53 protein-coding genes and 1 tRNA gene (2 of these 54 cut by a window edge) are annotated in these 56,214 nt (G+C 68.3%); 37 read left to right on the top strand and 17 right to left on the bottom strand.

The window, feature by feature from the left end; genetic code table 11:
• On the bottom strand, positions 1–1,001 hold the start of the coding sequence (rne, locus tag M0G41_RS14860; RefSeq protein ID WP_248210646.1) for a ribonuclease E. It extends 2,209 nt beyond the left edge of the window; the window shows 1,001 of its 3,210 coding nt (coding positions 1–1,001); the start codon lies at positions 999–1,001; its stop codon lies beyond the left edge, outside the window.
• 388 nt (positions 1,002–1,389) lie between these two features.
• Here rne and M0G41_RS14855 point away from each other — a divergent pair, with 388 nt between their 5' ends.
• Entirely contained in the window at positions 1,390–2,340 is a 951-nt protein-coding gene (locus M0G41_RS14855) for an RluA family pseudouridine synthase (RefSeq protein WP_248210644.1), read from the top strand.
• A gap of 8 nt (positions 2,341–2,348) precedes the next feature.
• On the opposite strand, the gene M0G41_RS14850 is transcribed toward M0G41_RS14855, so the two are convergent.
• Complete coding sequence (locus tag M0G41_RS14850; RefSeq protein WP_248210643.1) at positions 2,349–2,702, bottom strand: 4a-hydroxytetrahydrobiopterin dehydratase; 354 nt, start codon at positions 2,700–2,702, stop codon at positions 2,349–2,351.
• Between the two features lie 130 nt (positions 2,703–2,832).
• Here M0G41_RS14850 and M0G41_RS14845 point away from each other — a divergent pair, with 130 nt between their 5' ends.
• Together M0G41_RS14845 and M0G41_RS14840 are read left to right on the top strand one after the other, a co-directional pair.
• Positions 2,833–3,423: a NifU family protein gene (locus M0G41_RS14845; protein WP_248210642.1), complete on the top strand. Its 591-nt coding sequence runs from the start codon at positions 2,833–2,835 to the stop codon at positions 3,421–3,423.
• Positions 3,420–4,100 (top strand): hypothetical protein, encoded by a 681-nt coding sequence (locus tag M0G41_RS14840; protein WP_248210640.1) that lies wholly within the window; start codon positions 3,420–3,422, stop codon positions 4,098–4,100. The genes M0G41_RS14845 and M0G41_RS14840 overlap by 4 nt, the downstream gene beginning before the upstream one ends.
• Positions 4,101–4,515: 415 nt before the next feature.
• Here the strand turns inward: M0G41_RS14840 and M0G41_RS14835 are convergent, their stop codons facing one another.
• Complete coding sequence (locus tag M0G41_RS14835) at positions 4,516–4,848, bottom strand: c-type cytochrome (protein ID WP_248210639.1); 333 nt, start codon at positions 4,846–4,848, stop codon at positions 4,516–4,518.
• A gap of 14 nt (positions 4,849–4,862) precedes the next feature.
• Positions 4,863–5,195 (bottom strand): c-type cytochrome, encoded by a 333-nt coding sequence (locus M0G41_RS14830; RefSeq protein WP_248210638.1) that lies wholly within the window; start codon positions 5,193–5,195, stop codon positions 4,863–4,865.
• 288 nt (positions 5,196–5,483) lie between these two features.
• Here M0G41_RS14830 and M0G41_RS14825 point away from each other — a divergent pair, with 288 nt between their 5' ends.
• Genes M0G41_RS14825 through M0G41_RS14815 form a run of 3 tightly spaced genes read left to right on the top strand, consistent with a single transcriptional unit; the run spans position 5,484 to position 13,184 of the window.
• Complete coding sequence (locus M0G41_RS14825; RefSeq protein WP_248210637.1) at positions 5,484–6,668, top strand: efflux RND transporter periplasmic adaptor subunit; 1,185 nt, start codon at positions 5,484–5,486, stop codon at positions 6,666–6,668.
• On the top strand, positions 6,665–10,057 hold the full coding sequence (locus M0G41_RS14820; protein ID WP_248210636.1) for an efflux RND transporter permease subunit: 3,393 nt from the start codon (positions 6,665–6,667) through the stop codon (positions 10,055–10,057). The genes M0G41_RS14825 and M0G41_RS14820 overlap by 4 nt, the downstream gene beginning before the upstream one ends.
• Position 10,058: 1 nt before the next feature.
• Positions 10,059–13,184 carry an efflux RND transporter permease subunit gene (locus tag M0G41_RS14815; RefSeq protein WP_248210634.1) on the top strand — a complete coding sequence of 1,042 codons (3,126 nt, stop codon included), beginning with the start codon at positions 10,059–10,061 and terminating at the stop codon, positions 13,182–13,184.
• A 270-nt stretch (positions 13,185–13,454) separates the two neighbouring features.
• Here M0G41_RS14815 and minE read toward each other — a convergent pair whose 3' ends face one another.
• From minE to M0G41_RS14795, 4 genes are read right to left on the bottom strand one after another with little or no spacing between them, the layout of a single operon-like run.
• The gene (gene minE / locus M0G41_RS14810) at positions 13,455–13,709 is read right to left on the bottom strand and encodes a cell division topological specificity factor MinE (protein ID WP_248210632.1); all 255 of its coding nucleotides are present in this window, start codon (positions 13,707–13,709) and stop codon (positions 13,455–13,457) included.
• A 2-nt stretch (positions 13,710–13,711) separates the two neighbouring features.
• Positions 13,712–14,521: a septum site-determining protein MinD gene (minD, locus tag M0G41_RS14805; protein ID WP_248210630.1), complete on the bottom strand. Its 810-nt coding sequence runs from the start codon at positions 14,519–14,521 to the stop codon at positions 13,712–13,714.
• Positions 14,522–14,560: 39 nt separating this feature from the next.
• Positions 14,561–15,325, bottom strand: coding sequence for a septum site-determining protein MinC (gene minC, locus M0G41_RS14800; RefSeq protein WP_248210629.1), 765 nt, complete (start codon positions 15,323–15,325; stop codon positions 14,561–14,563).
• Between the two features lie 5 nt (positions 15,326–15,330).
• Positions 15,331–15,933 (bottom strand): GNAT family N-acetyltransferase, encoded by a 603-nt coding sequence (locus M0G41_RS14795; protein ID WP_248210628.1) that lies wholly within the window; start codon positions 15,931–15,933, stop codon positions 15,331–15,333.
• Between the two features lie 150 nt (positions 15,934–16,083).
• Between M0G41_RS14795 and M0G41_RS14790 the strand changes: the two genes are divergently transcribed.
• From M0G41_RS14790 to galU, 17 genes are all read left to right on the top strand, one after another.
• Positions 16,084–17,250: a sensor histidine kinase gene (locus M0G41_RS14790; RefSeq protein ID WP_248210627.1), complete on the top strand. Its 1,167-nt coding sequence runs from the start codon at positions 16,084–16,086 to the stop codon at positions 17,248–17,250.
• Positions 17,251–17,262: 12 nt separating this feature from the next.
• Positions 17,263–17,904, top strand: a complete 642-nt coding sequence (locus M0G41_RS14785) for a response regulator (RefSeq protein WP_248210701.1) — start codon at positions 17,263–17,265, stop codon at positions 17,902–17,904.
• A 190-nt stretch (positions 17,905–18,094) separates the two neighbouring features.
• Positions 18,095–19,258, top strand: a complete 1,164-nt coding sequence (locus M0G41_RS14780; protein ID WP_248210626.1) for an SRPBCC family protein — start codon at positions 18,095–18,097, stop codon at positions 19,256–19,258.
• Between the two features lie 192 nt (positions 19,259–19,450).
• Positions 19,451–20,395 (top strand): ABC transporter ATP-binding protein, encoded by a 945-nt coding sequence (locus M0G41_RS14775; RefSeq protein ID WP_248210625.1) that lies wholly within the window; start codon positions 19,451–19,453, stop codon positions 20,393–20,395.
• The gene (locus tag M0G41_RS14770; RefSeq protein WP_248210624.1) at positions 20,392–21,126 is read left to right on the top strand and encodes an ABC transporter permease subunit; all 735 of its coding nucleotides are present in this window, start codon (positions 20,392–20,394) and stop codon (positions 21,124–21,126) included. The genes M0G41_RS14775 and M0G41_RS14770 overlap by 4 nt, the downstream gene beginning before the upstream one ends.
• A gap of 19 nt (positions 21,127–21,145) precedes the next feature.
• The gene (locus M0G41_RS14765) at positions 21,146–23,008 is read left to right on the top strand and encodes a GldG family protein (protein ID WP_248210622.1); all 1,863 of its coding nucleotides are present in this window, start codon (positions 21,146–21,148) and stop codon (positions 23,006–23,008) included.
• Positions 23,005–24,195, top strand: coding sequence for a DUF4340 domain-containing protein (locus M0G41_RS14760; protein ID WP_248210621.1), 1,191 nt, complete (start codon positions 23,005–23,007; stop codon positions 24,193–24,195). The genes M0G41_RS14765 and M0G41_RS14760 overlap by 4 nt, the downstream gene beginning before the upstream one ends.
• A gap of 3 nt (positions 24,196–24,198) precedes the next feature.
• Positions 24,199–24,591, top strand: coding sequence for a DUF423 domain-containing protein (locus tag M0G41_RS14755; RefSeq protein ID WP_248210619.1), 393 nt, complete (start codon positions 24,199–24,201; stop codon positions 24,589–24,591).
• A gap of 562 nt (positions 24,592–25,153) precedes the next feature.
• Complete coding sequence (locus M0G41_RS14750) at positions 25,154–26,446, top strand: cyclic di-GMP phosphodiesterase (protein WP_248210617.1); 1,293 nt, start codon at positions 25,154–25,156, stop codon at positions 26,444–26,446.
• Positions 26,447–26,472: 26 nt separating this feature from the next.
• A complete protein-coding gene (gene cmk, locus M0G41_RS14745) occupies positions 26,473–27,171 on the top strand; it encodes a (d)CMP kinase (protein WP_248210616.1) in 699 nt (232 codons plus the stop codon).
• 159 nt (positions 27,172–27,330) lie between these two features.
• Positions 27,331–29,004 (top strand): 30S ribosomal protein S1, encoded by a 1,674-nt coding sequence (gene rpsA / locus M0G41_RS14740; RefSeq protein WP_248210615.1) that lies wholly within the window; start codon positions 27,331–27,333, stop codon positions 29,002–29,004.
• 172 nt (positions 29,005–29,176) lie between these two features.
• Complete coding sequence (locus M0G41_RS14735; protein WP_248210614.1) at positions 29,177–29,464, top strand: integration host factor subunit beta; 288 nt, start codon at positions 29,177–29,179, stop codon at positions 29,462–29,464.
• 13 nt (positions 29,465–29,477) lie between these two features.
• Positions 29,478–29,762 carry a LapA family protein gene (locus M0G41_RS14730; RefSeq protein WP_248210613.1) on the top strand — a complete coding sequence of 95 codons (285 nt, stop codon included), beginning with the start codon at positions 29,478–29,480 and terminating at the stop codon, positions 29,760–29,762.
• Positions 29,759–30,931 carry a lipopolysaccharide assembly protein LapB gene (lapB, locus tag M0G41_RS14725; RefSeq protein ID WP_248210612.1) on the top strand — a complete coding sequence of 391 codons (1,173 nt, stop codon included), beginning with the start codon at positions 29,759–29,761 and terminating at the stop codon, positions 30,929–30,931. Before M0G41_RS14730 ends, lapB begins: the two co-directional genes overlap by 4 nt.
• Before the next feature lie 3 nt (positions 30,932–30,934).
• On the top strand, positions 30,935–31,915 hold the full coding sequence (locus M0G41_RS14720; protein WP_248210610.1) for an MraY family glycosyltransferase: 981 nt from the start codon (positions 30,935–30,937) through the stop codon (positions 31,913–31,915).
• A complete protein-coding gene (locus M0G41_RS14715; protein ID WP_343226495.1) occupies positions 31,912–33,777 on the top strand; it encodes a polysaccharide biosynthesis protein in 1,866 nt (621 codons plus the stop codon). The genes M0G41_RS14720 and M0G41_RS14715 overlap by 4 nt, the downstream gene beginning before the upstream one ends.
• 38 nt (positions 33,778–33,815) lie before the next feature.
• Positions 33,816–34,697, top strand: coding sequence for a UTP--glucose-1-phosphate uridylyltransferase GalU (gene galU, locus M0G41_RS14710; protein WP_248210609.1), 882 nt, complete (start codon positions 33,816–33,818; stop codon positions 34,695–34,697).
• Between the two features lie 390 nt (positions 34,698–35,087).
• Here galU and M0G41_RS14705 read toward each other — a convergent pair whose 3' ends face one another.
• Positions 35,088–35,954, bottom strand: coding sequence for a class I SAM-dependent methyltransferase (locus M0G41_RS14705; protein WP_248210607.1), 867 nt, complete (start codon positions 35,952–35,954; stop codon positions 35,088–35,090).
• Between the two features lie 48 nt (positions 35,955–36,002).
• Positions 36,003–37,310, bottom strand: coding sequence for an NAD(P)/FAD-dependent oxidoreductase (locus M0G41_RS14700; protein WP_248210605.1), 1,308 nt, complete (start codon positions 37,308–37,310; stop codon positions 36,003–36,005).
• Between the two features lie 151 nt (positions 37,311–37,461).
• Between M0G41_RS14700 and M0G41_RS14695 the strand changes: the two genes are divergently transcribed.
• From M0G41_RS14695 to M0G41_RS14675, 5 genes are all read left to right on the top strand, one after another.
• Positions 37,462–37,845 (top strand): GntR family transcriptional regulator, encoded by a 384-nt coding sequence (locus M0G41_RS14695; RefSeq protein ID WP_248210603.1) that lies wholly within the window; start codon positions 37,462–37,464, stop codon positions 37,843–37,845.
• 1 nt (position 37,846) lies between these two features.
• Positions 37,847–38,725, top strand: coding sequence for an ABC transporter ATP-binding protein (locus tag M0G41_RS14690; protein WP_248210602.1), 879 nt, complete (start codon positions 37,847–37,849; stop codon positions 38,723–38,725).
• Positions 38,722–40,110, top strand: coding sequence for a hypothetical protein (locus M0G41_RS14685; protein ID WP_248210601.1), 1,389 nt, complete (start codon positions 38,722–38,724; stop codon positions 40,108–40,110). The genes M0G41_RS14690 and M0G41_RS14685 overlap by 4 nt, the downstream gene beginning before the upstream one ends.
• On the top strand, positions 40,107–40,244 hold the full coding sequence (locus M0G41_RS14680; protein ID WP_248210600.1) for a hypothetical protein: 138 nt from the start codon (positions 40,107–40,109) through the stop codon (positions 40,242–40,244). The genes M0G41_RS14685 and M0G41_RS14680 overlap by 4 nt, the downstream gene beginning before the upstream one ends.
• A gap of 145 nt (positions 40,245–40,389) precedes the next feature.
• Positions 40,390–40,647, top strand: a complete 258-nt coding sequence (locus tag M0G41_RS14675; RefSeq protein ID WP_248210599.1) for a hypothetical protein — start codon at positions 40,390–40,392, stop codon at positions 40,645–40,647.
• A gap of 380 nt (positions 40,648–41,027) precedes the next feature.
• Here M0G41_RS14675 and M0G41_RS18865 read toward each other — a convergent pair whose 3' ends face one another.
• Both M0G41_RS18865 and M0G41_RS14665 read right to left on the bottom strand, forming a co-directional pair.
• The gene (locus tag M0G41_RS18865) at positions 41,028–42,599 is read right to left on the bottom strand and encodes a choice-of-anchor Q domain-containing protein (protein ID WP_248210598.1); all 1,572 of its coding nucleotides are present in this window, start codon (positions 42,597–42,599) and stop codon (positions 41,028–41,030) included.
• A 97-nt stretch (positions 42,600–42,696) separates the two neighbouring features.
• Positions 42,697–43,422, bottom strand: coding sequence for a DUF3667 domain-containing protein (locus M0G41_RS14665; RefSeq protein ID WP_248210597.1), 726 nt, complete (start codon positions 43,420–43,422; stop codon positions 42,697–42,699).
• Between the two features lie 108 nt (positions 43,423–43,530).
• Here M0G41_RS14665 and M0G41_RS14660 point away from each other — a divergent pair, with 108 nt between their 5' ends.
• Together M0G41_RS14660 and M0G41_RS14655 are read left to right on the top strand one after the other, a co-directional pair.
• Positions 43,531–43,998, top strand: coding sequence for a YciI family protein (locus tag M0G41_RS14660; RefSeq protein ID WP_248210595.1), 468 nt, complete (start codon positions 43,531–43,533; stop codon positions 43,996–43,998).
• A gap of 7 nt (positions 43,999–44,005) precedes the next feature.
• Positions 44,006–44,551 carry a YaeQ family protein gene (locus M0G41_RS14655; protein ID WP_248210594.1) on the top strand — a complete coding sequence of 182 codons (546 nt, stop codon included), beginning with the start codon at positions 44,006–44,008 and terminating at the stop codon, positions 44,549–44,551.
• Between the two features lie 121 nt (positions 44,552–44,672).
• Here the strand turns inward: M0G41_RS14655 and M0G41_RS14650 are convergent, their stop codons facing one another.
• Complete coding sequence (locus M0G41_RS14650) at positions 44,673–46,700, bottom strand: glycoside hydrolase family 97 protein (protein WP_248210593.1); 2,028 nt, start codon at positions 46,698–46,700, stop codon at positions 44,673–44,675.
• Positions 46,701–46,873: 173 nt separating this feature from the next.
• Between M0G41_RS14650 and serS the strand changes: the two genes are divergently transcribed.
• Both serS and M0G41_RS14640 read left to right on the top strand, forming a co-directional pair.
• Entirely contained in the window at positions 46,874–48,154 is a 1,281-nt protein-coding gene (gene serS / locus M0G41_RS14645) for a serine--tRNA ligase (protein ID WP_248210592.1), read from the top strand.
• Between the two features lie 352 nt (positions 48,155–48,506).
• Positions 48,507–49,451 (top strand): LysR family transcriptional regulator, encoded by a 945-nt coding sequence (locus M0G41_RS14640; RefSeq protein WP_343226494.1) that lies wholly within the window; start codon positions 48,507–48,509, stop codon positions 49,449–49,451.
• Here the strand turns inward: M0G41_RS14640 and M0G41_RS14635 are convergent.
• Positions 49,427–50,611: a M12 family metallo-peptidase gene (locus M0G41_RS14635; RefSeq protein WP_248210591.1), complete on the bottom strand. Its 1,185-nt coding sequence runs from the start codon at positions 50,609–50,611 to the stop codon at positions 49,427–49,429. The two genes, M0G41_RS14640 and M0G41_RS14635, sit on opposite strands and share 25 nt — an antisense overlap.
• Positions 50,612–50,716: 105 nt before the next feature.
• On the opposite strand from M0G41_RS14635, the gene M0G41_RS14630 reads away from it, so the two are divergent.
• The 3 genes from M0G41_RS14630 to M0G41_RS14620 all read left to right on the top strand — a co-directional run bounded on the left by M0G41_RS14630 (position 50,717) and on the right by M0G41_RS14620 (position 52,260).
• Positions 50,717–50,806, top strand: a tRNA-Ser gene (locus tag M0G41_RS14630).
• A 758-nt stretch (positions 50,807–51,564) separates the two neighbouring features.
• Positions 51,565–51,819, top strand: a complete 255-nt coding sequence (locus M0G41_RS14625; protein ID WP_248210589.1) for a hypothetical protein — start codon at positions 51,565–51,567, stop codon at positions 51,817–51,819.
• Between the two features lie 171 nt (positions 51,820–51,990).
• Positions 51,991–52,260 carry a hypothetical protein gene (locus tag M0G41_RS14620; protein ID WP_248210587.1) on the top strand — a complete coding sequence of 90 codons (270 nt, stop codon included), beginning with the start codon at positions 51,991–51,993 and terminating at the stop codon, positions 52,258–52,260.
• Between the two features lie 8 nt (positions 52,261–52,268).
• On the opposite strand, the gene M0G41_RS14615 is transcribed toward M0G41_RS14620, so the two are convergent.
• Both M0G41_RS14615 and M0G41_RS14610 read right to left on the bottom strand, forming a co-directional pair.
• Positions 52,269–53,096, bottom strand: coding sequence for a hypothetical protein (locus tag M0G41_RS14615; protein WP_248210586.1), 828 nt, complete (start codon positions 53,094–53,096; stop codon positions 52,269–52,271).
• A gap of 105 nt (positions 53,097–53,201) precedes the next feature.
• The gene (locus M0G41_RS14610; RefSeq protein WP_248210585.1) at positions 53,202–54,899 is read right to left on the bottom strand and encodes a sensor domain-containing diguanylate cyclase; all 1,698 of its coding nucleotides are present in this window, start codon (positions 54,897–54,899) and stop codon (positions 53,202–53,204) included.
• 81 nt (positions 54,900–54,980) lie between these two features.
• On the opposite strand from M0G41_RS14610, the gene M0G41_RS14605 reads away from it, so the two are divergent.
• Positions 54,981–55,703 carry a DUF8198 family protein gene (locus M0G41_RS14605; RefSeq protein WP_248210584.1) on the top strand — a complete coding sequence of 241 codons (723 nt, stop codon included), beginning with the start codon at positions 54,981–54,983 and terminating at the stop codon, positions 55,701–55,703.
• 110 nt (positions 55,704–55,813) lie between these two features.
• On the opposite strand, the gene M0G41_RS14600 is transcribed toward M0G41_RS14605, so the two are convergent.
• Complete coding sequence (locus tag M0G41_RS14600; RefSeq protein WP_248210583.1) at positions 55,814–56,089, bottom strand: polyhydroxyalkanoic acid system family protein; 276 nt, start codon at positions 56,087–56,089, stop codon at positions 55,814–55,816.
• A 118-nt stretch (positions 56,090–56,207) separates the two neighbouring features.
• Between M0G41_RS14600 and M0G41_RS14595 the strand changes: the two genes are divergently transcribed.
• On the top strand, positions 56,208–56,214 hold the start of the coding sequence (locus tag M0G41_RS14595) for an FHA domain-containing protein (protein WP_248210582.1). The gene runs 860 nt beyond the window's last position; only the first 7 of its 867 coding nucleotides appear in the window; the start codon lies at positions 56,208–56,210; the stop codon falls past the right edge of the window.

Raw genomic sequence — 56,214 nt, 5'->3', positions numbered from 1 at the left:
AGGCGCAGCTGGCGAGCCACTTCATCGGCCGCCTCGAGGTTGGTGTTGAGCGCGGTCTCCTCGATGTCGCCGCCCTTGGTGGCGCGCGCCGAGTTGACGTCGATGGCGGTCAGCGCCTCGGTCTGGTCGACGACGATCGAACCGCCGGAAGGCAGGCGCACCGAACGCTCGTAGGCGTTCTCGATCTGGGTCTCGATCTGGAAGCGCGAGAACAGCGGCGTGGTGTCGGTGTACAGCTTCAGCTTGCGCTGGTTGTGCGGCATGACCTGCTCGACGAACTCGCGGGCGTCCTGGAAGACGCCCTCGTGGTCGATCAGGATCTCGCCGACGTCGGCGCGCAGGTAGTCGCGCAGGGCGCGGATGATCAGCCGCGACTCCTGATAGATCAGGAACGGCGCCGGCTTGGTCAGCGCGGCCTCGGCGATCGACTTCCAGACCAGCAGCAGGTAGTCGAGATCCCACTGCAGTTCGTCCGCCTCGCGGCCCATGCCGGCGGTGCGGATGATCACCCCCATGTCTTCGGGGATGCTGAGCTGGTCCATCGCCTCCTTCAGCGCGGCGCGGTCGTCGCCTTCGATCCGCCGCGAGACGCCTCCGGCGCGCGGCGAGTTCGGCATCAGTACCAGGTAGCGGCCGGCCAGCGAGATGAAGGTGGTCAGCGCCGCACCCTTGTTGCCGCGCTCTTCCTTGTCGACCTGGACGACGACCTCCTGGCCCTCGCGCAGCAGCTCCTTGAGGCCGGCCTTGTTGGCATCGACGCCCTGGGCGAAGTAGTCGCGGGAGATTTCCTTCAGCGGCAGGAAGCCGTGGCGTTCTCCGCCGTACTCGACGAACGCGGCCTCCAGCGAGGGCTCGAGCCGGGTGATGCGGCCCTTGTAGATGTTGCCCTTCTTCTGTTCCTTCGACGGCTGTTCGATGTCGATGTCATACAGCGTCTGGCCATCGACGATGGCCACCCGCAGCTCTTCCTGCTGGGTGGCGTTGATCAGCATCCTCTTCATTGTCTTGTCATTCCTCACGCGCTCGACCGCGAGGAACGCCGGGTTTCCGCGCCCTGAGGGCGGGCGGCCGGCGCTAAGCGCCCGACCACCGCTGCGAATTCTCCAGCGCTACGACACCACGGCGTTCTGCCGCGGGAGCGCTTGTTAAGTCAAACCGGGTGGCGCTGTTGCACCGCACCGGCCTCCATGCCGGAACACCCCGAATCGGGCTTCCGTGCGATCACATCCGATTGCCTGCCAAGCACTGCCTTCTGCCAGCGCTTACCATCTGCGTTTCGACGGCGCCGGCGAAACCTCGGCGGCAATCTGCGCTGTTGGCTCCAAGTATTTGAGCAAACAGCAGAATCCTGACGTAGTTTCGCGGCGCGAGTGTAGCAAGCGAGGGCTCATGGCAGCAAACGGAAAGGCCGGTGGTGGCGTGCGCCGGGTGCTGGTGGCGGAAGACAGGTCGGGGCAGCGCCTCGACAACTTCCTGCTCGGCCAGCTCAAGGGTGCACCCAGGTCCTTGATTTATCGGATATGCCGGACTGGCGAGGTGCGTATCAACGGCAAGCGGGCCAAGCCCGACAGCCGGATCTCAGGAGGTGATGAGATCCGCATTCCGCCTGTGCGTCTCAGCGAAGAAGGAGACAAGCCGGCGCCTTCGGGGGCCGCCATGCAGCGGCTGGAGCGGGCGGTTGTCTTCGAGGACCGCTGGCTGCTGGCCCTCGACAAGCCCTCCGGGGTGGCCAGCCACGGCGGAAGCGGGATCAGCCACGGCGCCATCGAGATGATGCGCGCGGCTCGGCCCGGCGAGACGCTGGAGCTGGTCCACCGGCTCGACCGCGACACCAGCGGCGTGCTGATCATCGCCAAGAAGCGCTCCGCGCTGTCCGAGCTGCAGGCACTGATGCGCGAAGGCGGGATGGACAAGCGCTATCTCGCCCTGCTGGTCGGCAACCTGCGAAAGCCCAAGGTCAGCGTCGATGCGCCGCTGCAGAAGTCGATCCTGCAGGGCGGCGAGCGCATGGTCCGGGTGGATGCCGCCGGCAAGGACTCGCTCAGCCATTTCAAGGTGATCGACCGGCCCGGTGGGCACAGCTATGTCGAGGTCAAGATCGACACCGGCCGCACCCACCAGATCCGCGTGCACGCCCAGCATCTCGGCCACCCGGTGGCCGGCGACGAGAAGTACGGTGATGCCGAAGCCAATCGTGGGCTGAAGGCGGCCGGCCTGCGCCGGCTGTTCCTGCATGCGGCCTCGCTGCAGTTCCAGCTGGAGACCAGCGGCGAGCGCTATGTGCTCAACGCGCCGCTGCCGGCGGAGCTGAAGTCGGTGCTGGACCGTCTGGCCGGCTGAGACCGGTGTCAGGCGCCGTGGCGGTCAGCGTATAGGGCGCTGGCCTTGGCCGCGCAGATCAGGTCGTTGCGGGTCACCCCGCCGCAGTCGTGGGTCGAGAACTCGACCACGCAGCGGTTGTAGTGCACGCCGAGGTCGGGATGGTGGTCCTCACGGTGGGCGATGTAGGCCAGCGCGTTGACGAAGGCCAGCGTGCGGTAGTAGTCATCGAAGGCGAACTCGCGGCGGATGCGCTCGCCCGAGTCGTCGAGCGACCAGCCGGGCAGGGCGGCGAGGGCGGATTTCAGGTCGGCGTCGGACAGTCGATGTTCGCTGCCCTTGAGCGGCGTGCAGTGGCTGGAGGCGAGGCCATCCCAGGACATGTCGGCTTCCTTGTTCAGCGCGGATTGCGAGTATAACAACGAGCTTCTAACGCGCCCTGCGTACACTGCGCGCGCCTCCTACGCGCCGCGCCATGCGGTGCACCCTGACCCGAGCCGACGATTCCGACGAATGATCCAGATCTCCACCGCCGCCCAGGACTACTTCCGCCGACTGATCGAGCAGCAGGACGGCGCCTTCGTCGGCATCCGCCTGTCCGCGCTGCGCGCCGGCACGCCCAGTGCCGATGCCCGCCTCGAGTTCTGCGAGCAGGGCGATCTGGACGGCGACGAGTGGGCTGTCGACTGCGAGGGCTTCACCCTGTATGTCGAGGCCGCCAGCGTCCCGTTCTTCGACGGCGCCGAGATCGATTTCAGCAAGGGGCTGGGTGGCGGCCAGGTCAGCATCAAGGCGCCGCGGATCAAGGGCGGCCTGGCGGCGGGCGAGGGCAGCGTGGCGGCCCGCGTGCAGCAGGTGCTGGATGCCGAGATCAATCCGCAGCTGGCCTCGCATGGCGGGAGAGTAAGCGTCGAGGAGGTGACCGCCGAGAACGCCGTCGTTCTGCGCTTTGGCGGCGGCTGCCACGGCTGCGGCATGGTCGACGTGACCCTGCGACAGGGCGTCGAGGTCACGCTGCGCGAGCGCGTGCCGGAGATCACCGCGGTGATCGACGCCACCGACCACAGCAGCGGCGACAACCCGTATTTCCAACGCCAGGCGTGATCGACCCGGCTGCGGCCCTGGCGGTCGAGGCACGCGCCCCGCGCGCCGATCGCGACCGCGCCGTCTCCGCCATCCGGTTTGCCGGCGCCGCGCTGGCGGTCGGGCTGCACGCGATGCTGATCTGGGGCTGGATCCAGGTATCGCGTTGGCAGCCGGAGACGCCGCCGCGGACGATCGAGGTGATCTTTCTCACCGACAGTGCGGCTCCTGATCAGGCCGTTCCACCGATGCCGGTGCCGCCGGCGCGGCCGATCCGCAAGGTGGCCTCGCCGCGCCCCGATCCGTCCTCGACTTCGCGCCTCCAGGCCGTTGAGGTGGCGCGCGATGCTCCGGCGCGCCCGGAGGAAGCGCCTTCGCTGCGCCTGTTCCGCCCCGACGGTGGTCTGGTGCTGCCCGAGAGCCGGACCGAAGTGCCCGCCTTCGATGATCGCGCGCGGATCACCTTCGATCGGCGCGTGGCCCTGCCGGGCTCGACCGATGCGGCCTATGCCGAGGTCGTGGCACTGCGCCTGCGCCGCGCCTTTACGCCCGAGGACGTGGTGCTGGCGGTACTGCGATTCCTCGGAGGCGGCGCCCAGCCCGACGACTGCCGCAAGATCGAGGCGCGCCTGGTCGCGAGTGATCCGGATGTGTCGCGCGAGATCGACATGAACAAGTTCAGCCGGTTCTGCAAGTAGGCTCGAAGGTCGACGGCGGTCCGGATCGGGCGCGAAGAAGACATTCATAGGGTGCGGCTGGCCGCACCGGGCATACCGTCCGAACGCCCGTATCGGTGCGCCAAGGCACACCCTATGGGGCTTTGCCGACGCCCAACGAGGCCCGACCGTGGGAGCGCCCAAGGGCGCTCCCACAATTTGACTGCGGCAAGGTCTGCTTTGCGGCGCAAACCGGACCTGGCAATGCCGTTGCGTGTAGGAGCCAGCTTGCTGGCGATCGTCCCATCCGGGGCGCCTATCGCCAGCAAGCTGGCTCCTACGTTCGGGGTTTGCCGTACGTCTGCTTTGCGCCCCAACCGCCCCTCAATCACGACAGGACCGCAACGAAAAAGGCCCCGTCTCCGGGGCCTTGAACGTTTCTACGCCGCGGCGCGGATTACTTGGTGTGGCTGAGATCGCGCAGCGGGCCGCTCTGGGCGGCATAGAAGGCGGACAGGTCGCGGATGTCCTCGTCGCTGAGGGTTCCGGCGAAGCCCGCCATGATGGCGTTGGGGCGAGCGCCCGAGCGGTAATCCTTGAGCGCCTTCTCGAGATAGTCGGCGTACTGGCCGGCAAGGCGGGGGTACTGGCCGTCGCCCATGCCATTGCCGTCGACGCCGTGACAGGCCTGGCAGGTCTGCGACTTGGCCTTGCCCGCTTCGACGTCGCCCTTGGCGGCGACGGTCATGGGCAGGGCGGCGAGCGCGATGAGGAGTGCAGTGCGGATCATGTCTGGGCGCGTCCTTACTGGTCGTTGTGGCCGGCGGTGGACAGGTAGCGGGCAATGTCCGCGATGTCCTCGGCGCTGAAGCTCTCGGCCTGCGCCTGCATGGTGGGATGCTTGCGCTCGCCGTTCTTGTAGGCGGTCAGGGCGATCACCAGGTACTCGTAGTTCTGGCCACCGATCTTCGGCACGTGATAGTGCGGATAGACGTTCTTGTAGCCCTCGATGCCATGGCAGCCGGTGCAGGTGTAGACCTTGAGGCGGCCTTTCTCCACGTCCCCTTCCTGGGCCAGGGCGGGCAGGGTGGCGAAGAGTGCTGCCGTGCAGGCAGCCAGACGGAGGATCAGCTTCATTCGCGGGTCCGGATCGTTATTCGGGGCAAGCGGAAAGTATAGCGGCGCAAGCAAGCAGCCCGCCATACGCAGCTGTCTTCACGGACGTTCGCGCCACGTTGCACCAGCCCAATGCAAACTGAACGACGGGCGTGGAATCCCGTCACCTCGTCGGCTGCATGCGGCTCACGTGACTACCTGCACACGCTGCCATTCCCTTGACGGCGCACACTTTGCCACGCTGCTTGACTACTTCGGTGTAGTAGATAACTATAACACCGGCACTCCCTTTGGCCGCCTGGAACCGCCATGACCTCGCCCGACCGCTCCGCCCCGTTCTCGTTTCGCCGCACCCTGGGCTTTTCCGCCCTGGCCATTGCCCTGACGCTGGCGCTGTCGGCCTGTGGCGGCGGCAAGCCCGACGCCGACGCGCAGGCAAAGCAGGCGGACGACGTCGAGCAGAAGACCGACAAGGACGGCAAGCTGGTCAAGGAAGCGCAGCCGATTCCGGTCGAGGTCGTGCCGGTCTCGCGCCGCGATATCGAGGCCAGCTATGCCGGCACCGCGGCGCTGGAGGCACCGGAAGAGGCGCAGGTGGTCGCCAAGACCTCGGGCGTCCTGCTCCAGCTGCTGACCGAGGAAGGGCAGCAGGTGAAGGCCGGCGAGGTGCTGGCGCGCATCGATCCCGACCGTGCGCGGCTCGAGGTCGCTCGGGCCGAGGCCACCCTGCGCAAGCTGGAAGCCGAGTTCGCCCGCTCCAAGGAGCTGTTCGAGCGCAAGCTGGTGGCCGCCGACGCCCATGAGCGCCTGCGCTTCGACGTCGAGACCCAGCGTGCCGCCTGGAACCTGGCCAAGCTGGAGCTCAGCTACACGAACGTGGTCGCGCCGATCAGCGGCGTGGTGGCGCAGCGCATGGTCAAGGCCGGCAACCTGATCCAGCTGAACCAGGCGATGTTCCGGATCGTCAACATCGATGAGCTGGAGGCGGTCCTCAACGTGCCCGAGCGCGAACTCGGCAAGCTTCAGACGGGTCTGGCCGTCAGCCTGTCGGTGGACGCCCTGCCGGGCCGCAGGTTCAAGGGTGTGATCGACCGTATCAGCCCGGTGATCGATGCCGCGACCGGCACCTTCCGCGCCACCGCCCGCTTCGAGGCGGACGACGGCAAGCTGATGCCGGGCATGTTCGGCCGCATCCAGGTCATCTACGACCGCCGCGCCGAGACCCTGTCCGTGCCGCGCGTCGCGCTGATCGAGGAGAATGCCGATCCGGCAGTCTTCGTGGTCAACGAAGACAAGGTCGTGCGCACACCGGTGACCCTGGGCTACATCAACGGCGAGTTCGCCGAGGTGCTGGCCGGCCTTGAGGAGGGTGACCAGGTGGTGACCGCGGGCAAGGTCGCCGTACGGGATGGCTCCAAGGTGCAGATCATCGTGCCGTCATCCGCCCTGGCGCGCGCCAGCACCGAATCCATCGCCGGAAATGGTCGTCAATGAGCATTGTCGAGCTGTCCACGCGGCGGCGGGTCACCGTCGCCATGGCGATGTTCACCCTGGTGCTGTTCGGGCTCATCGCGCTCTCCGACCTCAAGGTCAACCTGCTGCCTGACCTGAGCTATCCCACGCTCACCGTGCGCACCGAGTACGTCGGTGCGGCCCCGGCAGAAATCGAAACCCTGGTTACCGAGCCGATCGAGGAAGCGGTCGGCGTGGTCCGTGGCCTGCGCAAGCTGCGCTCGGTCTCGCGTACCGGACAGAGTGACGTGGTGCTCGAGTTCGCCTGGGGTTCGGATATGGACAAGGCCAGCCTCGAGGTGCGCGACAAGCTCGAGGTGCTGCGCCTGCCGCTGGAGGTGAAGGCGCCGGTCCTGCTGCGCTTTGATCCCAGCACCGAGCCGGTGATGCGGATGATCCTGGCCTCCACGGCCGAGACCGGTCCCGAGCAGGTCGGCGAGCTGATGCGCCTGCGTCGCTACGCCGACGAGGAGCTGAAGAAGCGCCTCGAGCCGGTCGAGGGCGTGGCCGCAGTGAAGATTTCCGGTGGCCTCGAGGACGAGGTGCAGGTGCTGATCGACGACCAGCGCCTGGCCCAGCTGCGGCTCTCGGTCAACAACGTGATCGAGCGCCTGCGCCAGGAGAACGTCAATATCTCCGGCGGCCGCATCGAGGAAGGCTCGCAACGCTACCTGGTGCGCACGGTCAACCAGTTCTCCGGGCTCGAGCAGATGCGCGAGCTGCTGGTCGCCAATGTCGATGGCGTGCCGATCAAGCTGCGTGACGTGGCCACGGTCAGCCAGGGCTACAAGGAACGCGAGGCCATCATCCGCATCGACGGCAAGGAAGCCGTGGAGATCGCCCTGTACAAGGAAGGCGATGCCAACACCGTGGCAGTGGCCGAGGGCATCCAGCAGGCCATCGACCGCCTCAAGCGGTTCCTGCCGGCGAGCTCCGACCTGCGCGTGGTCGAGAACCAGGCCACCTTTATCCGCGCCGCCCTCGACGAGGTGAAGTTCGAGGCGGTGGTCGGCGGCATGCTGGCCATCCTGATCATCTTCCTGTTCCTGCGCGACGGCTGGAGCACCTTTGTCATCGGCCTGTCGTTGCCGGTTTCGATCATTGCCACCTTCTTCTTCATGGGCCAGCTGGGCCTGAGCCTCAACGTCATGTCGCTCGCCGGGCTGGCGTTGGCTACGGGCATGGTGGTCGATGACTCCATCGTCGTCCTTGAAAGCATTGCCAAGGCCCGCGAGCGTGGGCTCGGCATCATCGAGTCGACCATCACCGGCGCCCGCGAGGTCAGCATGGCGGTGGTCGCCAGCACCCTGACCACGGTGGCGGTGTTCTTCCCGCTGGTCTTCGTCGAGGGCGTCGCCGGACAGCTGTTCAAGGACCAGGCGCTGACCGTCTCGATCGCGCTGATCATCTCGCTGGTCGTCGCGCTGACCCTGATCCCGATGCTCAGCTCGCTCAAGGCGCGCTCGCCGCTGGCCTTCGCCGACGCCGATGCCGCGCCCGAGCAGCCGGCCTGGCGGCGCGCGTGGCGGTTCACCCTGGACTGGCTGCGCTGGCCGCTGCAGGGCTCGGGCAGCAAGGCGCGTCGAAACACCCTGTTCGGCGTCACCCTGCTGCCGCGCCTCGCCCTGCTGCCTCTGCTGCTGGCCGTGGTCCTGCTCTGCCTGCTGGGGCCGCTGCTGGCGCTGATCATCGGCTTCGTGCTCGGCCGGCTGGGCGGCGCCGTGCTGCGCGGCATCGGCTGGGTCCTGTCCAAGGTCGGCGGCGTGATGCTGCGTGGCTACGACGCCGCGGCAGCGCGCTACCAGCAGCTGCTGCCGACCGCGCTGGAGCGTCCGGCCCTGGTGCTGGGTGTCGCGGCGCTGGCCTTCTTCGCCTCGCTCTGGCTGGTCCGCGGCCTGGGCACCGACCTGATCCCGCAGTTCGCCCAGGACCGCTTCGAGATGACCGCCAAGCTGGCCCCGGGCACCCAGCTGCGCGACACCGACCTGCTGGTGCGCGCGGTGCAGGCCGCGCACAAGGATGATCCGGACATCCAGCAGCTGTATGGCGTGTCCGGCAGCGGCACGCGGCTGGACGCCAACCCGACCGAGTCCGGCGAGAACATCGCCAAGCTGACCGTGGTGCTGGGCGCCGGCTACAGCCGCGAGACCGAGGCCGAAGTGACCCAGCGCATGCGCGAGACGATGAGCGGGTTCGCGGGGGTCGATGTGAAGTTCGGACGCCCCGAGTTGTTCAGCTTCTCCACCCCGCTGGAGATCGAGCTGCGCAGCAACGACCTGCCGACGCTGGAGCGCGCCGGCCGGCAGCTGGCCGCCATGCTCGACAAGGAGCCCGAGTTCGTCGACGTGAAGTCCACCGTGGAACAGGGCTTCCCCGAGATCCAGATCCGCTTCGACCAGGAGCGCGCCGCTGCGCTCGGCCTGACCACCCGGCAGATCGCCGACCAGGTCGTTCGCAAGGTGCGCGGCGAAGTCGCCACCCGCTACAGCTTCCGCGAGCGCAAGATCGACGTGCTGGTCCGCGCCCAGGAAGAGGATCGCGCCTCGGTGGCTGACATCCGCCGTCTGATCGTCAATCCCGAGAGCGAGCGTCCGCTGACCCTCGAATCGGTGGCCGACGTGGTGGAGACCATCGGCCCCAGCGAGATCCATCGTGCCGACCAGGTGCGTGTGGCCATCGTCCGCGCCAATCTCGCCGGCATCGACCTCGGCACCGCTGTGCAGCGGGTCAACCAACTGGTGGAGGAGAACCCGCTGGGCGCCGATGTCCGCCTGCACATCGGCGGGCAGGGCGAGGAGCTGGAAGCCTCGATCGACTCGCTGCTGTTCGCGCTGGGCCTGGCGATCTTCCTGGTCTACCTGGTGATGGCCTCGCAGTTCGAGTCGCTGCTGCATCCCTTCGTGATCATGTTCACCATCCCGCTGGCCATGGTCGGCGCTGCGCTCGCGCTGTGGCTGTCCAACTCGCCGGTGTCGGTGGTGGTGTTCATCGGCCTGATCCTGCTGGTCGGCATCGTGGTCAAGAATGCCATCGTGCTGATCGACAAGATCAACCAGCTGCGCATGGAGGGTGTGGCCAAGCGCGAGGCGATCATGCAGGGCGCGGAGTCACGCCTGCGGCCGATCATCATGACCACGATGACCACCCTGATAGCCTTCACGCCGCTGGCTTTCTTCGGCGGCGAGGGCGCCGAGGTGAAGTCGCCGATGGCGATCACCGTGATCGGCGGCCTGACGGTGTCCACTCTGCTCACCCTGATTGTCATTCCGGTGGTCTACGACCTGCTCGACCGCACCCCGGATGAGGTCTACGTTGAGCGTGGCGATCGCCAGCGGCGTGCGCTGGCGCCCGGTGAAGCGGTGGAGGCCTGACATGACCCTTGCGGAACTGAGCCTCAAGCGGCCGGTATCGGCCGTGATGTTCTACGTCTCGATGGTGCTGGTCGGCATCCTGGCCACCCAGCGGCTGCCGCTCGAGCAGTTCCCCGAGGTCAATGTCCCCTTCATCTTCGTCGATCTGCCCTACCCGGGCTCGACGCCACAGGAGGTCGAGCGGACCATCACCCGGCCGGTCGAGGAGGCGCTCTCGACCCTGCCGGGCATCGGGATGATGAATTCGAACAGCCGGGCCGATGGCGCCGGCGTGTTCGTCATGTTCGATGACTGGCTGCGCGACATCGACCTCACCGCCAGCGAGGCGCGGGAGAAGATCGACGCCGTGCGCGACGAGCTGCCGGACGACCTGCAGCGCTACTTCGTCGGCAATTTCTCGCCTGCCGACCAGCCCCTGCTGCGCGTGCGCTTCGCCGGCGACCGCGACATGACCGGCGAATACACCCTGATCCGCAACGGCATGGCGCGGCGCATCGAGCGCATCCCGGGCGTTGCCCGGGTCGACATCAGCGGTGCGCCGCCGCCCGAGGTCGAGGTCGCGGTGATTCCCTCGCGCCTCGGCGCCCACGGCGTAGCGCTCAACGAGCTGGCCGCGCGCCTGCAGGCGGTGAACTTCTCGGTCTCGGCCGGCGAGATCGACGATGGCGTGCGCCGACTGCGCGTGCAGCCGATCGGCGAGCTGCGTGACCTCGATGAGCTGCGCGAGCTGGTGATCAACGAGCGCGGCCTGAAGCTCAAGGACATCGCCACCGTCCGCCTCAAGCAGCAGGAAACCGACTTCGGCCGGCGCCTTGACGGCAAGGCTGCCGTCGGCCTCGACATCTTCCGCGAGCGCAGCGCGAACCTGGTCGATACCTCCGCCCTGGTGCTGGCCGAGGTCGACCGGATCGCCGCGACCTCCGACTTCCAGGGCATCCAGGTCAAGGTCATCAGCGACCAGGCCGAGAGCGTGACCAGTTCGATCGACGAACTGGTCAAGGCCGGTCTGATCGGCGCGCTGCTGTCGATGTTCGTGCTGTTCGCCTTCCTCCGCCACTGGCCGTCGACCCTGATGGTCACGCTGTCGATCCCGCTGTGCATCATCATGACGCTTGGCGCGATGTACTTCGGCAGCTTCACCCTCAACGTGCTGACCATGATGGGCCTGCTGCTCGGCATCGGCATGCTGGTCGACAACTCGGTGGTGGTGGTCGAGAGCATCTACCAGTACCGCGAGAAGTACCCGGACGACCCCATGCGCTGCGCCATCGAGGGTACGCGGAGCGTGCAGCTGGCGATCAGCGCCGGCACCCTGACCAGCATCATCGTCTTCGCACCGAACCTGTTCGGCGAGCGCAACTTCGTCAGCATCTACCTCGGACAGGTGGCGATGACCATCACCATCGCCCTGCTGGCCTCGTGGATCGTCGCGGTCAGCCTGATCCCGATGCTCTCCGCGCGGATCCGCACGCCGGCAAACCTCGCCGACGAGGCCGGCTATATCCGCCGCGTGTCGCGTCGCTACGCGGGGGCGCTGCGCTGGACGCTCAAGCACCGCGCCCTGTCCCTGCTGGCGATCTTCGCCATCGTCGCGGTCAGCATGCTGCCGATGCAGAAGACCAAGGTCGACATGTTCCAGGATTCGGTCAGCCGCGAGCTGGAGTTCTACTTCCAGTGGAAGGGCGCCTACAGCCTCGAGACCGTGTCCGAGGAGGTGCTGCGCGTCGAGGAGTTCCTCGATGCCAATCGCGAGCGCTTCCAGATCACCCAGATCTATTCCTGGTTCTCCGAGCGGGGCTGGGCCGGCATCCGCGTGACCATGGTCGAGCCCAACCCGAGCGTGTTCGACTACCTGATGCTGCGCAACCACGAGGCCGACCTGATGAGCCCCGAGCAGCTGCAGGAGATCCTCCGCGAGGAGCTGCCGAAGTCCGCCCGGGCCGAGATCGGCTTCGGCAACGACGACGGAGGCGGCGGGGGTGAGCAGGACGGCATCCGCTTCAACATCAGCGGCGATTCCAGCGAGGTGCTGGAGGAGATCGCGACCTCGCTGATCCCCGTGCTGAGCGCGATTCCCGAGCTGCGCGACGTTCGCGTGGACACCGGTGACGCCAACTCGGAGATCCGCATCGAGGTGGATCGCGAGCGTGCCCTGGCCTACGGCTTTTCCGCGGAGGAAGTGGCCCGCTACGTGGGCATCGCCCTGCGCGGGTCGCCGCTGCGTGAGTTCCGCGAGGGCGAGGCCGAGGTGCCGGTGTGGATCCGCTTCGCAGGCTCCGAGCGCTTCAGCGTCGACGATCTGTCATCCCTGATGCTGCGCCGCGGCGATGGTACCGAGGTGCCCCTGCTGTCCCTGGTCCGCGTCGAGGTGCAGAAGGCGGCCAACCAGATCACCCGACGCGACCGGCAGATCTCGCTGACCATCCAGGCCAACCTCGCGCCCGAGAAGACCACCGAAGAGGCCCGTGGCGCGCTGGAGAAGGTGATGAAGGAAATCACCCTGCCGGATGGCTACCGCAGCAGCCTGGGCGGCAGCTTCGAGCGCAACAACAAGGCGGCCGAGCAGATGATGTTCAACACGCTCATCGCCCTGGCCCTGGTCTACATCGTGATGGCGGCGCTGTTCGAGTCCCTGCTGATGCCGGCGGCGATCATCACCAGCGTGTTCTTCTCGGCGCTGGGCGTGTTCTGGCTGTTCGCGCTGACGGGTACCACCTTCACCATCATGGCCTCGATCGGCATCCTGGTGCTGATGGGCGTGGTGGTGAACAACGGCATCGTCATGTTCGAGCACATCAATGCGCTGCGTCGCCAGGGTCATTCGCGCACGGATGCCCTGGTGGAAGGCTCGCGCGAGCGCTTCCGGCCGATCCTGATGACCATGGGCACCACCATCCTCGGCATGTTGCCTCTGTGCGTGGGCGGCGCGCAGATCGGCGGCGACGGCCCGGCCTACTACCCGATGGCTCGGGCCATCGTCGGCGGGCTGATCTTCTCGACCATCGTCAGCCTGCTGTTCCTGCCGTCCATCTATGCCCTGTTCGACGATATCCGCATGGGCACCGGCCGCCTGGTGGCGCGCGCGGCACGCGGCCGGCGTGCGGCCGCGGCCGCAGCGGAGGGCTAGCCCACCCTCGCGCGGGAAGCACCCGCAGTCGACAAAGAGATAAACGGGCGCGAAGCAGACCTTCCGCAAAACCCGAATGTAGGAGCCAGCTTGCTGGCGATAGGCGCCCCGGACGGAACGATCGCCAGCAAGCTGGCTCCTACGTGCAGCGGCATTGCCAGGTCCAGTTTGCGCCCGCTGTCGGCATCGACGCCGAGGCGCCCGGGTTGGCAGACACGCCCCGTCCGGCCAGCCCATCCCTATGGGAACCGGGCAGCGGGCGAGGGCGCGTCAGCCCTCGCGTTCGGGCAGCGAGACCGAGATGTCGAGCACGTCGTGCTCGCCGTCCTTGACCAGGTCGACCTTGACCGCGTCGGCGTCGACGTGGACGTACTTCTTGATCAGGGCCAGCAGCTCACGCTGCAGCTCGGGCAGGTAGTCCGGACCGCCGCGGGTGCTGCGCTCCTGCGCGACGATGATGCGCAGGCGCTCCTTGGCGATGGATGCGGTGTTCTTCTTGACGCGCAGGAAGTCGAACAGGGCCATGCTCAACCTCCGAACAGCTTGGAAAACAGGCCCTTCTTCTCGACCTGCGTGAAGCGCATCGGCCGGTCCTCGCCAAGCAGGCGGGCGACCGCATCCTCGTAGGCCTGACCGGCCAGGGACTCGCTGTCGAGCACCACGGGCTCGCCCTTGTTCGAGGCGTTGAGCACGTCCGTGGATTCCGGGATCACGCCGATGCTCTTCAGGCCGAGCACTTCCTCGACGTCTGCGATCGACAGCATCTCGCCGGCCTCGACGCGCTTCGGGCTGTAGCGGGTCAGCAGCAGGTACTCGGAAACGCGCTTGCCCTGTTCGGCATGGCGGGTCTTCGAGGAGAGCAGGCCGAGGATGCGGTCGGAGTCGCGCACCGAGGAGACCTCGGGATTGACCACCACCACCGCCTTGTCGGCGAAGTACATGGCCAGGAACGCGCCCTTCTCGATGCCGGCGGGCGAGTCGCAGAGGATGATGTCGAAACCGTCCTCATCGAGCTCCTTGAGCACCTTCTCCACGCCTTCCTTGGTCAGCGCATCCTTGTCGCGGGTCTGCGAGGCGGCCAGGATGAACAGGTTGTCGAGGCGCTTGTCCTTGATCAGGGCCTGCTTGAGCGAGGCCTCGCCCTGGATGACGTTGACGAAGTCGTAGACCACCCGGCGTTCGCAGCCCATGATCAGATCGAGATTGCGCAGCCCGACGTCGAAGTCGATGACCGCCACCTTGCGGCCGCGCTTGGCCAGGCCGCAGGCGATCGACGCGCTGGTGGTGGTCTTGCCGACGCCGCCCTTTCCGGAGGTGACAACGATGATTTCAGCCAAGGAACGCTACTCCGAGGTGGTGTAAGGAATCGGGCCGGATCAGGGCATCTCGGCCACGTGCAGTTTGCCGTTCTCCAGCCAGACCTGGGCCGGGCGGCCACGAACGCCCTCCGGAAGGTCCTCCAGCACCTTGTACTGGCCGGCGATGGCCACGAGCTCGGCATGGAACTCGCGGCAGAAGATGCGTGCGCCCTCGTCGCCCTGGGCACCGGCCAGGGCGCGCCCGCGCAGCGCACCATACACGTGAATCGAGCCGTCGGCGATGACCTCGGCCCCGGCGCTGACCCCGGCGCAGACGGTCAGGTCGCGGCCCTGGGCATAGTGCTGCTGGCCCGAGCGCAGCGGGTGGACGAGCATTGCGGCGGCCGAAGCCTTGGCCGGGGCCGGCTGGGCAGGGGCGGCCGGGGCCGCCGGCTGCGCCGGCTCGGGCTGGGCTGCCGAGGCGGGCGCTGCTTCCCGGGACTCGTACTGGGCGCGGAACTTCGCCAGCAAGGGCAGGCCCAGCTCGATCGAGAGCTTCTCGGTGTCGGTGGTGCCAAAGCCCAGTGCCACCGGATGCACGCCTGCGTCGCGCAGGCCGTCGAGCAGTTCACGCATCTCGCCGGCCGAGGGGCATCGGCTGAGCGATCCGATGTCGACCACCACGGCCGCGCGCTGGAACAGCTTGGGCGCGCGCTCGACCCGTTCGCGCATCTCGGCGACCAGGGCAGGGACGTTCCATTCGCGCACGCGCAGGTTGGCGATGCCCACCTGGCCGATCTTCAGCTCACCGGCCTGTTCGAGGCCGGGACGTTCGGACGGCATGCCGGTCAGGTGCCGGTGGCGCGCTGCGCGGCGCGGCTCGGGAGGCTGCGGTCGCGCAGCCAGGGCTCGTCGGGCAGGCCGTTCCGTTCGAGATAGGTCTGCTTGACGAAGGGGTAGCTGCACAGCGTCTTGGCGAGCATCGACACCCGGCGATCCACGCCCGGCATCACGTGCTGGCCGACCTCATGGAAGCCATAGGTGCCGTGGAAAAGTACGGCGACATCGTTGCGCGGCTCGAGAAAGACCTCGCAGGTCAGCTGCGGGACGCGGACTTCGGCAAAGCTGTTGACGTCGGCGTAGAAGGCGCGCCCGACGCCGACGCCGCGCCGCGGGCTGGCGATCACGATGCGGTCGATGTAAAGGAATTCGGGGTAGCGCTCGCGGAACCACAGGAAGTTCGAGCTGTCGTAGTCGGCACTGGCGTCCAGAGCGATCAGGAAACCTGTCAGCAGGCCGTCAACCTCGGCGACACGAAAGTAGGCAGCACTGCGGTAGAAGTGCCGCACGCCGGCCGCATCCAGCGGCAAGATGTTGATTCCCGCGGCATTGTTCAGCGCGAGAACCGAGTCGAGCTCGTGCTCGGCGACATCGCGGATGGTGATCGGCATTCCCTGTCTCCGTATTCCTGCAACCCACGGACCCTCCCGAGGTCACCGCCGATTATCGCATGAAGCGCGCGCCCGGCCAGCGCAGCGCCGGGGTGACTTCGAGCACGGGGGAGGAGGCCTGCGCGCCGCTACACTGGACGGATGCCACCCTTGCGCATTGCCCCCGCGACCCTGCTCAGCCTTGCCGGCGTATTCACCTGGCTGTGCGTGGGCGTGCCGATGATCTGGGAGTCCGAGCTGTTCGGCGAGGCCAGCGGGCTGACCTCGGACCGGCAACTCGGCTGGCGCATCAGCTACGTGCTGTTCGGCGCGGCGTTCGTTTACCTTTCCAGCCGGCTTGGACGCCGGCAGAGCCGGCCGGCGGACGTGCTGGCGCTGGCTGTGCTGACCTGCAGCGCACTGGGCGTCAGCCATTTCAGCGACAGCGGGCTCGGCGGCATCCTGCTGATGGTGGTCTCGGGTGTGCTGCCCTGGGTGCTGTCGGTCCGCCTGGGCGTTGCCTGGATGACCCTGCAGCACGCGGCGCTGGCCCCGGTGTTCGCCCTCAGCCATGCGTTCCCGCTGACCGGCGCCGTGTTCCAGGCCCTGCTCTACGTCGGCTTCTCCAGCTTCGTCTTCGTCACCAGCCTGGTGGCCAGGCAGCAGGCCCAGGCGCGGGACGAGCAGCGACGCTTGAACTCCGAACTTCGCGCCACCCGGGCCCTGCTGGCGGAGAGTTCGCGACTCAACGAGCGCATGCGGATCTCGCGGGAGTTGCACGATCTGCTCGGCCACCACCTGACGGCGCTCAGCCTCAACCTCGAGGTCGCCAGCCACGTCACCACCGGCAAGCCGCAGGAACACGTGCGCCAGGCGCAGTCCCTGGCCAAGCTGCTGCTCACCGACGTCCGCGAGGCGGTGAGCCAGCTCCGCGAGGACGATGCGATCAACCTGCGCGAGGCGCTGGATTCGCTGGTCGAGGGAGTACCCGCCCTGCGCATCGATTTCGATGCCCCGGATAGCCTGGCAGTCTCGGATCCGGCCAAGGCGCAGGTCATCCTGCGCTGCGCGCAGGAGATCATCACCAACACGGTGCGCCACGCCGACGCCACCCGGCTCGAGCTGTCGGTGCAGCCGGAGGAGCGCGGCGTGCGTATACGATCAAGGGACAACGGCCACGGTTGCGATGCGCTGGTCGCGGGCAACGGATTGCGCGGCATGCGCGAGCGGTTGGAACATTATGGTGGCCGGTTGGAAGTCGACACCGCGCCTGGCCGCGGTTTTGCGGTGGACGCCTGGCTGCCGCTGGGACGTCTGGACACGTCTGGGAGAGCCTGAGTGAGCGAGAACTTGATCAAGGTGGTGCTGGTCGATGACCAGACGCTGGTCCGGCAGGGCATCCGCTCGCTGCTGGAGCTGTCGGAGAACATCCGCGTCGTGGCCGAGGCCTCCGACGGTCGCCAGGCGGTGGACATGATCCCTAGGATCAACCCGGACGTGGTCCTGATGGACATGCGCATGCCGGTGATGTCCGGACTCGAGGCTCTGCAGCACATGGCCGGAGAGGGCACCCTGCGCCCGACCATCATCCTGACCACCTTCGACGACGACCAGCTGGTGCTGGCCGGCCTCAAGGCCGGTGCCCGCGGTTACCTGCTCAAGGACGTCTCGCTCGACCAGCTGGTCGATGCCATCCAGACCGTGGCCGCCGGCGGATCGCTGGTGCAGCCGGCGGTGACCCAGCGTCTGCTCTCCGGCCTTGAGGCGATGCACAACGACTTCACCAGCCTGGACCGACCCGACCCGCTGACCGAACGCGAGACCGAGATCCTGCGGCTGATGGCCGGCGGCTACAGCAACAAGGAGATCGCCAACTCGCTGGGGGTGGCCGAGGGCACGGTGAAGAACCACGTCTCCAACATTCTTTCCAAGCTTGGCGTGCGCGACCGCACCCGCGCCGTGCTCAAGGCCTTCGAGCTCAAGCTGGTCTGAGCGCCGGTGCACGCCGGGCCGAGCCCTCGGGCGGGCCGGCGGTGGTGGGGTGTGCTGTCGCCCGGACGCTTCCCTGCTAGCATACCGGCTCCCCGGTTTCGGGTCGGCCCGCTGTGCGCCGTCCCGGGCCAGGCCGGAAGCCGCCCGTTGCCGAAGGCTGCGAGGCCGTCATCGCCCCTGGAGCTCCTGAATGTATCGTCTGCTCGAATTGCTGATTTCCGTCCTGCTCGTCGTCGCCCTGTTCGTAACGGTGGGCCTCTTCCTGCCCGGCGATCGGGTGTTCCAGCACTCCATCGAGACCAACTATCCGCCGCGGATGGTCTATGACCTGATGAACGGGTTCAAACGGTTTCCGGAGTGGTACCCCCTGCGCGCCAAGGATCCGAGCATCCAGTTCTCGGTCTCTGGCGAGGAGCGCGGCGTCGGCGCCAAGCTGTACTACACCTCGGAGAACGAGAAGGTCGGCAGCGGCTCCTTCGAGATCGTCGACAACCTGGATCCCGAGCGCATCGAGTACAAGATCCAGTCTCCGGCCATGGGCGAGAACAAGCGCGCCGTCGTCGAGATTGAAAGCCAGGGCAAGACCACGTTGATTACCTGGACCTACACCGTCGACTACGGCTGGGATCTGCTCGGACGCTATGCGGGTCTCTACGTGAACCGCACGGTGGGCGACGACGTCAAGCTGGCCCTGGGCCATGTCGCCGGCCTGCTGGCCACCATGCCGCGCTTCGATTACACCACCGTGGATATCGCCCACGAGGAAGTCGAGCCGCAGAACATGCTCTTCAGCAAGCAGAAGGCCAAGCGCAACATCACCGCGGTGGAGGAGGCCATGGTCAAGGCCATCGAGGACCTGCGCAAGGCGCTGGCTGCCAACAAGCTCGAGGCCGCCGGTCCGGTGCGGCTGATCACCACCAATTTCGGCGGCGAGTTCTACGAGTTCGACGTGGCGATCCCGTTCAACCTGCCGGAAGATCCGAGCTTCATCGATCCGGCCGAGGAAGCCGCCAAGCGCGCCGAGGCGCACGCTGAAGCGGTCGCCAAGGCCGAGGCCGCAGGCGAGCCCGTGCCGCAGGCACCGGCCGAGCCCGAGCCGACCCCGCTGCCGCTGCTGGCGGGCCTTCAGCTGCCGGACACCGTGCAGCAGGGCGTGACCTACGGCGGCAAGGTGGTCACCACCACCTACCAGGGTCATCCGGCTGCGCTGCCGCTGCTGCGTGATCAGCTGCGAGCTTACGCCGCCACCCACGGCCACCAGGTCCATGACCGCGCCTTCGAGGAATACCTCACCGACATCACCGAGACGGCGGCCGAGGACGCCGAGTTCAAGATCTACTGGCCGATCCGCTAAGCGGAATCCGCAACGCCCGGACTGGCCCGCCTCGCGCGGGCCAGTTCGTTTTCAGGGCCCGGTCGCGGATTGCGGGAACTTTTCGCCCGCGCCGCGGTATAGGCCACAGCGCCGCCAAGGGGGTGGCGCCGACCCAAGACGACGTCCGGCCCACCAAGGGCCCACGGATGGCATTGCCCAGGAAAGAGGGAAATGATCGAGACGCAGAGCTTGTGCAAACGTTATGGGGCGTTCACCGCGGTCGACGCGATCAGCTTCAAGGTCGCGCCCGGTGAAGTGCTCGGCTTCCTTGGCCCGAACGGCGCCGGCAAGTCGACCAGCATGAAGATGATCGCGGGCTTCCTCGCGCCCACCTCGGGCACGGCGAAGGTTTGCGGCTTCGACGTGCTGGAGCAGCCGCTGGAGGCCAAGCGCGTGATCGGCTACCTGCCGGAAGGTGCGCCCAGCTACGGCGAGATGACGCCCGTGGAGTTCCTCCGGTTCGTCGGCGACGTGCGCGGCCTCGACGCCGCGAAGTGCCGCAAGCGGATCGACGACGTGGTCGGCCGGCTGCAGCTGGAATCGGTGCTGCAGCAGCCGATCGACACACTGTCCAAGGGCTTCAAGCGCCGCGTTGGCCTCGCCCAGGCGATCCTCCACGATCCGCAGGTGCTGATCCTCGACGAGCCCACCGACGGCCTCGACCCGAACCAGAAGCACGAGGTGCGCGGACTGATCCGTTCGATGGCCCGGGACAAGATCATCGTGATCTCCACCCACATCCTGGAGGAGGTGCATGCGGTCTGCACCCGGGCAGTGATCATTGCCCAGGGCAAGCTGCTGGCCGATGCCACCCCGGCCGAGCTGGAGGCGCGCTCGCGCTACCACGGCGCGGTGTCGCTGACCTGCGAGAACCCCGCGGTTCTGCGCGAGGGCCTGCAGCGCCTGCCCGGCGTGGCCGCGGTCGAGATCGACGCCCAGGACGGCCGCCTGACCGTCTTCCCGAGGCCCGGTGCCGCTCTGTTCGAGACGGTCAGCGACTTCCTGCGCGCGCAGAAGGTCGACTTCTCCGAGCTGCAATGGGAGCAGGGGCGCCTCGACGAGGTCTTCCGCCAGATCACCACCGTGCCGGCCCAGCGTGAAGGAGCACGCGCATGAACCCGACCCTTGCCATCTTCCGCCGCGAGCTGCGCGCCTACTTCGCCACGCCGCTGGCCTATGTCTTCATCGTCATCTTCCTGACCCTCGCCGGGGCGCTGACCTTCTACCTTGGCGGACTCTACGAGCGCGGCCAGGCCGACCTGCAGCCGTTCTTCAACTTCCATCCCTGGCTGTACCTGTTCCTGATCCCCGCGGTGTCGATGCGGCTGTGGAGCGAGGAGCGCAAGAGCGGCACCATTGAGCTGCTGCTGACCCTGCCGGTCACCATGTGGCAGGCCGTGCTCGGCAAGTTCCTCGCCGCCTGGGCCTTCATCGCCCTGGCCCTGGTGCTGACCTTCCCGGTCTGGATCACGGTCAACTACCTCGGCGATCCCGACAACGGCGTGATCCTGGCCAGCTACCTCGGCAGCCTGCTGATGGCCGGCGCCTTCCTTGCCATCGGCGCCTGCCTGTCGGCGGCCAGCCGCAACCAGGTCATCGCCTTCATCCTGACCGTGGTGGTCTGCTTCCTGATGCTGCTGGCCGGCTTCCCGCTGGTGCTCGACGCGATCGGCGCGATCTTCCCGCAGCTGGTGGTGGACGCCGTCGCCCAGCTCAGCTTCCTGACCCATTTCGCGGCCATCGCGAAGGGCGTGGTCGACCTGCGCGACGTGGTGTTCTTCCTGCTCACCATCGGCTTCTGGCTGTATGCCTGCGCCGTGGTGATCGACCTCAAGAAAGCCGACTGATCGAAGAGAGCACGCCGACATGAATCTGCTTACTCGACGTACCCTCACCGGCACCACCCTGGTGGTGCTCGGCCTGCTGTTCATCGCCGCCGTGGTGCTCAGCGCCGCGTTGCTCCGCGGGCTGCGCCTCGACCTGACCGAGAACCGTCTGTACACCCTCTCTGAGGGCACCCGCGCGATCATCGAGCGTATCGAGGAGCCGCTGCAGCTGACCTTCTACTTCTCGGAGAGCGCCACCAAGAACATCCCGCAGCTGCGCACCTACGCCAACCGTGTGCGCGAGTTGCTGGAGGAGATCGCCGCCGAGTCGCGCGGCACGATCAAGCTCGAGGTCATCGACCCGCAGCCGTTCTCCGAGGAGGAGGACCGGGCCACGGCCTTTGGCCTGCAGGCCGTGCCGCTCGGCCAGGGCGCAGGCTCGCTGTTCTTTGGCCTTGCCGGCAGCAACAGCACCGACGGCCAGATGGCCATCCCGTTCTTCCAGCCGGACAAGGAAGCCTTCCTCGAGTACGACATCGCCAAACTGATCAGCGGCCTGTCCGGCGAGGACAAGCCGGTGGTCGGGGTGATCAGCACGCTGGATATCGGCCCCGGATTCGACCCGGCGACGCGGCGGGTGACCGACGGCGTGGTGGTCTACACCGAGATGCGCAACCTGTTCGACGTCAAACGCATCGAGCCGACGGCGACCAGCATCGAGGAGGACGTGCAGCTGCTGATGCTGGTGCATCCCAAGGGCTTGTCCAGCGACACGCTGTACGCCATCGACCAGTTCGTGCTGCGCGGCGGTCGCCTTCTGGTGTTCGTCGACCCGCATGCAGAGATGGAGCAGGCCGGGCAGGGCGCCGACCCGACCCAGGCCATGTTCGAGTCGAAATCATCGGACCTCGCGCCCCTGTTCAAGGCCTGGGGCGTGAAGTACGACCCCGATCGCGTCGTGCTCGATGCCCAGGCCGCGCTGCAGATCCAGACCCAGCCGGACCAGCCGCCGACCCGGCACCTCGGGATACTCGGCCTCGAGCCCTCGCAGCTCAACCAGGACGATGTGATCTCGGCCGAGCTGGGCACGGTGAACCTGTCCTCGGTGGGGTACTTCGAGCCCGCGGAAGGCGCCACCACGACCCTGCAGGCCCTGGCCCAGACCTCGGCCAGCAGCATGACCGTGGGCAGCGAGCGGATTCGCTTCCTGCCCGATCCCGAGCAGCTGTTCACCGACTTCAGCCCTGACGGACAGCGCCACATGCTGGCCGCGCGCCTCGGCGGCAAGCTGAAGACCGCCTTCCCGGATCGCAGTGGGGAAGGGCACCTCGCCGAGAGCGAGGGCGAGGCCGCCATCGTGCTGGTCGCCGACACCGACCTGCTGGCCGACCGCATGTGGGTGCAGGTGCAGCAGTTCTTCGGTCAGAAGGTGATGAACGCTTTTGCCGACAACGGCAACTTCGTGATCAATGCGGTCGACAACCTGACCGGCTCGACCGACCTGATCAAGGTGCGCACCCGGCCGACCTCCAACCGGCCGTTCACCACGGTCGAGGCGCTGCGCCGCCAGGCAGATGATCGCTTCCGGACCAAGGAGCAGGAGCTGCAGGCCGAGCTGACCGAGACCGAGCAGCGCCTGACCGAGCTGCAGAGCGCGCGCGATGACCAGGGCTCGACCTTGCTCACCGCGGAGCAGAGCGCTGAGCTTCAGCGTTTCCAGGACCAGAAGCTGCGCATCCGCAAGGAGCTGCGCCAGGTGCGTCGCCAGCTGGATGCCGACATCCAGTCCCTGGGGGCGCGACTGAAGTTCATCAACATCGTGGGCGTGCCGCTGCTGGTCACCCTGGTGGCCGTCGGATTTGCGTTCTGGCGCGCCCGCCGTCGCAAGGAGGCTGCCGCATGAGTGCCAAGAAGACCCTGATCCTCGCCGTGGTGGCGGTCGCCCTGCTGGGCGCTGCCCTCTGGTACAGCGCTGCCCGCCGCCCCAGCCAGGAGGCCGCCCTGCAGACGCCGGCCCTGCCGGGTCTGGCCGAGCGCCTGCCCGCCGTGCAGAAGGTGACGCTGACGGGCGCCGGAGACCGGGTGATCGCCACCCTCGAGCAGGGTGAGGACGGTTGGCGACTGGTCGAGAAGGACTATCCGGCCGACTCGGGCGCCCTGCGCACCCTTCTGTTGGGGTTGGCCGAGGCCAAGCGTGTACAGGCCAAGACCGCGAAACCGGAACTCTACGACCGGCTCGGCGTCGAGGACGTGAGCGCCGAGGACGCCCAGGGCGTGAAGCTGACTATCGAGGGCGGCGGCGAGCCGCTGGCGATCATCGTCGGCCAGAACGTCAATACCGGCACCGGCACCTATGTGCGCCCGGCCGGTGAGGCGCAGAGCTGGCAGATCGACCGGAACGTCGCGGTGGAGAAGAACGCCGCCAACTGGCTGCAGAAGTCACTCACCGACATCCAGCCCGATCGCATCGCCAGCGTCAGCGTCAGCGCCGGCAAGGACCAGGTCGAGATCGTCGCCAGCGAGGCCGATGATGGCGACTTCATCCTCGCCAATCTGCCGCGCGGCCGCGAGCCGCAGAGCGCTTTCGTTGCCGATGCCACCGCTGGCTTCCTGCAGGGCCTGCGCATCGACGATGTGGCCGGCGCCGAGGCGCAGCCGGCCCAGGAGCCGCAGCGCAAGGCGATCTTCCGGACCACCGATGGTCTTGATATCGCGGTGACCAGCTGGGAAGCCGAGGGCAAGTCCTGGGCCCAGCTGCAGGCCAGCCTCGACGAGGCCCGGGCCGGCAAGGCGATCGAGGCAGCACAGGCCGCTGCCAAGGCGGACTGGGAAGCCAAGCAGCAGGCGGCCGATGGCGAGGAAGCCGGGGACGCGGCCGGGCAGGGCGAGGAGGAGGGCGAGGAGGTCGCGCCCGAAGCTCCGCTGGCGGTCAGCGATCCGGCGGCCCACCGCGAGCAGCGCCTGGCGACCCTGCGCGAAGAGGTCGAGGCACTGAACGCACGCTTCGCCGGGCACAGCTTCCAGCTGCCGACCTACAAGGCCGGCAACCTCAACCGCGAGCTTGAGGCCTACCTCAAGCCGAAGGACTAGCCGATGGTACCGACCCCTGCCGACGCATCGCCCGCGCCCTTGCCGGGCCGCGCGGCGGCAGGGGTCGCGGCCCTGATCGGCGCGGCCGCGGTGGCGCTAGGCGCCTATGCCGCGCACGCCGCCGAGCCGGTCGATGCCCAGCGGCTGAGCCATGCCGCCCTGTACATGATGTTCCACGCACTGGCCGTGCTGGCCCTGCTCGGACGGTGCGGCGCGGTGCTCGTCTGGGTGCGGTGGATCCTGCTGCTCGCGGTGACCTTGTTCAGCGGCAGTCTCATTGGTGCCGCGTTGTTCGATCTGCCCACCCGCCTGGCGCCCGTCGGCGGATTCGGCCTGATGCTCGGTTGGGCGCTCTGCGTTGTGGCTCTGGGGCGAGGCGAGGGCCGAACGGCCTGAGCGGGATATCTCGCGGCTTCAATCAGGCGGCCGCCGCCTCAGCGCGATTCGGTCGGCCCGGGAACGTCACATCAGGGCGCAAGGAAGACGTTCATAAGGGTGCGGCTGGCCGCACCGGGCGTACCGTCCGAACGCCCGTATCGGTGCGCCCAAGGCGCACCCTATGCGTCTTCGCCAACGCGCAGCGAAGCCCGACCGTAGCGCACATGGGCGCGACCGCGGCGTGGCGTGTTCTCCACAGACCGAGGCCAGGGCGAACCTCCGCGGTCGTGGCCATGTCCGCTCCTACGAAGAGCCGGCCCGACCGGGGGCGGTGGTGAACCTCCGCTTCGCGCCCGTCCTGCGCATTGCCGCCCTATTCGAGGCGCGCAAGTGCAGTGGGTCGCGTCTCCAGGGAAAGGCGGGCAGAGCCCCCCCCCACCGTCGGGGCCGAGAGATCTCAGGGACAGCCCGGCCGAGCGCGATTCGTGCGCCCGCCTGCAGGTGCCGGGCGGGATGCTGGACGGGCGCGGCGCTTCCGCCGATCCTTGTGGCGTCCCCCCGCACGAGCCCGCCTGTCTCGATGGCCGATCTGCCCGCCCTGCAACCCGAGCAGCTCTGCGTGGGCCTGTACGTGCATCTCGACCTGTCGTGGATGGAGCATCCGTTCGCCTTCAACCGGTTCAAGATCCGCAATGCGGCTCAGATCGAAACCCTGCACCGCCTCGGCCTGAAGCAGATCCGCTACGATCCGGCGCGCAGCGAGGCCGAGCCCTTGCCGCTGGCCCACGCGCAGGAGGCGCTGGCCGAGGCGGTGGCGCCCAAGGCGCCGCCCCCGCCGCCGCCGGAAGAGCTGAAGGCCATGGCCGAGAAGCAGGCGCGGGTCGAGCGCCTTGGCAGGCTGCGCTCGCGCATCGCCGAGGTCGAGAAGACGTTCACCCGGGCTGCCGACAAGCTGCGGCAGATCACCCGGGTCATGCATTCGCGCCCCGAGGAGGCGGCAAGCCAGGGCGACGCCCTGGTCAGCGAGCTGCTGGACACCCTGCTTGCCGAAGGCGATACCCAGATCCACTCGATGAGCCAGTCGCTGGGCGAGGACGTCTACTTCCATTCGCTGAACGTCTCGGTGCTGGCGCTCACCCTCGGCAAGGCACTCAAGCTGCGCCGCGACGAGCTGCACCAGCTGGGCATGGCGGCGCTGTTCCACGACATCGGTCAGGGCGAGCTGCCGGGCACCCTGTTCGGCAAGCGGGAGCCGCTGAACAAGTCCGAGCAGGCGCTCTACGAGACCCACGTCAAGATCGGCGTCGGCATCGCCCAGAAGGTCGGCCTGTCCAAGCCAGCGGTTACCGCGATCGCCCAGCACCACGAGCGACTCGATGGCAGCGGCTACCCGCTGAAGATCGGCGGTGCCGAGATCGGCCTGTTCGGCCGCATCCTGGGCCTGATCAACGCCTACGACAACCAGTGCAACCCGCATGACATCAGCCGCGCGGTCACCCCGCACGAGGCCCTGGCCCAGCTGTTTGCCAAACAAAGGCATGCCCTCGACGAGCGCCTGATGCGCCTGCTCATCCGCACCCTTGGCGTCTATCCGCCGGGTACCCTGGTGCGCCTGTCCGACGAGCGCTTCGGCATGGTGGTCTCGGTCAACGCGCAGCAGGCGCTGCGTCCGCAGGTGCTGGTCTACGACCCGGACATCCCGCAGGAGGCTGCCCTGATCCTGGACCTGCAGGCCGAGGAGGGCCTGAGCATCGCCGAGGGCCTGCGCCCGGTGCTGGTGCCCGGCGATGTGCGTGCCTACCTCAATCCGCGGCAGCGGGTGACCTACTACGTCGAAAGCCGCAAGGCAGCGCCGCCGGCCAGCGGCGGCTGAGCCGCGAGCGGCTACAATCCGCGGCCATGAACAGCATGATTCCGGTTCTCACCATCGACGGTCCCTCCGGCTCGGGCAAGGGCACGATCAGCCGCCTCGTGGCGGCCCGCCTTGGCTGGCACTTCCTCGATTCCGGCGCGCTCTACCGGGCGGTCGGGGTGGCGGCCGGCTGGGAGGATGTCGATCTGGCCGATCCCGACGCCCTGCAGCGCCTCGCCGAGCGCACCGTGGTGGGCTTCCGCGACAGCCCCGATGGCGAGCCGCGGGTCCTGGTGGACGGCGTCGACGCCACCGATGAACTGCGCACCGAGACCGCCGGCGCCGCGGCCTCGGCGATTGCCGCGAATCCCGGCGTACGGGCGGTCCTGGTCGAGCGCCAACGGGCCTTCAGGCGGGCCCCGGGCCTGGTCGCCGATGGTCGCGACATGGGGACGGTCATCTTCCCCGATGCTCCGTACAAGGTGTTCCTCACCGCCGGCGCCGAGGAGCGTGCCCGCAGGCGGCATAAGCAGTTGAGCGAAAAGGGGCTTGAGGTTACACTTGACAGTCTGCTGCGCGAGATCCTCGCGCGCGATGCCCGAGACGCCCAGCGTTCGGTGGCGCCGCTGAAACCTGCCGAAGACGCAGTAACAGTCGATTCCACCGGCGTGCCGATCGATGCGGTGGTCGAACGGGTGCTGTCCCTGCTGCCGGATTCCCTGCGCCAGGCCAGCCCCGCCCGCTAGCCGCCCTTTCTCTCGCACCGCGTTACGAGTCCCGCTCGCGCAGCGGACAGGTGGCTGGCGCACGATGCGTCGGCTTTTTCTATGCAACGGTGCCTCTGGCACCACAACATGGTGGGTCGCCTATGACGGTGGCCCGTGTGTTCAACCGGAACCCAACTCATGACTGAAAGTTTTGCCGAACTGTTCGAGCAGAGCGAAAAGCTCTCCAAGCTCAAGCCCGGCGCCATCGTCGTCGGCGTGGTCGTCGAAGTCCGCAATGACGTCGTCGTCATCAACGCCGGCCTGAAGTCCGAAGGCATCGTCCCGATCGAGCAATTCCGTAACGAGGAAGGCGAGATCGACGTTGGCGTCGGTGACGAGGTCAAGGTGGCGCTGGATGCGCTCGAAAACGGCTTCGGCGAGACCGTGCTGTCGCGCGAGAAGGCCAAGCGCGCGATGGTGTGGGACGAGCTCGAAGAGGCGATGGAGAAGAGCGAGACCATCACCGGCCGCATCAGCGGCAAGGTGAAGGGCGGCTTCACCGTCGACATCAAGGACGTCCGTGCCTTCCTGCCTGGTTCGCTGGTCGATGTGCGCCCTGTGCGCGACCCGGCCTACCTTGAGGGCAAGGAACTCGAGTTCAAGATCATCAAGCTCGACCGCAAGCGCAACAACGTGGTCGTTTCCCGTCGCGCGGTCGTCGAGAGCGAGTACTCCGAGGAGCGCGAGAAGCTGATGGAGCGCCTGGTCGAGGGCGCCATCCTGCCGGGCGTGGTCAAGAACCTCACCGATTACGGCGCGTTCGTCGACCTCGGCGGCATCGACGGCCTGCTGCACATCACCGACATGGCGTGGAAGCGCGTCCGTCACCCGTCCGAGGTGGTGGAAGTCGGTGCCGAGCTGCAGGTCCGCGTGCTGAAGTTCGACCGCGAGCGCAATCGCGTGTCGCTGGGCCTCAAGCAGCTGGGTGAGGATCCGTGGGACAACATCGCGCGTCGCTACCCGAACGGCACCCGCCTGTTCGGCAAGGTCAGCAACGTCACCGACTACGGCTGCTTCGTCGAGATCGAGCCGGGCGTGGAAGGCCTGGTGCACGTCTCCGAGATGGACTGGACCAACAAGAACGTCAACCCGTCCAAGGTCGTGCAGGTCGGCGACGAGGTCGAGGTCATGGTCCTGGACGTCGACGAGGAGCGTCGCCGCATCTCGCTGGGCATCAAGCAGTGCACCCAGAACCCGTGGGAGACCTTCGCCCAGAACTTCAAGAAGGGCGACCGCGTCGGGGGCCAGATCAAGTCGATCACCGACTTCGGCATCTTCGTCGGCCTGGACGGCGGCATCGATGGTCTGGTGCATCTGTCCGACATCAGCTGGAACGCCACCGGCGACGACATCGTCCGCAACTTCAAGAAGGGCGACAACGTTGATGCCGTGGTTCTGGCGGTCGATCCGGAGCGCGAGCGCATCTCGCTGGGCATCAAGCAGCTCGAGCAGGATCCGTTCGGCCAGTTCATGGCCGCCAATCCGAAGGGCAGCATCCTCAACGGCACGGTGAAGGAAGTGGACGCCAAGGGCGCCACGATCGAGCTGGAAGAGGGCATCGAGGGCTACATCCGCGCCTCGGACATCGCCAAGGAGCGTGTGGACGATGCGACCACCCACCTCAAGGTGGGCGACGCCGTCGAGGCCAAGTTCATGGGTATGGATCGCAAGGGCCGCACCCTGCAGCTCTCGATCCGCGCCAAGGACGAGGCCGACCTGCGCGAGACCCTGGAGGAGTACAGCAATGCCTCCGGCGGCACCACCAAGCTGGGCGCGCTGCTGCGCGAGCAGCTGGGCAACAAGTCGGAGTAAGACCCGCCGGCGGGCCGCGGCCCGCCCCGAGGGTTTCGAAGCGCCGCCTCCGGGCGGCGCTTTTTTTATTGGAATCACTAACTTGGCGCGCATTTCTGCGCGCATTGTGGCGCGCGATGCGCTAGGATTCGGCTTTCCGGCCATGGGCCACCAACGCAGCGCAGCGCCTGGCATGACCAAGTCCGAACTGATCGAGACGCTGACCCAGCGTCAGCCCCACCTGAAGCCCGACGACGTCGACCTCGGGGTCAAGACCCTGCTCGACCAGATGAGCGACTCGCTGGCCAACGGCGTGCGTATCGAGATCCGCGGCTTTGGCAGCTTCTCGCTGCATTTCCGCCCGCCGCGCGTCGGCCGCAACCCGAAGACCGGCGACTCGGTGGCGCTGCCCGGCAAGTACGTGCCGCATTTCAAGCCTGGCAAGGAGCTGCGTGAGCGGGTCAACCGCTCGCGCAGCTGACGGGCCTTCCACGATGCGCTGGCTTCGCGGATTGCTGGTTCTGGTGGTGGTCGCTCTGGGCCTCGCCTTCGGCGCCCTGAATGACGGCGATGTGGCGATCAACCTGCACTACCTGCAGTTCTCCCTGAGCACCGGCGCCGCGCTGATCGGCGCCGCCCTGGTCGGCGCCCTTGTCGCCGGCCTGTGCCTCTGGCTGGCGGTGATCTGGCCCCTGCAGCGCCGCCTGCGCCGGGCGCGTCGCGACGAGCAGCGTGCCGTGGGCACGGCGCTGGAGCCGGTCGAGCAGGACCGCGCGTGACCGAACTCGCGCTGCTGTTCCTGCTGCTGCCCGTGGCAGCGCTGTCCGGCTGGTATGCCGGTCGCAAGGGCGGGGCACGCACGGTCGGACAGCGGGTCAGCAAGCTCTCGACCAATTACTTCCGCGGCCTGAACTACCTGCTCAACGAACAGCCGGACAAGGCGATCGAGGTATTCCTTGAGATCGCCGAGGTGGACAAGCGCACGGTCGAGACCCACTTTGCCCTGGGTCACCTGTTCCGCCGCCGCGGCGAGGTCGACCGCGCCATCCGCCTGCATCAGAACCTGATCGCCCGGCCGGGCCTGTCCGAGGACCAGAAAACCTACGCCGTGCTCGAACTGGGCGAGGACTACATGCGCGCCGGCCTGCTCGATCGCGCCGAGACCCTGTTCTGCGACCTCGAGAAGGCCGACCAGGTCGCGCCGCAGGCCTTGCGTCACCTCATCTCCATCTACCAGCAGGAGCGCGACTGGGAGAAGGCCATCGACTACGCCCAGCGGCTCGAGGCGCGCACCGGCGAGCCGATGGGCAAGCTGGTCGCCCAGTTCCATTGCGAGTTGTCCGAGCGGGCCCGGCAGCGGGGTGATTTCCAGCTCGCCCGGGAGCACCTGGATCGGGCCTACTCCGCCGAGGCCAACTGCGTGCGCGCCGGGCTGATCGAAGGTCAAATGGAGGTTGCCCAAGGTAATGACCAGGCGGCGATCCGGGTTTTCGAACGGGTCGCCCGGCACGACCCCGAGATTCTTCCCGAGCTGCTGCCGCCCCTGCTCGCGGCTTACCAGCGTCGCGATGAGCAGCACCGCGCCAGGGCCTTCCTGCACGAGATGCTCGAGCGCAACCCGGGCGTCACGCCGTTGCTGGCACTGACACGGCTGATCGAGCGCGAGGAGGGCCATGGCGAGGCCGTCGCCTTCCTCACCCAGCAGCTGCGTCGACGCCCGTCGGTGCGCGGGCAGGGCGCGCTGATCGACCTCAGCCTGGCCGAGGACGAACCCATCGGGCGCGACCTGCTGCTCGTGCTCAAACAACTTGGCGAGCAGCTGGTGGCGGGCGTGGCCGCCTACCGCTGCGGGCGCTGCGGATTCGGCGCGCGCATCCACCACTGGCAGTGCCCGAGCTGCAAGACCTGGGGCAGCGTCAAGCCGATCCACGGTCCGGCTGGCGAATAGCCCGTGCTCCTGATCCTGATCCTCTGTGCCACCGGAACGGCCATGCTCACGGTGCTGGCCATCGACTACGGACGCCGCCGCGGGCTGATCGATGCGCCCGGCCAGCGCCGCTCGCATCGCGCACCGACCCCGCGCGGCGGCGGCGCAGCGCCGGTCGCGACCCTGCTGGTGGTGATCAGCGCGCTGGGCCTGCGCGGCACCCTCGCAGCCTGGGACGCCGTGGCGCTGGGCACCGCGCTGTTCGCTGTGGCGGTGATCGGCTGGGTCGATGACCACCGCCCCTTGGGTCCCGGGCAGCGCCTTGCGGTGCACGCCGGCGCCGCGCTGCTGGCAGTGGGCATGCTGCTGCCCGATGCCGCGCCCTGGGTCTGGCCGCTGGCCGCGCTCGCTGTGATGGTCGCGATCAACCTGTGCAACTTCATGGACGGCATCAACGGCCTCGCCGTCTCGCAGGCCGGCCTTGTGGCCGCCCTGCTCGGCGTCATGCTGGGCTTCGTCGATCCGGCAATGGCCACGCTGGCCTTCGGCATGGCCGTGGCCTGCCTGGGCTTTCTTCCGTTCAACTTCCCCCGCGCACGGATCTTCCTCGGCGATGTCGGCAGCGGGGCGCTGGGCCTGATGGTCGGCCTGCTCGGCCTGCTCGCCTGGCGCGAGGGGGCGGCTGGCCTCGCCGCCCTGGCCCTGTTGCCCTCGGCTTTCCTGATCGATGGCGGCCTGACCTTGGCCGCGCGGGCCCGCGCGCGCAAGAACCTCGCCCGGGCCCATCGGGAACATCTCTACCAGTGGCTGGTCCGAAGCGGGGCCAGCCATGCCGCGGTGACCACCGCGTATGCAGGCTGGACGCTGGCCATGGGCGCCTTCTTCCTGCTGCGGCCGCAGGGCGAGTGGTCGCTGGTGGCCGGACTGTATCTGGCCGGCGGGCTGCTCTGGTGGCAAGGTCGTCGGCGAGTGCTGACGCGCAGGCGCAGGAGAGCGTTGCGGTGAAACGACTGGCTCATTGGGTTGGCCTCATCCATCCGCGGGTGGCGGTGGTGCTGCACGACCTCGGCATGGTCTGGCTGGCCTGGATCATCGCCTCGAGGCTGCGCGAGCCGCGCGACGTGCCGTGGTGGAGCGAGGCGTTGTGGGTGGTGCTGGCGGCACAGGCCATGGTCTTCTGGTGGACCGGCCTGTACCGCGGCCTGTGGCGCTTCGCCAGCCTGCCGGATCTGTGGAACATCGCGCGTGCAGCGCTGTTCGGCACCCTGGCGATCACCCTTGGCATGTTCCTGTTCTCGCGCCTCGAGGGCGTGTCCCGCGGCGTGCTGTTCCTGTATCCGCTGATCCTGCTGGTCCTGCTGGGCGCGCCGCGGCTGATCTATCGCTACTGGAAGGACAGCCGCTACGGCGGACCGAGCCGCAGCGGCGAGCGGCGCGTCCTGATCCTCGGCGCCGGACGCGCCGGCGAGACCCTTCTGCGTGAGCTCAAGCGCGAGAACCGACTGCGCCCGGTCGGCTTCCTTGATGACAACCGCGCGCTGCGCGGCTCGCGCATCCACGGCGTGCCGGTGCTGGGTGGCATCGACCGGGTGGGCGAACTGGCCCGCGAGGTGGCCGCCGAGATGCTGCTGATCGCCATTCCCGGCGCCAGCAACCAGCAGATGCAGCGCGTCGTCGAGCTCTGCGAGGGCAGTGGTCTGCCTTTCCGCACCGTGCCGCGGCTGCGCGACGTGGTCGAGGGCCGCAGCTCGTTCTCCGAGCTCAAGGAAGTGGCCATCGAGGATCTGCTTGGCCGTGAGCCGGTCGAGCTGGATTGGTCGGCGATCCGTCTGGCGCTTTCGGGCAAGCGGGTCCTCGTCACCGGGGGAGGTGGATCGATCGGTTCGGAGCTGTGCCGGCAGGTCGCCCGCCTTGGCGTCGAACGGCTGACCATCCTCGAACAGTCGGAGTACAACCTCTACCGCATCGAGCAGGAGCTGCGCGCGGCCTTCCCGGATGTGCTGATCGATTGCCTGTTGGGCGACGCCGGCGACGCCGCCTCGGTCGACCATGCGCTGTCCACCGCGCGCCCGCAGCTGGTCTTCCACGCGGCGGCCTACAAGCACGTCCCGCTGCTGCAGCCGCAGGTGCGCGAGGCGGTGCGCAACAACGTGCTGGCCACCCAGGTACTGGCGCTCGCCTGCCTGCGCCACAAGGTGGAATGCTTCCTTCTGGTGTCCTCGGACAAGGCGGTCAATCCGGCCAACGTGATGGGGGCCACCAAGCGCTGGGCGGAGATCGTCTGCCAGGCCTTGGCGGGCGAGGGCGAGACCCGCTTTGTCACCGTGCGCTTCGGCAATGTGCTCGACTCGGCCGGGTCGGTGGTGCCGCTGTTCCGCGAGCAAATCCGCCGCGGCGGGCCGGTGACCGTCACCCACCCCGAGATCACCCGCTACTTCATGACCATTCCCGAGGCCTGCCAGCTGATCCTGCAGGCGATGACCCTCGGCGAGGGCGGCGAACTGTTCGCCCTCGACATGGGAGAGCCGGTGCGCATCCGCTATCTCGCCGAGCAGATGATCCTGCTCACCGGCAAGGTGCCGGACCACGACGTTCCGATCGTCTACACCGGCCTGCGCCCGGGCGAAAAGCTGTTCGAGGAGATCTTCCACGCCCAGGAAAGCTACGAGCACACACGGCACCCGAAGATCTGGCTGGCCCAGGGAAGGCCGCTGCCGCGCGCCGCGCTGGACGCGGCCCTGCACCAGGCCCGTCAGGCGAGCCTGCGCTTTGACGAGGTCGAGTTGCGCCGGCTGCTCTCGGACTGGGTTCCGGAGTATCGTCCCGAGGCCGAATCGCAGGTGGTCAGCCTGCACCGCAGCGCCTGACCGCCGACCGCACCCGATCACCAGACTGGAATCCCACCATGCTGAAAGTCCGCAAGGCCGTATTCCCCGTCGCCGGTCTCGGCACCCGCTTCCTGCCGGCGACCAAGACCGTGCCCAAGGAAATGCTGCCGATCGTCGACAAGCCGCTGATCCAGTACGCGGTGGACGAGGCGATCGAGGCCGGCTGCGACACCCTGGTCTTCGTCACCAACCGCTACAAGCACGCCGTCGCCGACTATTTCGACAAGGCCTACGAGCTCGAGCACAAGCTGGAGCGCTCGGGCAAGACCGAGCTGCTGACGATGATCCGCGAGGTGCTGCCGCCGCATGTGCGGGCGGTGTTCGTCACCCAGGCCGAGGCGCTGGGCCTTGGCCACGCGGTGCTCTGCGCCGAGCCGGTGGTCGGCAACGAGCCCTTCGCCGTGCTGCTGCCGGACGACCTGATCTGGAGCCGCGGTCGCGGCGCGCTCGGCCAGATGGTGGACATCGCCCATTCGCGCAACGCCAGCGTGATCGCGGTGCAGGACGTGCCGCGCGCGCAGACGGGAAGCTACGGCATCGTCGACACCGCTGGTGACAGCAGCAACCCGGCGCGCATCCACGGCATGGTCGAGAAGCCGGCACCCGACGTCGCCCCCAGCACCCGCGCCGTGGTCGGTCGCTACGTGCTGTCCGGCAAGGTCTTCGAGCTGCTGCGCCAGACCGAGCCGGGCAAGGGTGGCGAGATCCAGCTCACCGATGCCATCGCCCGGCTGACCGAGAGCAACACCGTACTGGCCTATGAGTTCGAGGGCCGTCGCTTCGACTGCGGCAGCCGGATCGGCCTCGTCGAGGCCACCATCCGCTTTGCTCTCGACCACGAGGATCTGGCCGAGGATGCGCGTGCCTACATGCGCGCCGCCCTGGCCGAGACGGGCTAGGCGCGGGCGCTCACCCGTAGGGGCTCTGCGGGTAAGCCATGACACTGCCCGGAGTCCCGACTCTGGCGCAGAGCGCCGTCAATCAGGATCCGAGAGGATCGAGTCGATCCGGGTGCGCGTTCCGGGCGCAAAGCAGACGTGCATAGGGTGCGGCTGGCCGCACCGGACATACCGTCCGAACGCCCGAATCGGTGCGCCCAAGGCACACCCTATGGGGCTTCGCTGAAGCCCAACGCAGCCCGACTGTCTGAGCGCACATGGGCGCGACCGCGGCATGGCGTATTAACCACAGACCGCGGCAAGGGCGAACCTCCGCGGTCGCGGCCATGTCCGCTCCTACGAAAAGCCCGCACATCCGAAGGCGCGGCGAACGGCAAGAATGCGCCCGGACTACCCGTTCTGCCGCATCCGCCCGGCTCTGGACCTGGCGAACACCCCATCCAGCCGGCGCTCGGCGGCAAAGCCTGCCCGCTCGAGTCGGCGGATGACCTCGCCGGGCACGTCGCGGCCGCTGGTCTTCGCGTTGGGCGCGCCGGTGTAGTGGAACATCAGGCCGCCGGGGCGCAGCACGCGGGCCAGGTGGTCGTAGAAGACCTGGGAGTACAGTTCGCCGGCGATCCCGAAGCGCGGTGGGTCGTGCATCACCGCGTCGAAGCTTCTATCCGGAAGTGAAGCGATGTGCTTTGAGATGTCGGCACGGGTCAGCCGAAAGCGCCCGCCGTTCGCGGGATCGTCGGCGTCGGGGGACCAGGGGTTGAGCTGGCGCAGCCAGAGCACGTCGGGGTTCTTCTCGAAGCTCTCGACCGCCGCCGCGCCGCCGGCCAGACACCAGGCCGCGTAGTAGCCGAGACCGCCGCAGCAGTCGAGGATGCATTTGCCGGCCGGGGCGACCAGCGCGACCTTGTGTCCGGCGTCCTCCCACGGCGACACCTTCGAGGTCGGCAGCATCTTGATCCCGTCGATCTCGAAGGTGGGTGCCCGCCAGTCGGTGGGCACCAGCTTGATCAGCGATCCGCCGAAGCGCTGTACCGGGGCGAAAGCGCCGCCGTCCCAGTAAAGCAGGGTGCGCTCGCGCGGCGGGTCCGGCCAGGGATAGTGCTGACCGCGCCAGCCGAAGCCCTCGGCGTCGAGCCCTACCGTTTCCTCGCTGCGGCCGAGATCGAGGCTGCCTTGCCATGCGCGTTCGCCGGCCTCCTGCGCCGCGCGCAGGGAGAGCAGGGTGGAGCGGTCGAGCAGGGGGGAGAGGATGCGGCTCATCGGGGCGGGGGCGATCGGGGGGCGCAGGTTAGCAGCCCCGTGGCCGGCTCAGCCGGTTGCCGCCTCCTCTGGCTTCTCCGCACGACGACGGCTCACGGCCGATGACGGTCTGGGCTCGACGATGATTCGCGCATTGCGCTGATACGTCCAGTAGGACCAGGCCCAGTTGATCAGCACCACCAGCCGGTTGCGGAAGCCGATCAGGAAGAACACGTGCGCGGCCAGCCAGAACCACCAGGCCAGCACCCCGGAGAAACGCAGCCCGCGCAGGTCGACCACGGCAGCCCTGCGGCCGATGGTGGCGAGATTGCCGAAGTCGCGGTAGCGGAAGGGTCGCGCCTTGCGTCCGGCGATGCGCGCCCGGATGGCGCGGGCCACGTACCGGCCCATCTGCTTGGCTGCGGGAGCGACGCCCGGCACCGGCCGGCCGTCCTGGCTGATGGCCGCGAGATCGCCCGCCACGAACACCCGGGGATCCCCCGGCAACCCGAGATCGGGCTCGACCTGGACCCGCCCGGCGCGATCCAGCGGCGCCCCGAGCAGGGCGCCCAGCGGCGAGGCGGCGACGCCGGCTGCCCAGACCACGCTGCGCGTGGCGATGCGCTGGCCGGCCAGCTGCACGTGATCGGCGTCGATGCGCTCGATGGCGCCGCCTGTGTGTACTTCGACTCCCAGGCGCTCCAGCTGCCGGCGGGCCGCTTTGGAAAGCGACTCGGGGAACGAGGACAGCACGCGTGGCCCGGCTTCGGCGAGGATTACCCGCGCCGCGCGCGGGTCAATATGGCGGAACTCCCTGTTCAGGGTGTGACGGGCGATCTCTGCCAGGGTGCCGGCCAGCTCGACACCGGTCGGGCCGGCGCCGACGATGACGAAGGTCAGCAACGCGGCGCGACGGGCAGGATCGCTCTCGGCCTCGGCACGCTCGAAGGCCAGCAGCAGGCGGCGGCGGATGCCGAAGGCGTCATCGAGGGTCTTGAGGCCGGGGGCGTGGGGCGTCCACTCGTCGTGGCCGAAGTAGGCATGGGTCGCGCCGCTGGCCACCAGCAGATAGTCGTAGCCGAGGCCCCCGCCCTCGCGAAGACGCAGCGTTCGCTCGCTCCGGTCGATGCCGGTCACCTCGTCGAGCAGCACGGTCACGTTGCGCTGGCCGCGCAGGATGTGGCGCAGCGGGGCGGCGATGTCCGGCGCCGACAGGCCGGCCGTCGCCACCTGGTAGAGCAGGGGCTGGAACAGATGGTGGTTGCAGCGATCGACCAGGCTGATGCGCAGCGGGGCGCCGGCCAGTGCCCGGGTGGCCCATAGACCGGCGAATCCGCCGCCGACGATCACCACATGCGGCTTGGGTTGCGTATCCATGCGTGCTCCTTGTGCCCGACAGGGCAGGGTCCTCCGCTCCCGCCACACAGTTCACGCGACGGCAGCTGTCCTCGCAGTGAACCGCCCCCCCCTGAGGCACCAACGACCGGGCGTATTGACATGGTCCATGTGTATTGGTCTACTGATACACATGGACGCAAGCCTGTTCCGCATACAACCGAGCCTGCCCGAGCCGATCTACCGGCAGATCGCCGATCAGGTGCGCCGGCTGGTGGCCGGCGGCCAGCTGCAGGCCGGCGACGCCCTGCCTTCGGTACGCGAGATCGCCGCGGCGCACGCGATCAATCCGATGACCGTTTCCAAGGCCTACAGCCAGCTGGAGGCCGAGGGCGTGCTCGAGCGGCTGCGCGGCAAGGGCATGGTCGTTGCCGCCACCGCGCGTCGACCGCAGCCGCTTGCCGAACGGCTGGCCCAGCTCGATCCGCTTTTGCACGAGGTCGCCCAACGCGCGCACGACCTTGAACTTCCCGGCGACGAGGTGCTGCCGCGCCTGCGCCAACTGATGGAGAAATGAGATGAGCCATTCCGCTCCGCTGTCGGCAAGCCGCCTGTCCAAGCGCTACGGCGCCAAGCAGGTGCTGGATGGGATCGACTTCCAGCTGGGCGAGGGCCAGGTGCTGGGACTGATCGGCCGCAACGGCGCCGGCAAGTCGACCCTGATCCGCTGCCTGCTTGGTCTGATCGAGCACGACGGCGGCGAGTGCCAGGTCTTCGGTGAACCGAGCCACAGGCTGGGCGACGGGGCGAAGGCCCGGCTGGCCTATGTCCCGCAGCAGCCCAATGCGCTTGGCTGGCTGCGCGCCTCCGAGATGCTGGACTTCGTCGGCCGCTTCTACCCGCGCTGGGACGCCGCCCTGGCCGCGCGATTGATGCAGCGCTGGGAGATCGATCCGGCGCAGCGCATGGACCAGCTGAGCCCCGGCGAGCGCCAGCGGCTGGCGCTGATCCGCGCCCTGGCCGCCCGGCCGGATCTGCTGGTGCTGGACGAGCCGGCCGCCGCGCTGGATCCGGTCGCGCGCCGCGACCTGCTGCGTGAGATCGCCCTGCTGGCCAGCGACAGCGGCGCCACCGTGCTGTTTTCGACGCACATCCTGTCCGACCTCGAGCGGGTCGCCTCCCACGTCGCCTTCGTCGATCGCGGCCGGCTGCTGGTCGAGGGCGAGCTAGATGGCATGAAGGAGCGCTATGCCAGCGTGCAGCTGCCGCCGTCACTCGCTGCGCTGCTCCCTGATCGCCTGCCCGGCGAACTGCGCCGTCGCGGCCAGCCCGCCGAAGGCCTGCGCCTGCTGCTCAGCCTCGACCAGCGCGACGCCTGGCCGGCGCCGCTGCGCGAGGGCGCATTGCAGTTCGACCGGCTCGGCCTTGAGGACCTGTTCGTGGAGGTGGTCGAATGAGCGCGATGACCGGCACCCTGCGCGCCACGTTCCGGCTGCGCGGCACCGTGCTGTTCTGGCTGTTCTACGTGTTGATGGCGGGTATCGCGGTGCTTCTCCTGACTGTGGGAGGGGAGGGGGCGTCAGGCGCTTTCGTCCCCTTCATGCTGGCGCTTCCGGCCTGGATGGGCTGGATCCTGTTCCTGCCGCGGCTGTGGCAGCTGCAGCAGCATGCCGAGTCGCTCGGCCTGTCCGGCGGCCGGCGTCAGGTCGAGTCCGCCACCCTGCTGCTCGGCATCGTCGGAACCTTGCTGCCGAGCCTGCTGCTGATCCTGCTCGGAGCGCCGGTGAGCTGGACCCTGCTGGCGCACTGCCTGGCATTTTCCGCCGGTATCGCCTTCCTCGTGCTGACCCCGGTGATGGGTGTGCTCTTGCTGGTGGCGATCATTGCCGTGCCGCCCTGGCTGCGCAAGGCGTGGGGTCCGGATCTCGGCGAAGGTGCGGGTTTCATGGCCCTGCTCTGGTTCCTGGTCGCGGCGATGCTGGCGATGGGCCTGCAGCGCTGGCGGCGCACCATGCAGATGACCGGTGCGGCGGGCAGGGCGTCGCCCCAGGTGCAGTCGATCGCCGAACGGGGGCGCACCGGCGGCCGCGTGGAACCCCAGGATCCAAGCCTGAACTGGGTCGACGAGAAGGGGGCGCGGGTGCCCAGGTCCGCTGGGCCCGGGTCCCGGCTGCTCTCGATGTCGGTCCTGCTCTGCGGTCCGCTGGCCCCACTCGGCTGGCGAAACTACCTGACGGGCAGCGGCTGGATGCTGCTGGCGGTGGGCTTTCTCGCCTCGATCGCGCTGGGTGGAGAGAACACACACCGCGGGCCGGACGCTGCCCTGCTGGCGATCATCGGAATCTGGTCGCTGGCCATCCCGTTGACCCTGATCACCCGCTTGCGCGGGCTCTGGCGGGACGAGGGCCACGGCCTGGCCGAGGCGGCGCTGCTGCCGGGCCTGGCGGCCGCTCGCCGGCCATGGTGGCAGCTGGTCGCCATGCTGGTGTTCACCACGGCCTATCGTTTGGCCTTCCCGGCCATCCTGGTCGCCCTGATGCTGATGTACCGCTCGGGTGGATTCGAGACCGCCCTGCTGTCGCTGGGCGTGGCCGCCTGGGCCCTGCTGATGACCTGCAGCCTGCTGCCGCTGGCGCGCAGGCGCGCGGCGATCGCCGGATTCCTGCTCTATGTCGGGGTGACCGCCTTGCTGGTAGGCGGCGCCGTCGCCCTGGTGGTCGGCAGCGATAGCGGGTTTGCGGTCCTCCACACGGTCCTGCTGCCGTTCTCATTGCCGGTGGCGGTGCTGGCCTTCCTGGGCTGGTTGCTGCCGAGTCCGGCCCGTCCGCTGGTGCAGCCGTGAGCAGCCCTGTCGCAATGCTTGCCCGGGCGCCCGCGTTGGCGATCCGGGCGCCACGCGGCCCGCTGCAGCCGTTGCGCCTGTGGCTGCTCTACTGCTGGATGGGCGGCTTCCTGATGGGTGTCGGCTTCGCCTGATTCCGGGCTCCTTCGCGGCCGTTGGAGAGGCAGCGCTGAACCGAATACAACGGTCATCCCGGCTTAACGTATTCGTACGCCGAGCAGAGCTAGCTTTGCATCTGCCGCAAGAACGCGGAAGGCAACACGGCCCAGGGAGCGTGCCATGCAGATCGAGCGTCATATCGAGCGCTACGGAAACCTGCTTCGACTCGGACGGCGCAAGCTGATCCTGTTCCGCATCGAACACCTCGGCGAAGGCAGCGTGGTCCTTCACCTGGTCGAGGGCAGCCGCCGGCTGCGCGCCTGGCTGCTTTCCCGGCGGCCGTTCGAGACCTGGATCCTGGACGACGGCCACGGCCGCCGCCGCGGCCCCACCTTCCGCATCGCCGGCAACCGCCTGGAACTGCTCGGCGCGGTCTAGCGGCGGGTCGAGTGCGAACCATGGGCGCAGGGTTCCCATTCGCCGGGGGCCATCAAACGGGCCGTGTTTCTGTGGGAGTGCCCTTGGGCGCGACCGCAGAGTTCCGATCTGGCCGCAGTCTGTTGTGAATCTGTAGCGCTGCGGTCACGGGCAAGCCCACTCCCACAGTGGGGCTTCGTTGCAAAGGTGATCGCCATGCCCGGCTCGGGCGCGAAGCGGACGTTCCGCAAAATCCGCGTGTAGGAGCCAGCTTGCTGGCGATAGGCGCCCCGGACGGTACGATCGCCAGCAAGCTGACTCCTACAGCGGGACCGGGGCGAAGGCGCACTCTGCGCCCTTGCTGACCGTTTGTCCGTCCTTGGATGGTTCCCCGCAATCTCTCAAGGCGTCTCGAACCCGTCGAAGAAGATCCGCCCGTCCGGCTGGCGCTCGAAGCTGCCACGGTCGACGGCGCCGACGCGCGGTTCGCCGCGGGCGTCGGTGGGCGGGACCGGCGTGCCCGATCCGGCGACGCTGGCCACCCCGCTGTTGATCAGCGGGCTGTTCGCCGGTGCAGCGAGGGTCGGGACGAAGCCGCCGTTGTTAGCGGCAGCGCCGGGCAACAGCGGGTCGGCGAAGCTGGCGCCGGCGGTCACCGGCGTCTCCGCGCCGCCGTTGGTATTGCCGCTCTGGCGCTGGGCAGGCCACTGCTGGTTGCCGCCCCCGTCAAAGCTGGCCGGGTTGTTCATCGCCCAGTTGACGAAGACATTGCCGCCCCGGTTGTAGGCAAAGACGGTATTGGCGAGCCGCAGCTGGTTGGGGCTGCCGATGCTGATGCCGGCGGCGAACGCTGCGGTCGAGACATTGTGGGCGATCGTCGTGTTGATGATCTCGATGGGCGCGCCGCTGGGCAGGGCCATGGCGGCGCCCAGCCCTTCGCGGGCGATATTGCCGACGAAGGTTCCGTTGCGGATCAGGCCGGGCGCGTTGCCGGCAACGAACAGCCCGCCGAAGCCGCGCGCCTCGTTGTCGATGAAGCTGACCCGCTCCATGGCCCACGGGCCGTCCTGGATATAGGCGCCGCCGCTGTGCTGGCTGTTGCTCAGCTGGCGGTTGCCGCGGAACTCGACATCCTCGAAGCGGCTGCGGCTGGTGGCGTCGTACATCACGCTGAAGAAGCCGGCGCCGAAGGCATTGCTGGTGTTGCCGATGAAGCGGCTGCGGCAGACATCGACCCGCCGGTCGCCGCCGTCGACGCCGAAGGCGCCGCCGTTGCCGCCATTGCCCGGATTGCCGCCGGTGCCGATGGCGGCGTTGGTCTCGAACACGCTGTCGACGATATTGATCTCGCGGCTGCCCAGCGAATACAGCGCGCCGCCGTTGCTGCCGGAGTTGTTGCGGAAGGTGCAGCCGCCGATGTCGATGCGCTGCAAGAGTTCGCCGTAGAACGCGCCGCCGCCGTCGTCCTGTGTGCTTCCATCCAACGGCGCATGGTTGTTCTCGAACAGGCAGTTGACCAGCTTCAGGCTGAGCTTGTGCGGGAACTCGAAGTCGTGCTCCTTGTAGATCGCACCGCCGCGGCCGCTGCTGCGCGCATCGCGGAACGATATGTTCTGCAGGGTCACGGTGAACTGCGGCGCGTCCGGGCGCGGGTCGGGGTTGACCAAGCTGAGGATGCGGCGGCCGTTGCCGCCGGACAGGGTGACCAGGCCGCCGCCATCCAGCACCAGGCCGCGGCCGGCGACGAGGGTCTGGTCGACGACCACGGTGGTCGGCGCCGGACCCTGGTCGAGCAGGATCGGTCCGCCGGCATCCAGCGCCGCCTGCAGCGCGGTACGGGTGATGCTGCCGGGCGTGCCATTGCCGACCACGGTCGGTGCGTCCAGCGGCTCGGCAGTCACCGGCGTGCAGAATGACTGCGCGGCCAGCGGGCCGGGCAGGGCGATCAGCAGCAGGAGCGACGCGGCGCGCACCCCGCCACTCTATCGCCCTGCCGCAGGCGATGGCCGGGAAGCCGATAACCGGAAGTTTCGCCGGTGCCTGCGGCGAGCGATGGCGACTTCGCGCAGTTCAGCTGCCGAGCCCGGCGCGCAGGGAGGCCGCCAGACCCGCCCCAAGGGCCATGACTGCGAGGAACAGCACCAGGGCCGAGATCAGCACGACCGGGGCCCTGATCCAGTCGAAGGCGCTGCGCAGGCGCAGCGCGCCGGCGCAGTAGTAAAGCCACCACGCCGGCGGCACCAACAGGGTGAGCGTCACCGCCCCGGGCTGCAGGCCCAGTTCGCGCAGCCCCTGGCCGATCCACAGGGCCGCCAGCCCGACCGCCAGCAGCTGCGACCAGCCGTAGGTCGCGATGACCAGGTGCTCGGCGAGGTTCAGCGCCCGCTCGCGGAAGAAGTAGCGTTGGCACAGCGCCAAGCAGAGCATGAGCGGGGCATAGAGCACGGCGTTCCAGTCCGCGACCCAACTCGCTGCTACCTCCCGCTCCAGCGAGAGGCGCCCCTGCAGCACGCGGATCATGCCTTCGTCCAGCAGCGGCGCATTGGCCGCTCCGACCAGCACCGTCACCGCGGTGATGATGACGAAGTAGCGCGCCGGGCTGTAGTAGCGCGTCAGGCGGCCCTCGATAAAAGCCGTGGTCACCTGCCCCGGCCGCCAGAGCAGGTCCCAGGCCGTGCCGAGCAGACCGCGATCAAGATCAAGCAGCTCCTGGCGGGTGCGCCGCGCCAGGTAGGCAAGGGTGAGGCGCTCGCCCCGTCGGCTGGGGTCGGACCTCGGCTCGGGGTGCTCTTGCATGGTGAGACCTTCCGGGTGACCGCGCGAAGATAGCGCAGGCCATGCGCCCGTGACCGGATGCCGCTCGCGCAGGTACCCTGATCGCCCCTGAGCCACGAGGTGATCGCAATGATCCGCTCTGCCGCCGCGCTCTGCGCGCTGCTGGTCCTGTCGCTGCCGCTGGCGGCCGAGTCGCCGCCCGCGCCGGCACCGGCCGACCCTGCGCTCGCCAAGCGTCTGGGCGCTGATGAGTACGGCATGCGCCCCTATGTGCTGGTGATCCTCAAGACCGGCCCGAACAGAATGCCCGAGGGCGAGGCGCGCAAGGCCATGTTTGCCGGCCATTTCGCCAACATCAAGCGGCTGGCCGACGAGGGCAAGCTGGCCGTGGCCGGACCCTTCGGCCAGAACGAGGACGGCTGGCGCGGCCTGTTCCTGATGGCCACCGCCAGCCCGGAGGAGGCCAGGAGCTGGACCGAGGCCGATCCGGTGATCGTCAATGGCGAGATGGTCGCCGAGTACGTGCCCTGGTACGGCAGCGCGGCGCTGATGCAGGTGGCCGAGACCCACGAGAAGATCTCGGTGCAGTCGCCATGAGTCGCGCATGGCGCTGAAGGCCACCGTCTGCAAGGCGCAGCTGCAGGTCAGCGACATGGACCGCGGCTACTACGCCGCCCATGCACTGACCCTTGCCCAGCACCCCTCGGAGACCGTCGAGCGGCTGATGGTCCGTCTGCTCGCTTTCAGTCTGTTCGCCGACGAGCTGCTGCAGTTCGGCCGCGGTGTCAGCAGCGATGACGAGCCGGACCTCTGGCAGCGCTCGCTGGACGGCCGGATCGAGCACTGGATCGACCTCGGCCAGCCGGACGAGTCGCGCATCCGCCGCGCCTGCGGGCGCAGCGAGGCGGTCACCGTGATCGGCTACGCGCCGCGGAGCTTTGATCCGTGGTGGGACAAGCACGGCGCGGCGCTCGTTGCATTGAAGCCGCTGCAGGTGCTTTGCCTGCCGATGGGTGCGGCGGAGTCGCTGGCCGGACTGCATGGCCGCAGCATGGATCTGCAGTGCCTGATCCAGGACGGCACGGTGCAGCTGATCGACGCCGCGCAGACCGTCGAGATCACCCCGCGCTGGCTCAAGCGTCAAGACTGAACACGCGATTCCCTGTAGGAGCCAGCTTGCTGGCGATCACTCCCTGCGGGGTGCCGATCGCCAGCAAGCTGGCTCCTACATCGGACAGTTTCGGGCGGGCGCCCAGTCGAGCAGAGATCGACTAAGGGCGTTCGGCCTTGAAGCGGATCGCGGTGCCGCCGCCGGCGGCCAGGCGCAGGGTCATCCGCTCGCCTGCCTTCACCTCACGCTGTTCCACCACGAAGTCGAACGGAGCCTCGCGCCAGTGGGCGAACTGGCCGTCGCGGTAGATCTGCGCGGTGTAGCTGCGGGCGGGATCGAGGAAATCCAGCGCGATCTCCAGCACGCGGCCGTGCTCGTCGGTCAGGCTGCCGAGATACCAGTCCTCGCTGCGGCGGTCCTTGCGGGCGAAAGTCACGTAGTCGCCAATCTCGCCGTTGAGCACCCGCGTCTCGGCCCAGTCGGCAGGCACGTCGCGGATGAACTGGAAGGCCTTGCCGCGCTCTGCGTAGTGTTCGGGCAGGTCAGGCACCATCTGGATCGGGCTGTAGATCACAACGTACAGGGCCAGCTGCTTGGCCAGGGTGGTCTGCACTGCCTGGCCGCGGCCGGCGAGGCTCAGGATGCCCGGGGTGAAGTCCATGGGTCCCGATAGCATGCGGGTGAACACCAGGTTGGCCTCGTGCTCGGGCGGGTTGGTCGGATTGCCCCAGGCGGCATACTCCATGCCGCGTGCGCCCTCGCGGGCCACCCAGTTCGGGTAGGTGCGACGCAGTCCGGTGTCCTTGACCGGCTCGTGGGCGTTGATGGCGATCCTGCGCTTGGCCGCCTCGGTGACCACCCGCAGGTGGTGGCGCACCATCCACTGGCCGTCATGCCACTCGCGGCGGATCACGCCATCGCCGTCGTTGCGCTCGATCTGGCCGGCATCGGCGACATAGCCGGTCTTGATCGCGTCGACGCCGTGCTTTGCATACAGGTCCAGCGCGGCCTCCAGCTGCTTCTCGTAGTGGCTGACCGCGCCGCCGGTCTCGTGATGGCCGATCAGGCGCACGCCGCGCTGCTTGGCATAGGCGGCGAGGGCAGGGAGGTCGAAGTCGTCGACCCAACGGGTAAAGTCGAAGTCGTTGCCGTTGCCGAACCAGTTGCCGTCCCAGCCGGGATTCCAGCCTTCGACCAGCACGCCGCGAAAGCCGTTGTCGGCGGCGAAGTCGATATGCCTGCGAACGTTGGCGTTGTTGGCGCCGTGCTTGGGCCCCCGCGCCCAGCTGGCGGTGTCGAGGTGCATCTCCCACCAGACCCCGGCGTACTTGTGCGGGGTGAACCAGCCGATGTCGCCCAGCTTGTTGGGCTCGTTGAGGTTGAGGATGAGGTCGGCCGAGCGATACAGCGCCGGCGCACTGTCGGCGATCTGGATCGTCCGCCAGGGCGTGTGGAAGGGCGCCTGCCTCTGCACCTTCCAGCCCTCCGAGGCCGGCGAGAGCTGGGCGCGGAAGCGCTGGCCCTTGACCCGGCGCAGCCACATCCCCGAGTAGTCGACCAGGGCGGCCTCGTGCAGGGCGAGGTGAAGGCCGTCCGCGGTGCGCAGGGAGATCGGCGTATGCGCCTGGCCGACCTCGCGCAGGGGCGTCTTCTGGTAGAGGTATTCGTAGCGGTTCCATTCGCCGGCGGGGATCCACCAGGCGGTGGATTCCGGCGCGATGGCGATCTCGGTCAGCTCGTCGTCGATGGTGACCAGATCCAGATTCGCCTGCTTCGGCAGGTGATAGCGAAAGCCCAGGCCGTCATCGAAGACGCGGAATTCGAGTTCGAAGTGCCGCTTGAGATGAATGGTCTCTTCGAGGGTTGCGCGCAGGGCATTGTGGTGGTCGCGCACGAAGCGGCGCTCGCCCCAGGGCTGTTCCCAGGTCTCTTCATGGCTGCCCCGCGTTGCCTCGCGCAGGGCGAGGTTGCGCTCCAGCTTTTCCGCATCGCGCAACAGGAAGCCGAGCCGCGAGGGCGCGATGATCTCCTCGCCGAAGCGCAGCACGCGGTAGCTGGCCCGGCCCTCGTCGATGTGCAGCTCGACCTTCAGCACGTTTCCGGGCGAGGCGATCTCGGCGACCTTCTCCGCCCGCACGGTTAGCGCCGCAAGGGCCAGTACGGCGGGTAGCAGCAGGGGTATGCGCATGGACCGGTCTCCTCCCAGAACAGGAACCTGATCATCACGGGCGGCACGGCGCGGCCACAAGGCAATGCAAACGAATGCATCGCGGCAGAGCCCGACCGGCGGGCCGATTTGCCCCGTCCGGGTCCGCGGCCGGATAATCCGCGGCCGTTTTCGATTCCCCTGCGAGTGCCGCCATGCTGGATCCTGCCCTGTTCCGCGCCCGACTGGCCGAAACCGCCGAGACGCTCGCCCGTACCCGGGGTTTCCAGCTCGATGCCTCGGCGCTCGAGGCACTGGAGGCCGAGCGCAAGCAGATCCAGGTGCGCACCCAGGAGCTGCAGAACCTGCGCAATACCCGCTCCAAGGCGATCGGCCAGGCCAAGGCCAAGGGCGAGGACGTCTCTGCCCTGATGGCCGAGGTGGCCGGTTTCGGCGATGAGCTGAAGGCCTCCGAGGCGCGCCTCGAGACCCTGCGAGGCGAGCTTGATGCGCTGCTGGCGCAGGTGCCGAACATCCCGCACGCCAGCGTGCCGGCCGGCGCCGACGAGAAGGACAACGCCGAACAGCATCGCTGGGGCGAGCCGCGCAGCTTCGACTTCGAGGTCAAGGACCATGTCGATCTGGGCGCGCCGAACGGTTGGCTGGACGGCGAGGTTGCGGCCAAGCTGAGCGGATCGCGCTTCACCGTTCTGCGCGGGCCGGTCGCCCGCCTGCACCGGGCGCTGGCCCAGTTCATGCTGGACCTGCATGTTCAGGAGCACGGCTATCTCGAAACCAACGTTCCGCTGATCGTCAATCCGGACAGCATGCACGGCACCGGTCAGCTGCCGAAGTTCGAGGAGGACCTGTTCTCGCTCGAAGTCGGCGAGAGCCGGCGCTACCTGATCCCGACCAGCGAGGTGCCGCTGACCAACCTGGTCCGCGGCGAGATCGTCGACGCCGCCCATCTGCCGCTGCGCATGACCGCGCACTCGATGTGCTTCCGCGCCGAGGCCGGCAGCTACGGCCGCGACGTCAAGGGCATGATCCGTCAGCACCAGTTCGAGAAGGTCGAGCTGGTCTCGGTCTGCCGCCCGGAGGACAGCGAGGCCGAGCACGAGCGGATGACCCGCTGCGCCGAGGTCGTGCTGGAGAAGCTCGGCCTGCCGTACCGGCGCATGCTGCTGTGCACCGGCGACATGGGCTTCTCGGCGATGAAGACCTTCGACCTCGAGGTCTGGCTGCCGAGCCAGAATACCTACCGCGAGATCAGCTCCTGCTCGAACTGCGGCGACTTCCAGGCCCGCCGCATGCAGGCGCGCTGGCGCAATCCCGAGACGAACAAGCCCGAACTGCTGCATACGCTCAACGGATCCGGCGTCGCCGTCGGCCGCGCTCTGATCGCGGTGATGGAGAACTACCAGCAGGCCGACGGCAGCATCGAGGTGCCGGCCGCGCTGCAGCCATACATGGGCGGAGTCACCCGCATCGGCTGAGCGGCCCGCTGGATTCAACCAGCCGGCGCCGACCTCTACCGCGGTGCGACCTTTGCGACGTCGGAGCCGAGGCTCGGGCGTCGCGCATTCAGTGCGCGAAGTTCGCATTCGCCCCGGTCCCGCTGTAGGAGCCAGCTTGCTGGCGATCGTCCCGTCCGGGGCGCCTATCGCCAGCAAGCTGGCTCCTACATTCGGGTTTTGCGGAAGGTCTGGTTCGCGCCCTTCCTTCGCACTGACAGCCGCCGCTCCCCCGGTTTTTCCGAGACGCCCCTCGGAAGGCGCCCATGCGCCGCTTGCCGCCTGCGGCCGTCTGTGTCGGAATGCGGCCGTTGCCTCGCGGATGCCACGCACCATGGACGACCTCAACGACCTCGCCCTGTTCGCCCTGGTGGTCGAGCATGCGGGCTTTGCCGCGGTCGAGCGTGAGACCGGCATCCCCAAGTCGCGTCTTTCCCGCCGGGTGTCGGCGCTTGAGGAATCGCTGGGTGTGCGCCTTCTGCAGCGATCCACCCGCCGTTTCGCCGTTACCGATGTCGGCCTTCAGGTCTACCGGCATGCGCGGGCGATGCGTGAGGAGGCCGAGGCGGCGCGAATGGTGGTGGCCGAGCTGTCCGGCGAACCCAGTGGCCTGCTCAAGGTCAGCTGTCCGGTGGCCCTGGCCCAGGTGCAGCTTGCCGAGGTGCTGCCGGCCTTCCTCGCCCGCTATCCCAAGGTGCGCCTGCAGCTGATGGTCAGCAACCGACGGGTGGACGTGATCGACGAGGGCATCGATATCGCCCTCCGCGTGCGCAACCGGATCGACGAGGATCCCGGCCTGATCGTCCGCCAGTTCGGCGCCACCCGCGAACTGCTGGTAGCCAGCCCTGGCTACCTCGGCCTGCACGGCGAGCCGACCCATCCTTCCGAACTGGCCGGGCACAGCATCCTGAGCATGATTGACGACCCGGGTACCCAGCGCTGGGAGCTGCACAACAGCGAGGGGCGGACGGCGCGGGTGGAGTTCGAGCCGCGGGTCGCGGCCAAGGATTTCCCGACCCTGCGCCACCTCGCCATGCACGGGCTGGGCGTGGCATTGCTTCCGGAAACGATGTGCCAGGAGCAATTCGAACGCAATCACCTACAGCGGGTGCTGCCCGCCTGGGATCTGCCACTGGGCATCTGCCACGCGGTGTTCGCCTCGCGACGGGGCATGCTGCCCGCCCTGCGCGCCTTCATCGACCACCTGGCCGCGGAAATCCCGCGCACCCTGCCAAGGCAGGGGCAGGGCGGGTCTCAGCCCTCGAAACCGTTGGCGTAGATGCCGCTTCCCGTGGTCACCGCGGTCAGGCAGCTGGCCGAGGCGGCCCGCGGCAGCATCGCATCGAGTGAGCACTGCGAGAACTGGTTCAATCCACCGTTGACCGAAGGGCTCATGATCCATGTGCCGCTGGCGCAGCTCGATGTTCCGCCATCGTGGTTCGCGCCGAAGTTGTGGCCCATCTCATGGGCGATGATCACCGCCGTGCTGGCCGAGCCGCTGCGTACCTGGTTGATGGCATAGCCGAAGCTGCTGCTGCAGAGCACGCCGACATAGGCCACGCCGGCCGTGCTGCCGTCGAAGTCCTTGCCGCTGAACAGGTGGTTGAGGCCGCCCTTGGGGATGCTGTTGCCGGCGCCGCCCGACATATAGCTGCGGAAGGTGGAGATCAGGGTCGGTTCGCCGCTGCCGCCTGAGGCCAGTGTCATGGTCAGCGGGCCGTTGTCGGTCAGATGGCGCAGTGTGCCCAGGCGGATCTGCACCGACAGCTGGGCGCGGTAGAAGCCGTCGACGACGTTGAGGCGGCCGGCGACGATGCTGTCGCGGTTGCTGCCGTGCAGCGTGGTGAACTCGGTGTCGGTGACGACCGTGAGGTTCAACTCGCGCAGCGTCGCCTTGGCCTGCGGCAGGTACTCACCGATGTCCTTGATAAAGGACTGGTAGCTGGAGCGGGCAGGCAGGCTATCGTGCGCCAGCCCCTCGATCACCAGGTCGTCCATGCGGTAGATCACATGTCCGGCCCCGTCGGGCACGCTGCCGATCGACTTGGCGGCGGCAGCAGGGTCGAGGAAATGCACGGTCTTGCCATCGAACCAGGCGCCCTGCCAGGTGCGGCCCTGGCGGTTCAGTCGTACCCAGCTTCCGGGCACGTCGGCCACACGGCCCTCGAACAGTTCGACCTGCGACCACTCCAGGCGCTTGCGGAAGTCGGCGGGCATGTGGCCGAGCAGGGTGCGGTTCGGCTCCAGTTCGAAGACCACCGAGCGGCCGGGCAGGGCCAGCTCCAGCAGGGCAGCACCTGACTTGCCCGCAGCGATCGGCCGCGGCTCGGCGGGCAGGGTATGCAGGACCAGGATCTCGCCGCCAATGGCCGCGCTCAACGGCAGGGCTGCCAGGATCCAGGCCCAGAAGGCACGCTTCGACACGATCAGGGGTACCACGGTTCGGCTCAGCGCGCAGTCTGCCCCGAACCACACCAAGGGGAACGTCGACGCGGTTCACAGTTTCGCGCCTGTCTGACCAGCGGCTACACTTGCCGACCAGACGGAGAGATGGCCGAGCGGTTTAAGGCAGCAGTCTTGAAAACTGCCGTGGGTTTACGCCCACCGTGGGTTCGAATCCCACTCTCTCCGCCACTTCTTCGAAGCGGCTCCGGTCGCGCGACTCCCCGGCCCTGCGCTGATACAGCGCAGGGCGTTCGGTGCGCCGCGAACCTGGCGGTTCGCAAGCGGCGCTCCTCACCCCACTCTCTCCGCCACTTCTTCGAAGCGGCTCCGGTCGCGCGATTCCCCGGCCCTGAGCTGATACAGCGCAGGGCGTTCGGTGCGCCGCGAACCTGGCGGTTCGCAACCGGCAGCTCTCACCGCACTCCTCCCGCCGGCTCCCGATCGTTTACCTCCGGGGAAGCTGCCCTGGTCTTGGAGGCGACCACTCAAGTCGCGAGGCGCTGGAGGTCTTCTGCGGTTGCATGTTTTCCATTCGCCCGGCCCGTCAAATGGCGGGGCTCCTGGAGGATCGCGCTTGGGCGCGACCGAGGCGCTACAGATGCACCGCAGACCGGGGCTGGGCCGCAACTCCGCGGTCGTGCCCAAGGGCACTCCCACTAAAGAAACGGAAGGGTGGCGCGGGTACACGGTTCGGGCGCAAAGCAGAGCTTGCGATGCCGTTGCATGCAGGAGCCCGCTTGCTGGCGATCGTCCCATCCAGGGCGCCTATCGCCAGCAAGCTGGCTCCTACGTTCGGGTTTTGCGGAAGGTCTGCTTCGCGCCCGACTCGGGCAACTGCCGATCAGGGCAGGAGCTGCCGGGCGCACGCTGCCGCGATGGCCAACAGGGGTGGGAGATCCGTCGCGCTCGTGACACCTGCTAGTCGAGCCTTAGGGAAGTTGCGCTTGATGAGCTGGTACCGAGCCGAAGTCTGCGAGCCTGCTGCGGTGCAGGCCTTCCTCGATCACGTGGAGCGGGGCGCGCAGCGCGCCGATCGCGATGGGGTGATGATCGAGGGCGCGCAGGTGCTGGCCGAACAGGCGCGCTACGGTCTGGTGTTCTATTTCAACGAACTGGCCCGCGCCTCCATCCTGTTCCTGAGGTTCACCGCATCCGAGGCCTGCGAGCCGCCGCGCTCGGAGGGGCTGGAAGCGCTGCTCTGACGCGGACGCTCGGCGGTGCCGGGAGCGGCTAGGAAAATTCCTACACGGCGCGCCGGCTTCGACCGATACCGGCGAGGGATACGGGCCGGCAAGCTTCCGGGCACCGGGCCGAAGCGGATCCACAGGGAAGCGGATCTCCCCGGCCCCGCCCTCCCGCCAGGACCCGCCGCCATGATCAGCTATCGCGTCATTCCCTCTGCCCACCGTTTCGCGGTCTTCCGGGAGGGGGTCCACAAAGGGGTGCATGATCTAGAGGCCCGGGCGATCCAGGCCGCCAAGTTCATGGCCGCGGTCGAGGCCTCACGCTTTGGCGAGCACACCGAGGTGCTGCTCCACCTGCCGGGTCGGGTCGACCTGCTCGGCAGCTTTTCTCCCGGAGAGGCCCTGCGGCCCCCTCTGCCCGCCCTGCAGGTCGGCGACGAACTCGTAGCGCTGCGCTGAGCGCCTTCTCAGAAGAGCTCGATATCGCCGGCGTCGGTGGACACGCTGCCGCTGCCCGCCTGGCGCTCCTCGGCGGTAGTGAAACGGCGCTGCCGCTCGTTTCGCCAGGCCTCGACATCGAAGGGCTGTTCCCCAACCTCGTTAAGCGCGCTGCGCAGGCTTTCGAAGTCCGCCAGCAGATGCTGGAGGATCTGATCGGTGCGGTCCTGGAACTGCAGCTTGACGATCAGCTGGTCGATCGCCTCGCGGCTGGAGTCGACGAAATGCTTGACACGCGCGGCAGCGGCCTCGAGTTCGGCGGTGTCGGAATGCAGCATCTCGTCGATGCGGTCGAGCCCGGACTCCAGTTCTCCCAGCGCACCGATCCCCGCGGTTTCGACGACTTCGGCGGCCTCGACCAGGGTATTGACCCGCTGCAGGGCCGCGCCATCACCACCGCCGCCGAGCAGGTCAAGGAAGCGGGCCAGATCGGCGTCGTCGGGATAGCGCTCGCGGAGCACCTGGGCCTGGTCGGCCAGTGGGCCGAGCAGGGCCTTGACCGGGCGTGCAGCCTCGATGGCCTGTTCCAGCGGTTCCATCGCCTGCTTGAGCTTGCCGGCGCGGTCGCGCAGCGAGGCACCGGCGGCGCGGGCGCCCTGCGAGGCGGAGACCTTGGCTTCGGAAGCCCTCTGGGCGAGGTTGGCGAGACCGAACACGGCTGGCAGAAGCCCTTCCACGTTCTCGCGGATCAGACTGGCCAGCGAGGTGATCAGCTGGCTCCACTCCTGGAGAATCGGATGCAGCTGCTCCGAGAGCTGGTCACCCCCGGGTCCGCCCGTCTTTCCCTGTTCGGCCATGGTTGCCTCTCCCAGGCGCTCCGTTGCTGAACAATCTAGCAGGCCGTGGCCTGAGCGAGCAGTAGGGATCACCCCTGCTTGCGGTCTGCAAACAAGGGCTTCTGCTCAGCCGGTCCCCTGGCCGGCGGGCTCGCTGGCGGGCACCGGTGCGGATACGACGCGGTCGCGGCCCTGCTCCTTGGCCTGCTGAACGGCCTTCTCCGCCGCGCGCAGGCAGACACCGGGCTCGTTGCCGTGCAGCGGGTAAAGGGCGATGCCGATCGAGCAATGGACCGCCTCCACGCGCCGACCGTGCAGGTCGATCGGCGCCGAGTGCAGGGCGCGGCGCAGCAGCTCCGCACGGTCGAGCGCGGTGGCGAGATCGACCTCCGGCATCAGCACGAGGAACTCCTCGCCGCCGTGGCGGCCAGCGATGTCCTCGGGGCGGATGGTCTGCTGGATCAACTGGCCGATCTGGCCCAGCGCTGCGTCGCCGGCCTCATGGCTGTGGCGTTCGTTGAAGCGCTTGAAGTCGTCCAGGTCGATCAGCAGGAGGGCCAGGGTCTGCTGGCCGCGGCGCGCGCGCAGGCACTCCCGAAGCAGCGAGGCATCGATGTAGCGGCGGTTGAAGAGCCCGGTGGTGGGGTCGCGCACCGACTGTACGCGCAGCGACTCCTGCAGGCGCAGCTGGCTGATCGACAAGGCCAGCAGGTCGGCGATGCCCTGGGCAATGCGCCGCTCGCGGCGGCCTGGGGCGACATCGCCGGACAGATGCAGCACGCCGATGGCGTCGCCCTGGTTCATCAGCGGCACACAGAGCACGTGACGGGGGTCGCTGCCCTCGGTCAGGTGCCGGCAGGGCGGGGCCTGCGGGTCGTTGGGATAGGGAATGCCGCGGCGGATCGCCCAGCAGTCCTCGACGGTGAACATGTCCTCGAGCGGCACCTCGGGCTTGCCCCAGGCAACTTGGCGGCGGATCACGTTGCGCGAAGGCGCCTGCAGGTAGAGCGCACCATGGAACTGGGAGAGCACGTGTTGCATCGAGGACTTCAGCACCTCGCCGATCTCTTCGATGTTGCGCGTCGGGCGCAGCTGGTCGCCGAGCTCGCCCAGACGGTCGAGGTCGCCGGCGTGGCGCTGCGCGACCTTCTGCTCGCGTTCGGCCTGGGCAGTCAGGCGCCGCTGCTCGTCCTCGGCCCGTTGCCGGGCCCGGGCTTCGAAATACAACAGGGAGATCTGCAGGCCGAGCAGGGGCAGGGCCAGCAGCAGGAGCAGCCAGCCAAGCATGCTGCGCAGGGCGGATGACGACTCGATGGACTCCAGTTGGCCAAGGGCCTCCGCGTGAAGGGCGCTGACCAGGGTGTCGGCGCGATCCTGCAGTCCGCCTATGCCTGCCTCGGCGAGTCCGCGGTCACCGAAGACCGGGCCGGTCGCCCGGCGCTGCGACTGCAGCCGCTCCACTTCGCCACGCAGCTCACCGATCAGGGCTTCAAGCTGGCGGACGTTGTTCCGGGCGCTGTCGCTGAGGGCGTGGCGGGCGAGGCCTGCCAGAGCGGCGTCGGTGGCCGAGCGGTGGCGCTCGGCGCGAGCCAGGCCGTCGCCGCGACCCTGCGCGATCCAGGCCGACTCCGCTGCGGCCAATGCATGCACCTCGCCGCGAAGCCACAGTGCGTGCTCGATGGTCTGCGCGGCATCCCGAGCCCCTTCGGCCTGCCACTGCGACCACAGCCCCAGGCCGCGTTGGGCGAGCAGCACCAGCAGCAGGGCAGCAAGCAGCCCAAGCAGGACGGCACGGCGCGGCGAAGCGGTGGGTTGGGCACTCATGCCGGCATCATCGGCAAGCCCCGCAGCCGGCGCAAGCCGGCGACCACTTCAACACCACGTCAGGCTGGAGATAATGGGGGCATGCGCCGATCCCCCGTCCAGGCACGACTGCCCCAGCTGCTCGAAGCCAACCGCCGGCTTCACGACCCCGACCTCGAGCCGCGCAACCGACTGCCACTGCTCGGGCCGCTGCGCCGCTGGCAGGCCGAACGGCTGCGCGAGAGCTTTACCGATTTCCTGGCGTCGCCGCGCGAGCGGCCGGCCGCCGAGTTCTTTCTGTCCGACCTCTATGGCGACTTCGACGTCAGCGGGCGCGACCGCGATGTCGAGCGCGTGCTGCCGGTGATGCGCCGGGTGCTCCCGGACAAGCTGCTCGGGGCAGCGGCCGACGCCATCGAGCTGGCCGCCCTCAGCCACGCCCTGGACCTGCGCCTGGCCGCGACCCTGCACACCCTGATCGAGCGTCCGCCGATCACAGTCGAGGCCTACGCCGAGGCCTACCGGAAAATGGGCTTGCGCCGACTGCGCCGGCACCAGGTCATGCTGATCCACCAGGTCGGCATCGACCTTGACCGCGCGGTGTCGAAGCCGGCTATCGGGACCCTGCTGCGACTGTCGCGGGGGCCAGCCAGGGCGGCGGGTCTTGCCGAGTTGCAGACCTTTCTGGAGCGCGGCTTCTCCGCTTTCCGGGCGCTGGGAGGGGCCAGCGGGTTTGTAGAGGAGATCGCGCGGCGTGAGCTGGAGGTCAGCCGACGCCTGTTCGAGGGTCATCCGGAGCCCTTCGCGGTGACGCCCCGTGGTTAGTGTCCTGCCGCGGCACTGCCACGCCCTGCGAGGCGCGCCTTGCTGGCCGGCGGCACACCCGCCGGCGTGGGGCGCTGGACTTGCTCAGGGTCTCCCCGGGGAGTCGGCGATCAGCCGAACTCCTTGTCGATGTACTCGTGGATGGCCCTCTCCACCGGCCCCTTCAACGCCCCGAGCAGGAACCCGAGGTTGGCCACCACGGTGACCTTGTGCTTCTCGAGATGGATATGGCCATCGACGCCGGTGCGCTGGAAGTGAAGGGTCTCGCCCTCCCACTCGTATTCGACATCGAAGCGCTCCGCGATATGCTCGGCCACGCGTTCCACTGAGGCCTTGGCGGCCTTGATCGGTTTGCTGTGCTGGCGTTCTACTCGAACTGTCGGCATCGGCGTCCTCCCTTGGTGGCCGCATCATGCGCCGGCGCGCCGCAGTTGTCAGCCCGATGCTTCACCTCGCCGTGCCGCCAGTGCTAGAGTCCCTGCGAGGGGCGGAAGGGGCCGCGCGATGCGCA

This window comes from Pseudomarimonas salicorniae (assembly GCF_023156535.1).
Classification (GTDB): domain Bacteria; phylum Pseudomonadota; class Gammaproteobacteria; order Xanthomonadales; family Xanthomonadaceae; genus Pseudomarimonas; species Pseudomarimonas salicorniae.
This window is presented reverse-complemented; position numbering and strand designations above follow the sequence as displayed.

Coding starts and splice junctions, on each gene's coding strand:
- M0G41_RS14855 (WP_248210644.1), top strand. CDS start 1,390: ATGGCAGCAAACGGAAAGGCCGGTGGTGGCGTGCGCCGGGTGCTGGTG.
- M0G41_RS14850 (WP_248210643.1), bottom strand. CDS start 2,702: ATGTCCTGGGATGGCCTCGCCTCCAGCCACTGCACGCCGCTCAAGGGC.
- M0G41_RS14845 (WP_248210642.1), top strand. CDS start 2,833: ATGATCCAGATCTCCACCGCCGCCCAGGACTACTTCCGCCGACTGATC.
- M0G41_RS14835 (WP_248210639.1), bottom strand. CDS start 4,848: ATGATCCGCACTGCACTCCTCATCGCGCTCGCCGCCCTGCCCATGACC.
- M0G41_RS14830 (WP_248210638.1), bottom strand. CDS start 5,195: ATGAAGCTGATCCTCCGTCTGGCTGCCTGCACGGCAGCACTCTTCGCC.
- M0G41_RS14825 (WP_248210637.1), top strand. CDS start 5,484: ATGACCTCGCCCGACCGCTCCGCCCCGTTCTCGTTTCGCCGCACCCTG.
- M0G41_RS14820 (WP_248210636.1), top strand. CDS start 6,665: ATGAGCATTGTCGAGCTGTCCACGCGGCGGCGGGTCACCGTCGCCATG.
- M0G41_RS14815 (WP_248210634.1), top strand. CDS start 10,059: ATGACCCTTGCGGAACTGAGCCTCAAGCGGCCGGTATCGGCCGTGATG.
- minE (WP_248210632.1), bottom strand. CDS start 13,709: ATGGCCCTGTTCGACTTCCTGCGCGTCAAGAAGAACACCGCATCCATC.
- minC (WP_248210629.1), bottom strand. CDS start 15,325: ATGCCGTCCGAACGTCCCGGCCTCGAACAGGCCGGTGAGCTGAAGATC.
- M0G41_RS14795 (WP_248210628.1), bottom strand. CDS start 15,933: ATGCCGATCACCATCCGCGATGTCGCCGAGCACGAGCTCGACTCGGTT.
- M0G41_RS14780 (WP_248210626.1), top strand. CDS start 18,095: ATGTATCGTCTGCTCGAATTGCTGATTTCCGTCCTGCTCGTCGTCGCC.
- M0G41_RS14775 (WP_248210625.1), top strand. CDS start 19,451: ATGATCGAGACGCAGAGCTTGTGCAAACGTTATGGGGCGTTCACCGCG.
- M0G41_RS14770 (WP_248210624.1), top strand. CDS start 20,392: ATGAACCCGACCCTTGCCATCTTCCGCCGCGAGCTGCGCGCCTACTTC.
- M0G41_RS14765 (WP_248210622.1), top strand. CDS start 21,146: ATGAATCTGCTTACTCGACGTACCCTCACCGGCACCACCCTGGTGGTG.
- M0G41_RS14760 (WP_248210621.1), top strand. CDS start 23,005: ATGAGTGCCAAGAAGACCCTGATCCTCGCCGTGGTGGCGGTCGCCCTG.
- M0G41_RS14755 (WP_248210619.1), top strand. CDS start 24,199: ATGGTACCGACCCCTGCCGACGCATCGCCCGCGCCCTTGCCGGGCCGC.
- M0G41_RS14750 (WP_248210617.1), top strand. CDS start 25,154: ATGGCCGATCTGCCCGCCCTGCAACCCGAGCAGCTCTGCGTGGGCCTG.
- cmk (WP_248210616.1), top strand. CDS start 26,473: ATGAACAGCATGATTCCGGTTCTCACCATCGACGGTCCCTCCGGCTCG.
- rpsA (WP_248210615.1), top strand. CDS start 27,331: ATGACTGAAAGTTTTGCCGAACTGTTCGAGCAGAGCGAAAAGCTCTCC.
- M0G41_RS14735 (WP_248210614.1), top strand. CDS start 29,177: ATGACCAAGTCCGAACTGATCGAGACGCTGACCCAGCGTCAGCCCCAC.
- M0G41_RS14730 (WP_248210613.1), top strand. CDS start 29,478: ATGCGCTGGCTTCGCGGATTGCTGGTTCTGGTGGTGGTCGCTCTGGGC.
- galU (WP_248210609.1), top strand. CDS start 33,816: ATGCTGAAAGTCCGCAAGGCCGTATTCCCCGTCGCCGGTCTCGGCACC.
- M0G41_RS14705 (WP_248210607.1), bottom strand. CDS start 35,954: ATGAGCCGCATCCTCTCCCCCCTGCTCGACCGCTCCACCCTGCTCTCC.
- M0G41_RS14700 (WP_248210605.1), bottom strand. CDS start 37,310: ATGGATACGCAACCCAAGCCGCATGTGGTGATCGTCGGCGGCGGATTC.
- M0G41_RS14695 (WP_248210603.1), top strand. CDS start 37,462: ATGGACGCAAGCCTGTTCCGCATACAACCGAGCCTGCCCGAGCCGATC.
- M0G41_RS14690 (WP_248210602.1), top strand. CDS start 37,847: ATGAGCCATTCCGCTCCGCTGTCGGCAAGCCGCCTGTCCAAGCGCTAC.
- M0G41_RS14685 (WP_248210601.1), top strand. CDS start 38,722: ATGAGCGCGATGACCGGCACCCTGCGCGCCACGTTCCGGCTGCGCGGC.
- M0G41_RS14675 (WP_248210599.1), top strand. CDS start 40,390: ATGCAGATCGAGCGTCATATCGAGCGCTACGGAAACCTGCTTCGACTC.
- M0G41_RS14665 (WP_248210597.1), bottom strand. CDS start 43,422: ATGCAAGAGCACCCCGAGCCGAGGTCCGACCCCAGCCGACGGGGCGAG.
- M0G41_RS14660 (WP_248210595.1), top strand. CDS start 43,531: ATGATCCGCTCTGCCGCCGCGCTCTGCGCGCTGCTGGTCCTGTCGCTG.
- M0G41_RS14655 (WP_248210594.1), top strand. CDS start 44,006: ATGGCGCTGAAGGCCACCGTCTGCAAGGCGCAGCTGCAGGTCAGCGAC.
- M0G41_RS14650 (WP_248210593.1), bottom strand. CDS start 46,700: ATGCGCATACCCCTGCTGCTACCCGCCGTACTGGCCCTTGCGGCGCTA.
- serS (WP_248210592.1), top strand. CDS start 46,874: ATGCTGGATCCTGCCCTGTTCCGCGCCCGACTGGCCGAAACCGCCGAG.
- M0G41_RS14640 (WP_343226494.1), top strand. CDS start 48,507: ATGGACGACCTCAACGACCTCGCCCTGTTCGCCCTGGTGGTCGAGCAT.
- M0G41_RS14625 (WP_248210589.1), top strand. CDS start 51,565: ATGAGCTGGTACCGAGCCGAAGTCTGCGAGCCTGCTGCGGTGCAGGCC.
- M0G41_RS14620 (WP_248210587.1), top strand. CDS start 51,991: ATGATCAGCTATCGCGTCATTCCCTCTGCCCACCGTTTCGCGGTCTTC.
- M0G41_RS14615 (WP_248210586.1), bottom strand. CDS start 53,096: ATGGCCGAACAGGGAAAGACGGGCGGACCCGGGGGTGACCAGCTCTCG.
- M0G41_RS14610 (WP_248210585.1), bottom strand. CDS start 54,899: ATGAGTGCCCAACCCACCGCTTCGCCGCGCCGTGCCGTCCTGCTTGGG.
- M0G41_RS14605 (WP_248210584.1), top strand. CDS start 54,981: ATGCGCCGATCCCCCGTCCAGGCACGACTGCCCCAGCTGCTCGAAGCC.
- M0G41_RS14600 (WP_248210583.1), bottom strand. CDS start 56,089: ATGCCGACAGTTCGAGTAGAACGCCAGCACAGCAAACCGATCAAGGCC.